We start from the raw sequence: 49,728 nt of genomic DNA, 5'->3' as shown, positions 1-49,728 counted from the left end.
ATGGGAAGGTGAGGCTGGATCGCCTCCCACTCCGCGTCCGACAGCCAATAAACATCCCGCTTCCTTGCCATCCGAACACCTCCGAACGGCAAGGAATCAGACACTTACACCAACAGCAAGCTCAATTGAGTTTCGAGCCTAGTGGCCGCTGTGCCCGTCTTCGGCACCGTGGCTGCCATGATCGCCATGGTGCTCGGGTTCGCCGCCCATGGCATCGACCGCGAATTCCACATCGACCTTGCCTGCCTTTTCGAAGGTGAGGGTTCCAGCGAACCTTTCGCCCTTCTTCGGCTGCGCCTTCAGGCCCATGAACATCAGGTGATAGGAGCCGGGCTTCAGCTCGACCTTTTCGCCGGGCGCGACTTCCAGCCCGTCGGGCAGCTGGCGCATGGTCATGACGCCGTCATTGACGGCCATTTCATGGATTTCGCCCTTTTCCGATATATCGGAGGAAACGGCGATCAGGCGGTCGGCTTCCTTGCCATGATTGGTGACGGTCAGGTACCCGCCGGCCACCTTGGCGCCGGCCGGGGTCTCGCGTGACCATGGGTGGCCGATTTCAAGCTCGCCGAGCTTGTATTCATGCGCGGAGGCCGGGGCCATGGACATTGCCAGCGGCAGCATGACGCCAAAGGCGAGGGCAGCAAGGCCGCGACGGGTGAGGGTGGCGCGTGCGGGTACGTGCGAACGGGACATTGGATCTTCTCCGAAACTGGTGCGCAACTGATGGCGCGAAAAATTGCATGATGGGCGGCGACCTCGCGGGCGCCGGTTAGAGCAGTTCCAGAAAAAGTGCGAAATGGTTTGCGTCAGGAACTGCGTAGAAACAAAGAGGCAGAGCATTGGAGGTGATCTTTTTTCACCGGAAATGCTCTGGATCATGCAGTTTGCGGAGGTGCGCGGGGATTGGCCGGCGAGCGCTGGCGCGCAAAGGACAGATGATCCGGCGCGCCGGTGCCGAAGCTCAGTGTCTGGAAGCCGAATCCGGTTTCGAGGGCCACGGGTGCCGGCGGGCTGGCCAGCAGAGGTGCTGCGAGATTGCAGCCGAGCACGCAGCAATCCGGCATATGGGCAGGCTGCGAGCCGTCAGGAAGCTCGCCAATGCCCTCATGGGTGCAGATGACGTTGCCGAAGGCGTCGAGTTGCAGGCGCTGTGGACCGGCAGCCATGGCATAGGCGCCGAGCAGGGATTGGAGCGCAAGGAACCAGGCTGCGGCGAAAGCCACGGCCATGTTCACTGTTTTGCGTCCTGCTTTCACCTGAGCCCGTCTCCGGCTGATCAATGCCAGACCTACCATAACCTGTCGCACGGGCAAGCAGCCACTTTGTCGCCGCTCAGAGCTTCGTCCACGCCCCGTTTTTCTTCGAGGATTTCACACAGGCTTCGATGAAGGCCATGCCCTCGACTCCGTCATGGACCGTGGGGAAGACAACGTCCTTTGGCGGCTTGCGGCCATTGCGGGCCGCGCGGATCGCGGCTGCCGCCTCGCGATAGAGGTTGGCGAACCCTTCCAGATAACCTTCCGGGTGGCCGGCGGGAATGCGGGTCAGGCGACTGGCAGCGACAAGCGCGCCCGCTCCGCCGCGCGTCAGCAGGCGTTTAGCCTCGCCGAAGGGCGTGTGCCACAGATAGTTCGGGTCGGCCTGCACCCATTCCAGCCCGCCCTTCGAGCCGTAGATCCTGAGCTTCAGCCCGTTCTCATGCCCCGGCGCGACCTGGCTCGCCCACAGCATGCCCTTGGCGGGCGGGGCGTTGCCTTTTGCCCTGAAGCGCAACAGCACGTTGAGATTGTCGTCCAGCAGGCGGCCGGGCACGAAGGCGTCGAGATCGGCGGCAAGGCTGTCCAGCTCCAGCCCGGTGACGAAGCGGGCGAGATTGTAGGCATGGGTGCCGATATCGCCAGTCGCGCCGCCGGCTCCGGCCTGCTTCGGGTCCGAACGCCACGACGCCTGCTTGTTGCCTTCGGCCGAAACGTCCTCGGTCAGCCAGTCCTGCGGGTACTCGACCTGCACGAGGCGAATGTCACCCAGCGCACCATTTGCCACCATCTCGCGTGCCTGCCGCACCATCGGATAGGCGGTGTAGTTGTGGGTGAGCACGAACAGTTTTCCGCTTTTCTCCACGAGTGCGGCAAGCTTTTTCGCTTCGGCCAGCGTGGTGGCCAGCGGCTTGTCGCAGATGACATGGATGCCGGCTTCCAGAAAGGCCTTGGCAGCGGGGAAGTGGTGGTTGTTCGGCGTGACGATGGACACGGCCTCGATGCCGTCCGGGCGCTTCGCCTCGGCTTTCGCCATCTCGGCATAGGACGCATAGCTGCGTTCGGGGGCGAGCCCCAGTTCTTCTGCGGACGCCCTGGCGCGTTCGGGATTGGAGGACAGCGCGCCGGCCACCAGCACGAACTCGCCATCCATGCGCGCGGCGATGCGATGCACGCCGCCGATGAAGGCGCCCTGACCGCCGCCCACCATTCCGTAGCGAATTGGGCCGTAGCGGATCGGACCCTGAATCCTGTCGCTCGCCATACCGTCCTCCTTCTCAGATGCCCATCATGGCGCGCAGCAGCTTGCGGTCGGTGGTGCTGGCGGCGAAATCGTCGAAAGCCTTGTCGGTCACGCGGATGATGTGGTCGCGGATGAAGGGTGCGCCTTCCGCCGCGCCGTCTTCCGGATGCTTCAGGCAGCATTCCCATTCCAGCACGGCCCAGCGATCATAGCCATATTGGGCCAGTTTGGAGAAGATGCCCGCGAAATCGACCTGCCCATCGCCCAGCGAGCGGAAGCGGCCGGCGCGGTCGATCCAGCCCTGATAGCCCGAATAGACGCCCTGCCGCCCGTTCGGGTTGAACTCGGCGTCCTTGACGTGGAAGGCGCGGATGCGCTCATGATAGATGTCGATGAAGGCCAGATAGTCGAGCTGCTGCAGCAGGAAGTGCGAGGGGTCGTAGTTGATGGCGCAGCGTTTGTGCCCGCCGACCGCTTCGAGGAACATCTCGAAGGTGGCGCCGTCGAACACGTCTTCGCCCGGATGGATTTCAAAGCCGATGTCGACGCCCTGTTCCTCATAGGCATCGAGAATGGGTTTCCAGCGCCGCCCGAGCTCGGCAAAGGCTTCCTCCACCAGACCGGCGGGGCGCTGCGGCCACGGATAGAGATAGGGAAAGGCCAGCGCGCCGGTGAAGCTCACCGACACGTCGAGCCCAAGATTGCGCGAGGCTTTTGCACCCAGAAGCATCTGCTCCACGGCCCATTCCTGCCGCGCCTTCGGATTGCCGCGTACCTGCTCGGGCGCGAAGGAATCGAATTGCGCATCATAGGCCGGATGCACGGCCACGAGCTGGCCCTGAATATGGGTGGACAACTCGGTGATCTCGACGCCTGCTTCGGCGCAGATGCCCCTGACCTCGTCGCAATAGTCCTTCGAGGTGGCGGCGCGGCGAAGATCGAACAGGCGCGCATCGCCGCTCGGGATCTGGATGCCTTCGTAGCCGAGCCCCGCCGCCCATGACGCGATGTCGGGAAGCGAGTTGAACGGGGCTTCTTCACCGGCGAACTGTGCCAGGAAGATCGCGGGGCCCTTCATCGTGGTCGGCATGATTGTCTCCTTGCTCGCGAGGTCGCGCGGAACTGTCTTCACAGACCTTGCCGGGTTTTTCAATCGGTTCATATCGCGAAAGCCGGTCATTCCCTACGGGCGGGTGATGGGTTAAGAGAGGATATGGCTTACATTCCCGCTTCCGACCGCTATGAGACGATGATTTACAACCGCTGCGGGCGCTCCGGCCTGAAGCTGCCGGCGATCTCGCTCGGGTTGTGGCAGAATTTCGGCGATACGACGCCCCATGTCACGCATCAGGCGCTGGTGCGCAGGGCGTTCGATCTCGGCATCACCCATTTCGATCTCGCCAACAATTACGGGCCGCCCAAGGGCGCTGCCGAAACGGCTTTCGGCGAGATTTTGCGCAGCGATCTTTCCGGCTATCGCGACGAGCTCATCATCTCGACCAAGGCCGGCTACGACATGTGGCCCGGCCCCTATGGCGAGTGGGGCAGCCGCAAATATGTGCTGGCCAGCCTCGACCAGAGCCTCAGGCGGATGGGGCTCGACTATGTGGACATCTTCTATTCGCACCGCTTCGATCCCGATACGCCACTTGAGGAAACCTGCGGCGCGCTCGACCATGCAGTGCGTTCGGGCAAGGCGCTCTATGTCGGGATCTCATCCTACAATTCGCAGCGCACCCGCGAGGCGGCCGACATTCTCAGGCAGATGGGCACGCCCTGCCTGATCCACCAGCCCAGCTATTCGATGCTGAACCGCTGGGTGGAGGATGACGGGCTGCTCGACACGCTGGATGGGTTGGGCATCGGCTCCATCGTGTTCTCGCCTCTGGCGCAGGGCATGCTCACCACCAAATATCTCGCCGGCATTCCGCAGGACAGTCGGGTGAAGAAGGGCGGATCGCTGCGCGAATCCTTCATCAACGAGGAAACGCTGGCCAATATCCGCGCGCTCAACGCCATTGCCGAACGGCGCGGGCAGACGCTGGCGCAGATGGCGCTGGCATGGGTGCTGCGGGGAGGGCGCGTTACGTCGGCGCTGATCGGGGCGAGCCGCGTCGAGCAGATCGAGGATTGCGTGGGCGCGCTTGTGAATCCCGATTTTTCGGACGCGGAGCTTGCCGAGATCGACACCTATGCGCGCGATGCCGACATCAATCTGTGGGCGGCTTCAGCCGAGCGCGAGGGGCCTGCGCGCAAGTAAGCCGCGCGATTTCTTCCCCTGCCGGCAGGCGGTAGCCATTAAGCCACATAATTACTACATAGGGGGAGGCGCGTTGCGGAACTGTCCCTGCGCGCGGCCGGACAAGGCAGGGTTATGGCGGTAAGAAGCAGTCTCACAAAGAACCAGTCGTGGGTGCTCGAAAAGCTCGAGGCGGCCGGTGCGCCGCTCAGCGCCTATACGCTGCTCGACCAGTTGCGCGAGAAGGGGTTTCGCGCCCCGCTGCAGGTCTACAGAGCCCTCGATGCACTGGTAAAGGAAGGGCTGGTCCACCGGCTGGAAAGCCTCAACGCCTTCGTCGCCTGCGCCGAGCCGCATGACCACAGCCATTCCATGACGACATTCGCCATCTGCGATACCTGCGGGCAGGTGGCGGAATTGTGCGATCATGATGTCAGCCACAGGCTGGAAGACTGGGTGCGCTCGACCGGCTTTGCGCCGAAGCATGCGGTCATCGAGTTTCGCGGCATCTGCGAAAGCTGCCGCAGCAAGGCGGCCTGAGCCTGATGGCGGCTGCCCCGCTCGCCCACGCGCCCTTCGCGGAATAATGGCGGGCGGGACGAAAAAACGGGCGGGGGAAGGCGGCGCGCGGGTTGCCTATCTGGTCTGCGCGCTGTTCGCCTTCATCGCCGCCATCTTCGGCAGCATCGCCGTCTATCTGCTCCTGATGACGGAAGGTCCGCAGGACATTGCCGGCATTTTTATCGGCTTCGTCTGGGTGTTCCTGTCGGTCATCGTGGAGATACTGGTGATCGCCCGCGCCGGCCTGTTCAGGCAGAGCGAAGAACCGGCGGAACCCTTGCCGGAAGATGCTTCGGAGCGGAGCGTGTTTTACGGCGCCAGCTATGAAGCGAGCGCGTCGGCTGAGGCCGAGGTCCGCGACCCGCGGATGCGGCTCGGCCTCACCGTCTTCATGCTCGCGTCCGCCCTTGGCCTGTTCATCGTCGAGATCCTGCTCTACCGCGCAGGGCGCTCGACCATGGCAGGCTTCGCCTTCTCATGCCTGCTGGTGATGTTCATGTGCTATTGGGCGGCGCTCAAATTTCACGAGCCGAGCGCGCCAGAGCGTGGGCCACGAGCCGGTCGATGATCTGCGGATAGCTGACCCCGCTTGCCGCCATCGCCTTGGAATACATGGAAATATCGGTGAAGCCGGGGATGGTGTTGAGCTCGTTGACGAGGATGCGCCTGTCCGCGGTCACGAAGAAGTCGGCGCGCGCCATGCCGTCGCAGCCGAGCGCGCGGAAAGCTCTGGCCGCCAGCGCGCGCAACTCGTCTTCAACGCCCTCTGCAAGCTCCGCCGGAACCCGGATCGCGGCGCCGTCGGCGTCGATATATTTGGCATCATAGGTGTAGAAACCGTGGCTTTCGGCCGGTGCGATCTCCCCTGTGCGGGACACGAAAAGGCTGCCGTCCGGCGCTTCGAGCACGCTGCATTCCACCTCGCGGCCGTCGATGAATTCCTCGGCAAGCAGCTTGGTGTCGTGCCGGAAGCCTTCGGTCAGCGCGGCCTGATAATCCGTTTCATCAGAGACCTTGCTGACGCCGACGGAAGACCCCTGCCGTGCCGGTTTGATGAACAGCGGCAGTCCGAGTTTCGCCCTGAGGTCCGCGAAGGAGGGCGCCGCATCGGGCAGGATGGTGACGGAACGCGCGGCGGGCACGCCCGCTTCATTGAACAGCCGCTTGGCTATGTCCTTGTCCAGCGCATTGGCCGAGCCGATGATACCGCAGCCGACCAGCGGCACGCGCGCCACCTCAGCCAGCCCCTGCACCGCGCCGTCCTCGCCATGCAGGCCATGCAGAACCGGGAACAGAAGGTCGATTTTCTCGACCTCATGCGGCTGGCCGGTTCCCGGGATCGCCAGCATGCGGCCCTTGCCGCCGGGCAGGAGGCTGACTTCCGTGCCGTTGTCCGGCTTTGCCAGTACGCCGTCTGCGTAGTTGCTCAGCAGCCATTGGCCTTCGCGGGTGACGAAAACCGGAACCGCCTCATATCTGGCGGGATCGAGCGCCCGCATGACATTGGTGGCAGAGAGTACCGACACGTCATGTTCGGCCGAGCGCCCGCCGAAGAGAACCGCGATGCGCAATTTGCTGGAGGCCATGTCCTGCCTTTCATGGTGAGGAATCAGCGTATAAAAATGCCGAACTGACTAAGAACAGATGAAAGAGACAGAAAAATGCCGCCACCCATCAAGGTCGATCTGGTCGCTCATGATCCGCAATGGGCAGCACTGGCGCGAGCGGAGGCGGAGCGCATTTCGGCGGCAGCGGGCTCGTGTGTGGTCGCCGTGCATCATATCGGCTCGACTTCCATTCCCGGCATCCACGCCAAGCCTGTCCTCGATCTTTTGCCAGTGGTGCGCGATCTGGAGGAGTTCGATGCCTGCCGCCCCGCAATCGAGGCGCTGGGCTATGAATGGTGGGGCGAATACGGGCTGCCGGGGCGGCGTTACTGCACGAAGTCAGACCCGAAAAGCGGCCAGCGGCTGGTGCAGGCGCATTGCTATCTGGAAGGCTCGCCGGAAGTCATACGGCATCTGGCGTTCCGCGATTACCTGCGCGCGAACGCAGACATCGCTGCCGAATATGATCGCCTGAAGCAGGCCTGCCGCGATGCGCATCCGGACGATTCGCATGCCTACTCGGATTGCAAGGACGGCTGGATCAAGCGCATCGAAGCGCAGGCGCTGCAGGAGTACAGGCCGGCGTGAGGGCCGGCGCTCAAGTCTATCCCCTGCGGTCAATGACTTTTGCGCCACCCGACATGCGGTCCCGATAGAGCGGCAGGAACCACAGCGCCAGCGGCCCGAAGACCATGCGGTAGAGCGCTTGTGTGAACTCCAGCTTTCGCCCGCTCGCCTGCACCACTTTCAGCCGCATCAGGAGCTTGCCCGGCGTGGCCATCAGGCGGCTGCTTTCAAAGCCCGGAAAATACCAGAGCAGCACCACGATCATCCACAAAAGGGTTGCGCCCATGAGGAGTGTCGGCGGCTGTCCGGCAGGCGCGTCCATGTATCCGGGAAGAAAGGCGGCTGCCAGAAGCAGCGGCGACAGCGCCATCGTCAACATGAGAATGACGTCGGTGACGGCGGCGGCGAGCCGCCTCAGCATCATGGCCCTAGCGCCCTTTCCGGCTCGAAGCTTCCACGGTCAATGCGCTTCGTCCCAGTTGTGGGCGGCGCGCGCATCCACCTTGAGCGGAACCGACAGGGCGCGCGCCGGCATCGGCGCGTTTTCCATCACCTCGCAGATCACGGGAATGGTTGCCTCGACCTCGTCGTCGGCCACCTCGAAGATCAGTTCGTCATGGACCTGCAACAGCATGCGGGCCGAAAGCTTCGCGTCTGCCAGCGCCGGCTCGATGCGCACCATGGCGCGGCGGATGATGTCGGCCGCCGTGCCCTGCAGGCGGGCATTGATCGAGGCGCGCTCGTTGAAGGCGCGCACCGAGGGGTTGGGCGAGCGGATTTCCGGATAGTGTATGCGCCGGCCGAACACGGTCTCCACATAGCCGTTCTCGCGCGCATAGGCCTTGGTTTCCTCGATATAATCGCGGATGCCGGGAAAGCGCTCGAAATACTTCTTGATGTAGGCGCTTGCCTCCTCGCGCGGGATGGAAAGCTGGTTGGCGAGGCCGAAGGCCGAAATGCCGTAGATGATGCCGAAGTTGATCGCCTTGGCGCGGCGGCGCACTTCGGAGGGCATGCCTTCGACCGGCACACCGAACATTTCCGAGGCGGTGGTAGCGTGAATGTCGGCGCCTTCCGCGAATGCCTGCTTGAGCTGGGCGATGTCGGCCACATGGGCAAGCACGCGCAGCTCGATCTGGCTGTAATCGGCCGAGACCAGCCTGTAGCCCTTGTCAGCGACGAAGGCTGTCCTGATCTTGCGGCCCTCGGCGGTGCGCACCGGAATGTTCTGCAGGTTCGGATCGGAGGAGGAGAGGCGTCCCGTCGTGGTCGCCGCCATTGCAAAATTGGTATGCACTCGGCCGGTTTGCGGATTGATATAGCCGGGCAGGGCGTCGGTATAGGTCGATTTCAGCTTGGTGAGCTGACGCCAGTCCACGATCTTGCGCGGCAGCTCATGGCCTTCCGCCGCGAGGTCTTCCAGCAGTTGCGCGGAGGTGGACCACTGGCCGGTCTTGGTCTTCGAGCCGCCGGGCAGGCCCATGCGGCCGAACAATATGTCGCCGAGCTGCTTGGGCGAGCCGATGTTGATGCGCTCTCCGATCAGGCCGTAGATTTCCTCCTCGATCGCCGCCGCACCCTGCGCCAGCTCGCCGGAAAGCCGCGACAAGATCTGCCGGTCGACCGAGATTCCGCGCTGCTCCATGCGCGCCAGCACCGGAACCAGCGGGCGTTCCAGCCGCTCATAGACGGACACCAGGCCCTTGGCGGCCAGCCGTGGCTTCAGCACCTGCCACAGGCGCAGCGTTACATCGGCATCCTCGCCTGCGTAGCGGGTGGCCTTGTCGATGGCGACATTCTCGAAGCCGATGAAGCTCTTGCCGGTGCCGGCCACCTCGCCGAACTGGATGGTCTTGTGGCCGAGCCATTTTTCCGCGAGCGAATCCATGCCATGGCCGCGCGCCGCCCCGCCATCAAGCACATAGGAAAGCAGCATGGTGTCGTCATAGGGGGCGATATCGACGCCGTAACGGCTCATCACGACCAGATCATATTTGAGGTTCTGGGCGATCTTGAGCACCGAGGGCGCTTCCATCAGGGGCTTGAGCGCTGCCAGCGCCTCGCGTACCGGCAACTGTCCCTCGACTGGCCCGCCGCCCAGCAGGTCGCCCGCGCCTTGCCTGTGGCCAAGCGGCACATAGGCCGCGCGGCCCGGCCGGGGAGCCAGGGAAAAGCCGACCAGTTCGGCCTGCATCGGGTCGAGCGAGGTGGTTTCGGTATCGAAGGCGACCACGCCACTGTCGAAGGCCTCAGCGATCCAGTCCGTCAGCGTTTGAAGATCGGTGATGGTGTGATAGGCGTCGACGTCGATCTTTTCTGTCGTCGCCGCCTCGGCGCGCCGGTCGGCAAGCCGGGCAGGGGTATCGCCTTCGTCCGTCGCCGGAGCCGTTTCGGCTTCATCCGCCGTTCCGGACGCCGCTTCATCCATGTCCGGGCCGTGGGCGGTGTCGGCACGCTCCACCGGCACATCGGCTGCCTCGACCTCGCTGGCCTCCGTGCCTGTTGCCTCGGCCACACGCCGCGTCAGCGTGGTGAACTCCATCGCCTTCAGGAAGGCGACGAGCTTCGGTCCGTTGGCGGGTTCGAGCGCAAAGTCGTCCGGCACCTCATTCACCGGAACGTCACGCTTCAGCGTCACCAGTTCGCGCGACATGCGGGCTTTCTCGGTATTTTCGATGATGGACTCGCGCCGTTTCGGCTGCTTGATCTCGCCGGCGCGGGCAAGCAAGGTGTCGAGGTCGCCATATTGTTCCAGAAGCTGGGCTGCGGTTTTGGGACCGATGCCGGGAATGCCGGGAATGTTGTCGACCGAGTCGCCCGTCAGCGCCTGCAGGTCGATCATCTTTTCCGGCGGCACGCCCCATTTTTCGATGACTTCGGGGATACCGATCTGATGATCCTTCATCGGATCGTACATCGAGACGCTGGAGCTGACGAGCTGCATCAGGTCCTTGTCCGAGGAGATGATGGTGGCGTCGGCGCCTGCTTCCTCGGCCATGCGGCAGTAGGTGGCGATCAGATCGTCGGCCTCGAAACCCTCCATTTCCACGCAGGGCAGGTTGAAGGCGCGGGTTGCGTGGCGGATCAGCCCGAACTGCGGAACGAGATCCTCCGGCGGCGCCGAGCGGTTGGCCTTGTATTCCGGGTAAAGCTCGTTGCGGAAGGTTTTCGAGGAATAGTCGAAAATCACGGCGAAATGCGTCGGCGTCACCCCGACATCGGTGTCGCGCGCGTCGCGCATCAGCTTCCACACCATGTTGCAGAAGCCGAGCACGGCATTGGTCGGCAATCCGTCCGATTTACGGGTCAGCGGTGGCAATGCGTGATAGGCGCGGAAAATGTAGCCCGAGCCGTCGACAAGAAAGAGATGATCGCCTTTTTTCATGCCGCATGGATAGCGTGGCGGGGCCTTGCGGTCCATCGCAAAGGCGGGTTATGCCCCGCCGAGCACGCCATTGCTGACAGAGGATGGCTGCATCACAGGCATGTTACAAAGTTGTAATCTTTGTGCCCTTGAATCGCCATCTTCCGATCCACAAATAGCATGCATCGGCAGTTTTCGCCGAAGTCCGGAAACAAGGCCCGTCCCCCGCCTTACCGGACGAATGCGGCAGCCTATCCCCCTCTCCGGGCTGCCGCACCGTTTGAAGTAAAGCCGCCGTGGTTCCCCCCTCCGCCACGGCGGCGCTTCTTTTTGTTTTCGGTTCCGGATGTCGTGCCGACACCCCAACAACTGCCTTTCCGTTTCGATCCGACAGCTTTAGGCTGCGCGCAGAATCGAAAGGCCTGAAAACATGTCCAAACTTTCCCCCGTTCTTGCCCCGGTCCTTGAGCGACTCGACCAGTCTCTCGACGAGAGCCTCGATCGCCTGTTTGCGTTGCTGCGCATTCGCTCCATCTCGACCGATCCTGAATTCGCCGCCGACTGCCGCAAGGGTGCCGAATGGCTGGTCGAGGATCTCAAAAGCATCGGCTTTGACGCCTCGGTGCGCGACACGCCCGGCCATCCGATGGTGGTTGCCCATCACGAAGGTCCCGAAGGCAGCCCGCATGTGCTGTTCTATGGCCATTATGACGTGCAGCCGGTCGATCCGCTGGAGCTGTGGCATGACGACCCCTTCGCGCCGGCGCTGAAGGAAGTCGAGCCCGGCCGCAAGGTCATCACCGGACGCGGTTCGGCCGACGACAAGGGCCAGCTCATGACCTTCGTGGAAGCCTGCCGCGCCTGGAAGGCGGTGCATGGCGGCCTTCCCTGCCGCATCACGCTTTTGTTCGAGGGCGAGGAAGAAAGCGGCTCGCCGTCGCTGAAGCCGTTCCTTGAAGCCAATGCGGAAGAGCTGAAGGCCGATTTCGCGCTGGTGTGCGATACCGGCATGTGGGACCGTGACACGCCTGCCATCTCCACCGCGCTGCGCGGACTGGTGGGCGAGGAGGTGGTCGTCCATGCCGCCGATCGTGACCTGCATTCAGGCGAGTTCGGCGGTGCCGCCGCCAATCCGATCCGCATCCTGTCGCGGGTTCTTGCCGACATCCATGACGAGAATGGCCGGGTCACCATTCCCGGCTTCTACGATGGTGTCGAGGAAACGCCCTCGCAGGTGCTGAAGTCGTGGGAGACGCTGGGCGAAACCGCCGAGACCTTCCTCGGGCAGGTGGGGCTTTCGATCCCGTCGGGCGAAAAGGGCCGCTCGGTTCTCGAACTGGTCTGGGCACGTCCAACGGCGGAGTTCAACGGCATCACCGGCGGTTATACCGGCAAGGGTTTCAAGACGGTGATCGCGTCGCAGGCCTCGGCCAAGGTGTCGTTCCGCCTCGTGCACAAGCAGGACCCGGCAAAAATTCGTGCCGCCTTCCGCAAATTCGTCGAGGAGCGCATTCCCGCCGACTGTTCCGTGGAGTTCCTCCAGCATGGCGGCTCGCCGGCAATCCAGCTTTCCTACGACTCGCCGTTCCTCGCCAAGGCCAAGGACGCGCTGTCCGATGAATGGCCGAAGCCCGCGGTGATGATCGCCATGGGTGGGTCGATCCCCATCGTTGGTGATTTCCAGAACTATCTCGGCATGGAATCCCTGCTTGTGGGCTTTGGTCTTTCCGACGATCGCATCCATTCGCCCAATGAGAAATACGAGCTGTCCTCCTTCCACAAGGGTCAGCGCTCCTGGGCGCGCATTCTCGCCGCGCTGACGACGAAGTGAGGATGGCATGAGCACGATCCGTTTCCACAAGGGCGATCTGCCCGATCTCGCCCATTACGATGTCGATGCGGTGGCCATCGACACCGAGACGCTCGGCCTCAATCCGCATCGCGACCGTTTGTGCGTGGTGCAGATTTCGCCGGGCGACGGCACCGCAGACGTGATCCAGATCGCGGCCGGCCAGAAGGAGGCGCCGAACCTCGTCGGCCTGCTCAGCAATCCGAAGGTGACGAAACTGTTTCACTTCGGGCGCTTCGACATTGCGGTGCTGTACAACGCCTTCGGTGTCATGGCCGAGCCGGTGTTCTGCACCAAGATCGCCTCGCGGCTGACCCGTACCTACACCGATCGTCACGGGCTGAAGGATATCTGCAACGAATTGCTGGGGGTGAGCATCTCCAAGCAGCAGCAATCCTCCGACTGGGCGGCGGAAACGCTGTCGCCCGAGCAGCTTGAATATGCGGCTTCGGACGTCCTCTATCTCCACCGTCTGCGCGACGTTCTGGCCGGCCGGCTGAAGCGCGATGGCCGGGTGGAGGAAGCTGAAGCCTGCTTCCGCTTCCTGCCGACACGCTCGAAGCTCGATCTGATGGGCTGGGAAGAAACGGATATCTTCGCGCATAGCTGACAAAGGGGCTGAGAACCGGGTCGTACCGGAACTGTCCGGTGGCGCAGCGCGTTGCAGCTTCGTCACCGGATACTCATTCAGTCAGAGAGGAAAACCATATGGCAGAGCGTGAACCCATCGCCAGCGCCCCGAAGGACGGCTCGCGCGTGACCGTTTACTGGACTGACAGCGACGGCGTCATGAACGAATCCCTTGCCCGCTGGGATGCTGAGGATCAGGCATGGTGGGCCTATACGGATTCAAAGACGCAAAAGAAGGTCGAACCGGCCAGCTGGCGACCGGAAAATTCGGATCATGAAAATTCTGATGAAGCCGGCGACGAAGAATAGCAGCGCGAAGGCTTGACGCCTGTCCGCCCCGCCCAATGTAACGGGGTGGCGGTGGTGTGCTTATTCTCATACCCTGCATTTGTTGAAACCCGGTTCGATTCGGGGCGAAACGCTTCGATCTGGCCATTTCTCATGGAGGGAATGTCATGGGTGCGGAAGGTCTTATTATCTTTCTTATTGTCGGCGCTATCGCGGGCTGGCTCGCCGGACTGATCGTCAAGGGCTACGGTTTCGGCCTGCTCGGCAACATCGTTGTCGGTATCGTCGGCGCGTTCATCGCCGGCTGGCTGCTGCCCCGCGTCGGTCTGTATATCGGCGGTGACATCATTGGCAGCATCATCAATGCTGTGATCGGCGCGGTGATCCTGCTGTTGCTGATCAGACTGGTGAAGTCGGCCTGACCGGAAGCTTGTCGATGAACAGAAATACGCTTTATCTCCTCATTGGAGCGCTGATCGCTGTCGTGATCGGTTTCGGTATCTATGTCTATCGGGAGGAAACGAAACCTGCCGGCGTCGAACTCAGGATCGATGAGGGCGGCGTTTCCATCGAGCAGAACTGATGAACATGCGCCGCCCCGTGATCGTGAAGATCACGGGGCGGCTTTTTTTGTCTGATCCTTCGGGCGCAGGCTCCGCGGTGAGCGGCTCACGTCGTCGGGCGATGCAGCGTCGAACGCGTGGTTGCAACCAGCGCCGCCGGGCCGCTGTCGATCAGCAATCCGGTGATGCGCGCGAAACCGGCGAATGATTTGCGGGCTTCTTCCGCGTTCATCTGGGCAGCCATTGCCGCTGCGCAACAATTCAAGGCGCACCGGTAGACAGGGCCACGCCGGCCGATCGGCCATTCACGCAGGAAAACGAGCGCATCAGTCACATTTTCGATGGTGTGAACGGGCTGGCCGCGCCCCAATGAGATGCGGACAGGCGAAAAGAACTGCAGGCGATCCATCGGCAACCTCCCTCGACATCAAACACTGGTGGAGAATCGATGGTTAACGCCGCAGATCGGCCGTGGTTCCCGCAAACGGATGCCTGTAACCGAAAGTGATCGGAATGGCGCGGCATACGCCTGCGGCGCAGCATCTTGTCTGCCGTTTGGCTCAGGCCCGAAACTTGACCTGCATCAAGGCCATGCGGTTCCGCATGATATGAACTGCCATCATTGTCCGTTCGGTCTGTGCACTTGCGAGCCTTATGCGGCTCTGGTTTTCTGACAGGACACAACAAGAGGTTTAGCTATGTACACCCACATCCTCATCGCCACCGACGGATCGGAACTTGCCCAGAAGGGCATCGATCATGGATTGTCGCTGGCCAAGGCCTTGTCCGCCAAGGTCACCTTCGTGATGGTTACGGAGCCTTTCCCGGTCGCTGCCGGCGCGACAGCCTCGGGCTGGGTTGCCGGTCCGAATGATATTTCCCGTTACGAGGAAGGCCAGAAGGAGTTCGCCGGCGGCATTCTGGAAAAGGCGCGCGCGGCGGCGGAAAAGATGGGTATCAAGGCCGATGTCGAGCATCTGTCGGACCGCTGGCCCGCCGATGCAATCATCGAGATTGCCGAGGAAAAAGACGCCAATCTGATTGTCATGGCTTCGCACGGCCGGCGCGGCCTCGGCCGCCTGCTGCTGGGCAGCCAGACGGTGGAAGTTCTGACCCATTCCAAGGTGCCGGTTTTGGTCGTTCGCTGATTCTCTCGGGGGGCGGGAAGGCGCTTTCAGCCATCCTTCATTTCCTCCGGTATCGTTTCCGCTGGCGGGTAACCGCCGGCGGAAGGCGACGCCTCATCCGCCGACAGTCTTGTCGATCGGCCGCCGTTTTCGCTATAGGCGAAGCATGGAGGCCTGATCATGCACATACTGGTAGCCGTTATCGGCATATTCGCGGCTGCGGCATTCTGGTGGTATCGGCTCAAATATATGAGCGACGCCGCCAATGAGGTGGCGGATGCCGTCGGCAAGGTGCGCGGCAACATGCGGCGCAACAAGCTGCGCAAGAAGGCCGCCATCGCACCGGTCGCAGTCATCGATCACCCTGTTACGGCTGCCGCCACCGTGGTGATGGCGATAGCGGCGGAAGACCGGCCGGTGACCGATATCATCGAGACACGCGTGCGCGAGCAGATCGCCCTGATAGCGGGAAGCGACAAGCAACTCGACGAAGCCATCGCCTATGCGAAATGGGCCAGCGATCAGGTTGCCGACGTGCCGACCGTCATCGACAAGACGGCCGAATTCCTGAAGCCTCTTCTCGACGAGACCGAGAAAGAGCAGTTGCTCTCGATGGTTTTTGCCGCGACGCGTGAAGCCGAGCGCCATGCCATGTTCAGGGAGCGGACCGGGCGTCTGCGCCGCAAGCTGGGGCTCGAAACCGTTCACTGACACGGCTCAATCGCAAAATCTTGTGCCGCCTCGTCAGCAGTCGCCCAATCCTGCGGGCTGGTGCTGCGGCGAAGACGGCGTTTTTTTGAAATCACCGACAGGCAAGGCAAACTCTCAACCCGGAATTCTGCATGCGCCATTGGGGGGCCTGCCCCGCACGGCGAAGGCTGTGACCTGCGATACGATGTTCCGCTGGGTCAGCCATTTGTTTGACATTGATCAACCGGGCCGACGCCCTACCTTCTATGTTTGGGAAGCAAACCACAGGAGGCGACATGTCAAACACCCCGCATACCCTTGGCGAAGAATTCCCCGGCAAGCTGGATGCAATCCATGCTCTCAAGGCACAGGATCCGGAGTTCGCCCGTGTCCTCGAAGAGTATGACGACGTCAACGATCAGATACACAGGTCCGAGACGCGTATCGATACGATCAGCGACGATGCCGAAACGGAACTGCGCCGCCGCCGCCTTGCTCTCAAGGACAAAATTGCCTCCGCGCTGAGCTGATAGTAAATCAGCGCAGGTTATGCCCGGTGGGGCGGTGAATTAAGCATAATCTTTACCTATGGTAAGATTATATCCGGTGCCACTCAGAAACTTTTTCCTCTGAGTGGCTTCACTTCGTTTTGTGTATGTTTAATTTATTGTTAACTATTCAAATATCTGTATTTTATGGACTTTTGATCTTCATAACGAAATGTGTCTTTTATGTTACAGACATTTTACGATGACGATCGTAAGTTAATTTCACGATTTCAACTAAGAGGTTTTGTCATGAGAAAAGTTCTCTCTCTTGCTGCTGTTTCTGTCATTCTTGCTTCGGGTGGCGCTTATGCTGCTGATGCGATTGTTTACAGTGAGCCTGCTCCGGTGGCTCCGGCTTCCTTCTATAGCTGGACCGGCGGTTATGTCGGCTTCAACCTTGGCTATGGCGGCGGCAAGGCAAAGCATCCGTTCAGCGTCACCGACACGACGGGTACACTGGCCAGCGGTTCGCTGAATATGAACTCCAGCGGTTTCCTTGGCGGCGTTCAGGCGGGCTGGAACTTCCAGGCTGATCAGATCGTCTATGGTGTCGAAGCTGATTTCCAGGGTGGAAACGTCAAGGGCGAAACCAATATCTCCGTCAATGTGCCTGGCGCTGGCGCTCTTGATGCTGCCATCGGCACGAAACTGAACTGGTACGGCACGGTTCGCGCCCGCCTCGGTTATACGGCGACCGACCGCTTCCTCGTCTACGCCACGGGTGGTCTCGCCTATGGCGAAACCAAGAGCTATGCCAAGGGCAATCTGGGCGGTACCGCCTTCAATGAAAGCGTGAAGAAGACGAAGACCGGCTGGACTGTCGGTGCGGGTGCGGAATATGCCGTGACCGACAACTGGACCGTGAAGTCGGAATATCTCTACACCGATCTCGGCAAGGCGAATGTGTTCTCGGACACCGTCGGTGGCGCTGATGTCAACATTGACCGGAAGTTCAACTTCCATACGGTCCGGGTTGGCTTCAACTACAAGTTCTGATCTGGTTTCTCTCTGGAGCGTTTCCAGGAAAAGTGGAAACACTTTTCCGGTTCGGAAATGCGACAAACCAAAGACTTAGAGCCGTTCAATGACTCCGTGAAACACTGAACGGCTCTGAAATCGAAGCCCCGGCAATCAGCCGGGGCTTTTTTTGTTCAGATGCCGGCATCGAAGAACCGGATATTGGTATTTGCGACTTAAAGATATAAGCATTCCTTTATGTCCTATTGACTTCGGACTGGAATTGCAGGAAGGTGCGCGTGCCTAGGTTCTCCGGTCGTTGCGCGCAACGCGCCGGGGCTAAGAGGGAAGCCGGTGCCTCGTCTTTTCGGGAAAGCCGGAGCTGCCCCCGCAACTGTAAGCGGCGAGTTGATGTCCAGCATGTCACTGGGGTGAAACCCTGGGAAGACGGACAGCAGCGCTGACCCGTGAGCCAGGAGACCTGCCTTGGCGAAATAACGTCCACGGGCGGGGTGTCCCGGTGTGCCGTAGCGGAGACCGCGTCGCGGCCGATCCTGCTATGTGTCCGCTGACCCATGCCCCCAACTTATTGGGGTAAGTCATGTCTCAAACCGCAATTTCCGATGCCTCCCCGGGGGCGCCGTCGGTCGCTCGCCGACCGGTCGCGAGGAATCACGATTTCACGTTTCGCCTCAAGAGCCTTCGTTTCGATGAGGATTATCGTCCCGCGGACAGCACGCGTATCACGACCAATTTCGCCAATCTGGCCCGGGGCGAGAACCGTCAGGAAAACCTGCGCAATGCCCTGAGGATGATTGACAACAGGTTCAACGCACTGGCGCATTGGGACAACCCCAAAGCCGATCGTTATTCTGTCGAGCTTGAGATCATTTCGGCTGAGATGACCATTGGCGATGAAGGCGACAGCGATGCCTTCCCGCTCATTGAAATATTGAAAACGATTATCGTTGATCACAAGACCAATGAGCGCATCGAGGGCATTGTAGGGAATAATTTTTCCTCTTACGTGCGGGACTATGACTTCAGCGTGCTCCTGCCGGCGCATAACAAGGATCGGGCTGAATTCAGCATCCCCGATGATTTCGGTGACCTTCATGGAAAATTGTTCAGGTGCTTCCTGAACTCAAACGCCTATAAAGAGCATTTCAACAAGCCTCCGGTCATTTGCCTGAGCGCGTCAAGCAGCAAGACATACCGCCGGACAGAAAACCATCATCCTGTATTGGGCGTTGAGTACCAGCAGGGCGAGCTATCTTCGACCGATCTGTATTTCAAAAAGATGGGGTTGAAGGTTCGCTATTTCATGCCTCCGAACAGCGTTGCGCCGTTGGCCTTCTATTTTGTCGGAGACTTGCTGGGTGACTACACCAATCTGGAGCTGATCAGCACCATCAGCACGATGGAGACTTTCCAGAAGATCTATCGGCCCGAGATCTACAATGCCAATTCTGCTGCTGCGGCACACTATCAGCCAAGCCTGAAGCATCAGGACTATTCGCTGACCCGAATTGTCTATGATCGCGAAGAACGCAGCCGGCTGGCCATCGAGCAGGGAAAATTTGCCGAAGAGCACTTCATCAAACCATACAGGGCCATTCTTCAACAGTGGTCCGCCAGCTACGCTCTTTGATTGAACGGAAACAAAAGGTTATCTGTCTTGAAAACGCTCTTGCCTACATCAACAGCCGGCAGCCTGCCAAAACCCTCCTGGCTTGCAGAACCTGAGAAGCTCTGGTCGCCATGGAAGCTGCAGGACGAGGAACTGGCCGAGGGCAAACGGGACGCTCTGCGCCTATCTCTGGACGATCAACGGCAGGCGGGTATCGACATCGTCAGCGACGGCGAGCAAACGCGCCAGCATTTTGTCACGACGTTTATCGAAAACCTCAACGGTGTCGATTTCGAGAAGCGTGAGACGGTCCGAATTCGCAATCGCTATGATGCGAGCGTGCCGACGGTCGTCGGCGCTGTTTCCCGCCAGAAGCCGGTTTTTGTCGAAGATGCCAAATTCCTGCGTCAGCAGACCACGCAGCCCATCAAATGGGCTCTGCCCGGTCCGATGACCATGATCGATACGCTCTATGATGCCCACTATAAAAGTCGTGAGAAACTGGCCTGGGAGTTCGCCAAAGCCCTCAATGAGGAAGCCAGGGAACTGGAGGCTGCCGGCGTCGACATCATCCAGTTCGACGAGCCCGCATTCAACGTCTTCTTTGATGAGGTGAATGACTGGGGGGTGGCGACCCTCGAAAAGGCAATGGAAGGACTCAGGTGCGAAACTGCGGTGCACATCTGTTATGGCTACGGCATCAAGGCCAATACAGACTGGAAAACGACGTTGGGGTCGGAGTGGAGGCAGTACGAAGAGTCCTTCCCCAAACTCCAGAAATCCAGCGTCGATCTGATCTCGCTGGAATGCCACAACTCGCATGTTCCAATCGACCTGATTGAACTCATTCGAGGTAAGAAGGTGATGGTGGGTGCCATTGACGTGGCGACGAATACCATCGAGACGCCGGAAGAGGTCGCCAGAACTCTGCGAAAGGCTCTGCAGTTCGTTGATGCCGACAAACTCTATCCCTGCACGAACTGCGGCATGGCGCCGCTGTCTCGTCAGGTGGCGACAGGCAAGCTGAAGGCTTTGAGCGCAGGCGCGGAAATCGTCCGCAGAGAACTTTCAGCTTAGAGCATATCTGCTTTTCCCTGAACCGCAGAAATGCTCTATCTCTTTGTTTTGGCCGCATTTATGCGACGCCAGATGTTTCCATCTGGCTGCAAAATGCTCTGGAGCCTTTCCCGGATCGGTCTGGCCGTTTTGTTTAAATGGTCATTCCGATCCTGCGCTTGAGGGTCCGGTGGGTGAAGGCTGCTCTTCCCGCACCGGATTTCTTCCTCCGGCCGCAGTGCAATGAATTGCGTGACGCCGATCGAAAGAGCCGTTTCGCTGACTGAACCATTGTGAACAGAGCGGCAACGGATGAAAGCCAGGCATTTGAATATGCTGCACATTGGTTTTCCCGGAATTAACCCGCCCTTAAATTGCCTTAACTAACCTTCACCTCATCGCCATTGGCTGGGGGAAGGTACGGCATCGCGCATGGCGAACCGCAGGAACAGACGCATCGAACCAAGCTTCGGGGAACCGGCGCGCGACGCTTCCGTTGCGGGTTTCTCCCTGCGTGAAGAGGATCGGGTCGTGCCTGCCAGCCGCAAGCCACGTTCGCGCAAGGCGGACAGGGCAGAAAAGCCACGGCGTTCCTCAAAGGCGCGCTCCGCGCGCGGCGGGCGGGGCAGGCGCCGTGGCCTGTTCGGCCTCTTCATGCGCATGGTCTACTGGTGCTTCGTGCTGGCGATCTGGGCCGGCATCGCCGCTGCCGGCATGGTCGTCTACTACGGCGCCAAGATGCCGGCCGCCACCACATGGTCGATCCCCGACAGGGCGCCCAACATCAAGATCGTGTCAGTCGACGGACGGCTGATCGCCAATCGCGGCATGAGCGGCGGCGAGGCGGTGCACCTTTCGGAAATGTCGGCCTATATTCCGAAGGCGGTGATCGCCATCGAGGACCGCCGTTTCTATTCGCATTTCGGCATCGATCCGCTGGGTCTCGGCCGTGCGATGGTCACCAACCTGATGCATGGGCGGCTCTCGCAGGGCGGCTCGACGCTGACCCAGCAGCTGGCCAAGAATCTGTTCCTCAAGCCCGACCGCACGCTGGAGCGCAAGGTGCAGGAGGTGCTGCTGGCGCTGTGGCTGGAACACAAGCACACCAAGGACGAAATTCTGGCCATGTATCTCAACCGGGTCTATTTCGGTTCGGGAGCCTACGGCGTCGAGGCCGCATCGCGGCGCTATTTCGGCAAGAGCGCGCGCGACGTGACCCTGTCGGAAGCCGCTTTGCTGGCAGGGTTGCTCAAGGCGCCGTCACGGCTGTCGCCGGCGCGCGACCCGAAGGCTGCGGAAGCACGCTCGCAACTCGTGCTGGCCGCGATGCAGGATGAAGGGCTGGTCAGTTCTCGCGAAATGACCCATGCCATGAGCGCGCCCGCCGCGCGCGTGCCTTCCTACTGGACGGGTTCGGAGAACTACGTCGCCGACACGATCATGGAGGAGCTGCCCGACCTGATCGGCGAGGTGGAGGGCGACATCATCGTCGACACCACCATCGATCTCGATCTTCAGAAGCAGGCCGAGAAATCGATCCGCCGGCTGATCGACGAGAATGGCAAGAAGCTCGACGTCAGCCAGGGCGCTCTCGTTTCCATCGACAATTCCGGAGCGGTGCGCGCCATGGTCGGTGGCTACGATTATTCGACCAGCCAGTTCGACCGTGCCTCCGGCGCCAAACGCCAGCCTGGTTCGGCCTTCAAGCCCTTCGTCTATGCCGCTGCACTGGAAGCGGGGCGCACGCCGGATAGCGTGCGCAACGATGCGCCGATCCAGATCGGCAAGTGGAAGCCGGTCAATTACGGCGGCAAGTATTATGGCAAGGTCACGCTGTCGACCGCGCTCGCCAAATCGCTGAATTCGGTGGCCGCCCAGCTTGCCATGGAAGTCGGCCCGCAGGCGGTGATCGAGATCGCCAATCGCATGGGCGTGCAGTCTGATCTTCAGAAGAACGTTTCCATCGCGCTCGGCACATCGGAAGTGACGCCGCTGGAACTGACCGCCGCCTATGTGCCTTTCGCCAATGGCGGCTATCGCCCGCAGGTGCATTTCGTGAATCGTGTGGCCAATGCCAAAGGCAAGGTGCTGTATGAATTCACCGGAGGTTCCGCACCGCGTGTGCTGAAGCCTGAGATCGTCGGCATGATGAATTCGATGATGGCGGGCGCGGTGGAGGTCGGCACGGCGCGCAAGGCGGCCTTCGCATGGCCGGCCGCCGGCAAGACCGGCACCAGCCAGAATTCGCGCGACGCATGGTTCGTGGGCTATACCGCCAACCTCACCACCGGCGTGTGGTTCGGCAATGACGATGCGCGGCCTATGAAGAACGTCACCGGCGGCGCGCTTCCGGCGCAGGCATGGCACGAATTCATGGTCGCCGCGCATGAGGGGGTGCCGGTAGCGCGCCTGCCGGGCGGCTGGCAGCGCGCGCCCGTTGCTCCCGCCGTTCCGGAGATTGCCATCGGCGAGCCGGCCGAAACGGTATCGGCACCTGCCCCCGTCAGCGTGCGCCCGGCAGAGCCGGTCCAGCGCGCGGCCCCGGTTCCGCCCGCAGCGGTCGTGCGGCCCTCCGTTCCTGTCGCCGGTGGCGGCAATGGTGGCGGAAACGCGCATCCTGCCATGCCATCTGATCGCGCACCGACGGCCTCGATCCGGCGTCCGGTCCCGCCGGGCGAGGTCGGGGCGCCGATGAAGAAGGGCACGGCGTCGATCCTCGATATTCTGACCGGCGGCTGATATTTCGCCTTTCCGGACAAGAGTTGTCTCTCGTGTGGCTCTCGCCAGAACCTTCGCGTTCGGCTAGATGTCTGTTCATACATCAACGGGTCGGTTCGTCGTGACGCATACAGACAGCAGGAAGACCATCGTTCTGACCGGGGCCAGCCGCGGCATCGGCCATGCGACGGTGAAGCGTTTCTCCATGGAAGGATGGCGCGTCATCACCTGCTCCCGGCAGGCTTTCGCGGAGAATTGCCCATGGCCGGCCGGGCCGGAAGACCATATCAAGGTTGATCTGGCCGATCCCGAGGATGTCGGCATCGCGGTGGCGGAAATCCGTCACAGGCTGGAAGCAAATGGCGGCCAGCTCAATGCGCTGGTCAACAATGCCGGTATTTCGCCCAAGATGCCGAAGAACCAGCGCATGGATTCGCTCGACACGCCCATGCATGTTTGGCGCGACGTGTTTCAGGTGAATTTCTTCGCGCCGATCATGCTGGCAAGGGGGTTGTTCAAGGAACTCGCCGCTGCCAGGGGCTCGGTGGTCAATGTCACCTCCATTGCCGGCACGCGCGTGCATCCTTTCGCCGGCACGGCCTATGCCACGTCGAAGGCGGCGCTGGGCTCGCTGACGCGAGAGATGGCGCATGACTTCGGGCCGCACGGCATTCGCGTCAATGCCATCGCGCCGGGTGAGATCGATACGGCAATCCTGTCGCCGGGCACGGAGAAGATCGTCGAGACCATTCCGCTGAGGCGTCTGGGCACCACGGCAGAAGTGGCGGATATCATCTACTTCCTGTGCTCGGGCCAGTCGTCCTATGTGACGGGTTCCGAAATCCACATCAATGGCGGCCAGCACGTCTGAGCCCTCGTCCCACCGGGGGGCGCGCGGCAAAGCGTGCCGCGGTTGCCGCTGCTGGAATGATTTTCTTTTCAGGCGCGTTTCGAGGCAAAAAACATTGCCTGCCGCAAAGGCAGGCGCGAGCCCGTTCCTTCGCTCCAAACCCCTGTCAGGTTAGAAATACCAGCCTGTACAGGGTTTTACCGCGATGCCGCACGATTTTCCCAAGCTGAACGCTTTTCCCGTCTTCATGCGCGTTGAAGGCGCAGTCGTCGTCATCGTCGGAGATGGCGAGGAAGCGCTTGCCAAGGCAAGGCTGCTCGGCCAGTCATCCGCCGCTTTGCGGATCGTCGCACCCGACGCATCCCAGGATTTGCTGGACTGGATTTCCGCTAATCACGCGGCCCACATTTCGCACGCATACGCGCGCGCGCATCTCGTGGGGGCGACGCTCGTCTTCGCGGCCAGCGGCGATGAGGAGCTCGACCGCCGGGTGGTGGAAGACGCCCGTGCCCTCGGCATCAGCGTCAATGCGGTCGACCGGCCGGAACTGTGCGACTTCTTCACCCCGGCGCTGGTCAACCGTGCGCCGGTCGCCATTGCCATCGGCACTGAAGGGGCAGGGCCGGTTCTCGCCCAGATGATCCGCGCGCGCATCGACCGCATGCTGTCGCCGTCGCTCGGCACGCTTGCCTCGCTGGCGGTCGGCTTTCGCGACGCGGCCGAGCGCCTGCTGCCCAAAGGCTTGCCGCGCCGCCGTTTCTGGCGCGAGTTCTTTGAAGGGGCGCCCGCACGCGCCGTGGCGGGCGGCGATGTTTCCCGCGCCCATGCGGCGGCATCCGCCATGCTTGGCAATCCGGAGCGCAATTTCGGCCATGTCGCGCTGGTGGGCGCCGGTCCCGGCGCGGAAGACCTGCTGACGCTGAGGGCCCAGCGCCTTCTGATGGAGGCAGACGTGATCCTGCATGACGCGCTGGTTCCCGAAGCCGTAGTGGCCATGGGCCGTCGCGACGCCGAGCGTATCGCGGTCGGCAAGCGCAAGGGCTGCCACTCGAAGAGCCAGTCTGAGATCAACGCGCTTTTGGTGGAGCTTGGCCGGGAGGGCAAGCGGGTGGTGCGCCTGAAAAGCGGCGACCCACTGGTGTTCGGCCGGGCCGGCGAGGAAATGGCCGCGCTGCGCGAGGCCGGTATTTCCTATGAGGTCGTGCCGGGCGTGACCGCGGCCTTCGCCGCTGCCGCCGATTTTGAACTGCCGCTGACGCTGCGCGGCGTCACCTCGTCCATGGTGCTCACCACCGGCCACGATCTCAAGGGCGGATCGCTGCCGGACTGGGCGAAGCTCGCCATCTCTGGCGCGACGGTTGCCGTCTATATGGGCCGCTCGGTTGCGGCGGAAGTTGCGGGACGGCTGATTGAGGCCGGCCTTTCGCCGGATACGGCGGTCGCCGTGGTCGAGAATGCCAGCCTGCAGGGTTGCCGCCGGTTCCACGGAACGCTGGCCGATCTTCCCGCGCTGGAAGAGCGCCACGACCTGACCGGCCCGGTGATGACCATCATCGGAGACGCGGTGGCGGGGGCCGACTTCAGCCGTTCGCAGGCGCTTGCTGCCGTTCCGTCCCGCCAGCGCGTTTCGGAGGAGGCCGCACCATGAAGATCCTGACCGCAAACCGGCTGAGCGACGGCGAGGTCGTCTGGTATGCGCATGGCGAATGGGTCGAGACCATTGCCGAGGCCGAAATCGCCGGGGACAAGGAAGCCGAAGCCGCGCTGGAAAGTGCCGGCGCGCAGGGCCTTGCAGGCAATCTCGTGGTCGATGTCAATCTGATCGACGTGGAAATCGTCGACGGCACCGTCTGCCCCCTCAGGCTGCGCGAGCGTATCCGCGCCGCCGGTCCCACAACCCGCAACGATCTGGGCAAGCAGGCCCGTACGCAGCACGCGGCGTAAGCCGGAGGACCACCGATGTACCGTTATGATGAGTTCGACCACGAATTTGTTCAGGGAAGGGTTGCCCAGTTCGCCGATCAGGTCGAGCGACGGCTTTCGGGCGAGCTGACGGAAGATCAGTTCAAGCCGCTCAGGCTCATGAACGGTGTCTATCTCCAGCTTCACGCCTATATGCTGCGCATCGCCATTCCCTACGGCACGCTGCATCCGCGCCAGTTGCGTATGCTGGCCCATATCGCGCGCACCTACGACAAGGGCTATGGCCACTTCACCACGCGCCAGAACATCCAGTTCAACTGGCCGGCACTGTCCGACGTTCCGGCCATCCTTGCCGATCTGGCGCAGGTCGAGATGCACTGCATCCAGACCAGCGGCAACTGCATACGCAACGTCACGGCCGATCATTTCGCAGGTGCCGCGGCCGACGAGGTTGCCGATCCGCGCCCCTATGCGGAGATCCTGCGCCAGTGGTCGTCGGTGCATCCCGAGTTCTCCTACCTGCCGCGCAAGTTCAAGATCGCGGTGACGGGTGCGGAGCGCGACCGTGCGGCGATCAAGACCCACGACATCGGCCTGCACCTGAAGAAGAACGAGGCGGGCGAGCTGGGCTTTGCCGTCTATGTCGGCGGAGGCCTCGGCCGCACGCCCATGGTGGCGAAGAAAATCCGCGATTTCCTGCCGCAGGAACATCTCCTGTCCTATGTGACGGCGATCCTGCGCGTCTACAATCTGAACGGCCGGCGCGACAACAAGTACAAGGCCCGCATCAAGATCCTCGTCCACGAGACCGGAACCGAGGAGCTGGCAAGCTGGGTCGAGGCGGAATGGCAGGCGCTGAAGGATGGCGAGCTGAAGCTGCCGGATGCCGATGTGGCCGCGATCAGGGCTTATTTCGCGCCTCCCGAGCTTCCGCCCCGCCCGGAGGGCGACGAGGCGGTGCGTCTGGCCCGGCTGGATTCGCGCGCCTTCTCCGAATGGCTCGGCCAGAACGTGACCACGCACCGCAATCCCGACTATGCGGCCGTGACCATCTCGCTGAAGGGGATAGGCGAGGTTCCGGGCGATGTGACCGACAAGCAGATGGAAGCGGTGGCCGACCTTGCCGAACGCTTCGCCTTCGACGAGGTGCGGGTGACGCATGAGCAGAATCTGGTGCTGCCGCATGTGGCGCGCGCCGATCTCAGGGCGGTCTATGACGCGCTGGTCGAGACCGGGCTTGCCACGGCCAATGCCGGCCTGATCAGCGACATCATCGCCTGCCCCGGCCTCGACTATTGCGCGCTCGCCAATGCCCGCTCCATTCCCGTCGCGCAGCAGATTTCGACACGGTTTTCGTCGCTGGAGCGCCAGCGCGAGATCGGCGAGCTGAAGCTCAAGATCTCGGGCTGCATCAACGCCTGCGGCCATCACCATGTCGGTCATATCGGCATACTGGGCGTGGAGAAGAAGGGCGCGGAGCTTTACCAGATCACGCTGGGCGGCTCTGCCGACGAAAACACCAGTGTCGGCGAGATCATCGGCCGCGGCTTCGGGCCCGACGAAATCGTCGATGCGATCGAAACGCTGGTCGAGACCTATCTGGCGATACGCAGCGCGCCTTCGGAAAAATTCCTCGACGTCTATCGCCGTGTCGGCGCGGCGCCGTTCAAGGAGGCTCTGTACGGGGCCGAAGCAAAGGCTGCCTGAAGTGGACGCTTTCGATGCCGCTGCCCTCGAAGCGCGCCACGGGCAGCTTTCGGCTCTCCGCACCATCGAGCTGGCGGTGGGCAGCCTGTTTCCCGGAGAGGTCGCCGCCGTTTCGTCCTTCGGGGCGGACTCGGCGGTGCTGCTTCACCTGATCGCTCAGGTGGACCGGCATGTGCCGATCGTGTTCCTCGATACGGGCAAGCATTTTGAGGAAACCCTGCGCTACCGCGATGCGCTGGCCGAGGATTTCGGCCTGACCGATATCAGGGTGATCCATCCTGATGCGGCGGTGCTGCAGCGCGTCGATCCGTCGGGCCGCCTGCACGAAAGCGACGTCGAAGCCTGCTGCCATGTGCGCAAGGTGGAAACGATGGCGCGGGGGGTCGAGCCGTTCCGGGCCTGGTTCACCGGCCGCAAGCGCCATCAGGCTGAGACGCGCGCCGCCCTGCCGGTGTTCGAGGCGGTGGGGCCACGCATACGCATCAACCCTCTGGCAAGCTGGGGGGCGGCCGACCTCGCCGATTATATGCAGGCGCACGAGCTGCGCGAAAACCCGCTGGTCGCTTATGGTTATCTGTCCATCGGCTGCTTTCCCTGCACCCGTCCGGTGGAGCAGGGGCAGGATGCACGCAGTGGGCGCTGGGCAGGGCAGGCAAAGACTGAATGCGGTATCCATCTTGGCGGCCTGGAACAGACCCTCGGCCAAAACAGCCAGTCAGGCCCGGTCCTTCAGTCAGGAAAGACAACATGAGCGAGCAAGCGACGGGGAGCGAACAGAAGGCAACCCCCGAAATTCGTCTGTGGACTCCGCAGGGTTTCCGGGACGACGAGTGGATACACGCCGAGAGTGCCGAGGCCCTTGCCGGCAACAGCCGCGTGATCCTGCCGCTGCAGGCCTTTCTCGATCTCGATCCGCAGGAGCGCGCGCTCAGCCACGAGCGTCTGGGGGTGATCCTGCAGCCGGGAGAACAGCTGGACGCGATTGCCGGCCTTCTCGATGCGCTGTCGCTGGTGGCGCTTGCCTTCCCGGCCTACAGCGACGGGCGCAGCTACTCCAAGGCGGAGCTGCTGCGCAGCCGGCACGGGTTCACGGGCAGGGTGCGCGCGGTCGGCGATGTGCTCGTCGACCAGCTTCCGCATATGCTGCGCGTCGGCTTCGACGAGTTCGAGATTTCGAACCGGGTTCTGCTGGGACGGCTTGAAAAAGGCGAGATTGGCGGCTTGTCGGTCCACTCCCAGCCGGCAGCGACATCGGGCGCTGCCGCTGCGGGCACCTATTCATGGCGCCGAAGGGCAGTGCAGTAACCTGCCACGCAGGCCACGGTGTGAAGCGCGTGGCGGGGTCACCGCTCCGGTGCTTCTTTGTGCTGTGCTTCCATGGCCTCCAGTCGGCAGATGAGCGCCTGCAACTGTTCCGGTATGTCTCTTGCGACCTTGAAGGCGGGCAGGGAGCGCAACAATCCACGCGTAGTGTGGCTGCGGACCTGACGGCGTATCGTTTTCGCCAGGTTCTGCCGCACCGTTTCTTGTGGTCGTTCTTTGCCTGTTCGGGTCATCGCTTCAAAATCCTTTCGGTTTCGAAACTCCCTGTATCCGTCTAAGGTTCCCCCTTTGCCGGGGTGTTGGGACATAGCTCAGCGCAACAAGGTAAAATTTGAATTAAATACGTTTGTTGGCGCGGAAGGCATCCGGTGCGCCGGGGGCCTTGATTTTTGAGTGTCGAACCTCGATATCGGACCCAACTTCGAAACTTCGAAAAGAATGGGAATACGCCATGACTGACCAGGCCAAAGACGAGCGCACGCCCGACGAAACCGAGGCCGCAGAAGCTTTTGCCGAACAGACGGTGGAGGGTGCCGAAGGAGATTACGAGGCACTCGTTCGTCTGATGAAGGAAAACGAGGAGCTGAAGGATCGGGCTCTTCGCGCCGCCGCCGAGGTGGAAAACATGCGCCGCCGTGCTGCCCGTGATGTGCAGGACGCGCGCTCCTACTCTATAGCCAACTTCGCCCGTGACATGCTGACGGTTGCAGACGACCTGCAACGTGCGCTGGAAGCCATCCCGGCAGAAGCCAAGGCATCCGACGATGCGGGTTTCAAGGCGCTGATCGAGGGCGTTGAGATTACCGCACGGGGCCTGATCGGCGCGCTGGAACGGCACGGTGTGAAAAAGCTTTCGCCGGAAGGCGAGCGGTTCGATCCGAATTTCCACGAGGCGCTGTTCGAGATTCCGAACCCGCAGGTTGTCGCAGGCACCGTTCTGCAGGTCGTGCAGCCGGGATATTCGATTGGCGAGCGGGTTCTGCGCCCGGCCAAGGTCGGCGTCTCGAAAGATGGACCGAAGCAGGCCAATGGTTCTGCCGGCGAAGGAAATCAGGGCTGATAGCCTTCGGTCCCGCAGCATTGCGGGACCGTTGCCCTTCAGGGGCTTCCACAGCCGGGAGTGGCTGCTACTGTAGCGCCGTCACCTGCCACCGGGGATGAACGCCCTGCCATGAACCTCGTCACCATCCTCGATTATTCCGGCGTTGCCGTTTTTGCGGCAACGGGCGCGCTTTCGGCTTCACGCAAGCAGATGGACATCATCAGCTTCATGTTTCTGGCCGGGGTAACGGGAGTTGGCGGCGGAACCTTCCGCGATCTTGTTCTCGACGTGCCGGTCTTCTGGATCGCCAACCACGACTATATTCTTGTGTGCGCGGCAGTTGCTATGCTGGTGTTCTTCACGGCGCACCGGGTTGAATCGCGCTATAAGCTCCTGCTGTGGCTGGACGCCATCGGCCTTGCCGCATTTGCGGTGATGGGGGCGGCAAAGGGGCTCGCGGTTACCGGCTCGCCGGTCGTGGCCATCATCATGGGCATGCTCACGGCCACTTTTGGGGGCATTCTGCGCGACGTTCTGGCAGGTGAGCAGTCGGTGCTGCTGCGCCCCGAGGTCTATGTGTCGGCTGCGCTGATCGGCGCCGGCGTCTATACGCTGGGCGATCTCGCGGGCTTTGCGCCTCTCATCTGCCAGCTCGGTGGCTTCATCGCGGCCTTTGCCGTGCGTGGCGGCGCAATCCGTTTCGGCTGGCACATTCCGGCCTACAAGAGCCGGCCCGGCCGGAAGCCCGAGGATATTCCCTGAATGGAACGCTGATCTTCAGGCGGCATAACTCTGGCCGTCGCCGCCGTAATAGCTGATGTAGCGGGCGGCGATTTCCTTGACCGGCATGACGATGAACACATCGACGGTCGAAAAATCGCGGTCGATGACGCAGCCGTCGCCGATACGCGCGCCGATGCGCAGATAGCCTTTCACCAGGGGCGGCATGGCGGTGATTGCCGCCTTGGGGTTCACCGCCTCGACCGGCATCATGGCCATCGGGTGATAGCGACGGCCAACGGCCCGTACATCCCAGTCCGCACTCGTGCGGCAATGATGAGCCATATAGGTCAGCGCCTCGGCATGGGCCGCCGGATCGATGCCGGGGAACGAAGCGCAGCCCACCATGACGTCGATGCCATAGTGGTTGAGATAGGCCCAGATACCCTGCCACAGGGCCTCGATGGTGCGTTTCGACCTGTATTGCGGCAGCACACAGGAACGGCCAAGCTCAAGGAACCGCAGATTGGGGTGGCGGGCGACCAGCCTGCGCAACTCGAATTCGTCTTCCGAATAGAATCCGCCCGCTGCCGTTGCCATCTCCTGCCGCAACAGGCGGTAAGTCCCGACAATGCGCCTGTGCTCGGGGCCGGTCAGGCTGTTGTCCAGAACCAGCAGATGGTCGCAAAGCGGATCGAAGCGGTCCGAATCGCGCCTGTCGATCTGGTCCAGGCTGCTGCGGGCACCCAGTTCATCATAGAAGATGCGGTAGCGGATTTCCTGTGCGGCCTCGATCTCGGCTTCGTTGCGGGCCAGCCGCACTTCCAGAGTGCCTATACGACCCAGAGGGCCGATCGGGCCTGCGAGTGACGGGGCCTGCGGCCCGGTGGCCGGTACGGTAACGAGCGTAGAGCCCAACCTGGTGTGACCTTGCGGCATCGCTGTCTGCACGGGCGATTCTCCTTCGAGCCATCCCTCGTGGCGCGGGGATACGATTGTGGTGCAACAGGATTGTGACAGTAGCGTGATATGGCGTGATCGGCAACAAAGCCGGACCTGTGCCGCACCAATGTTCATGTGGACATCAGGTCCTGAACGGCGGCAAGCAGATCACGTGGATCGAGCGGCTTTGTCAGGAAGGCCGTGGCGCCATGGGCGAGCACGGCATGGCGTGTCTTTTCCTGATTGTCAGCCGACAGCACCAGAATCGGGATTGCCGGAATACCGTGGGCTTTCTCATGCCGTCTGATATGGGCGATGGCATCCATGCCGTCCATCACCGGCATGTGCAGGTCCATGAGAACGACATCGTGGCGTCCCGTTCCGGTGTCGGTCGAGGTAAGCCGGTCCACTGCCTCCTTGCCGGTCGTGACCATCTCAAGGCGATGGCCGGCACTGCCGAGTGCGGCGCGAACCAGCAGGGCGTTGATTTCGTTGTCTTCGGCAATTAGGATGGAAAGTCCGCCGGACTTGTTTTCGTGTGCCGGATGCGCACGCGTTCCGGGCTGCTGCTGGTGTTGTTCGCCTGCGCTGTCGTAATTGCCGCCGGCAAGCACCTTCAGCAGTGTTGCGCCCCGCACGGGACGGGCTAGGAAACCACCATATCCGCCGGCCAGATATTCGCAGAGCCGCCCACGGTCGTTCGGCGCCATCAGGATGATGGCGCGGCTGGAGGCGAAAACATCGTCGCGCAGCGCCTGAACGGCGCGTCCGTCGCAGCCTTCCAGCGCGGCGTCCACCATCAGCGTGTCGCAGCCCTGGGCCAGCTTTCGTGCGGTTTCGGGGTTTTCGGCAATTTCGGCGGACCCGCCGTGGGCGCGGATCGTCCGCGCGATCACATCGGCCTCGATCCTGTTGGCGGAGAGGATCACGACATTGCGGCCTGCCAGCGCATCCTGCCGTGGGTGCGGCGGATCGGTCGCCTCATGCGCCGGCAGTTCGAAAACGAACTCCGTTCCTTCGCGCGGTGTGCTGGACACGGAGATCGTGCCGCCCATCGCCATCACCAGCCGTCTGGAAATCGCAAGGCCGAGCCCAGCGCCGCCATGCCGGCGCGTCGAGGTTCCATCGGCCTGCTCGAATTCGAGGAAGATGCGTTCGAGATCGCCTTGCCGCAGCCCCGGGCCGGTATCGCTCACGCCGAAGCGGATGTGATTGCCGCTGCGGGTGATGATGAGCGCCACGCCGCCGCTTTCGGTGAACTTGATCGCATTGCCGAGAAGGTTGAGCAGCACCTGCCGGACCCGCCCCGGATCGGCGGTGATCATCTGCGGGACATCGGGCGCGACATGGCAGCCGAGACCGATACCCTTGCCATGGGCGCGGTCGGCCAGAAGCTCCACGACATTGTCGGCCAGCTCGCGCAGCGAAACCGGCTGCGGCTCCGGATTGAACCGGCCGGCCTCGATCTTGGAGTAATCCAGAAGATCGTCGATCAGCGCCAGCAGCGCGCTCGCCGAGGTGGACACGGCGTTGACATAGGTATGCTGCTCGGGCGACAGGCTGGTATCCGATAACAGCCGCGCCATGCCCATGATGCCGTTCATCGGCGTGCGGATCTCATGGCTGACGGTGGCCAGGAAGCGGGACTTCGCCTGATTGGCGAATTCCGCCCGTTCGCGCGCCGCGATCAGCGAGGTTTCCGCCTGCTTGCGGGCGGTGATTTCGCGGGCGATGGCGTGATGCGAAACGGCGCCGGTATCCTTCTCGCGCACCGAAAGCTCGACCCATGAGAACCAGCGCTGGCCCTGCGCCGTGGTCATGCAGGCATCCGTCGAGCGCAGGCATTCGTTGTCGGTGAATGCAGCCTCCGGCGTAACAGTGAACTCCATGCCGATATCGGCAAGCGTCATGCCGCGCAGATCGTGCATCTCCCTGCCGACAAGTCCGGTGAAGACCCGATTGGCGTAGACGATCCTGCCGTGCCGGTCGCGGTGCACGACGATGTCGCCGAGCGCATCGATGAGGCCGTGGAAGCGCTCTTCGCTTTCCTGCATCTCCCACATCTGGTCGGAGAGTGTTTCCAGCCGGGTTCGCGCCTGGGCGGTCTCCCTGTCCAGTTGCTGCCGGGTGCGGCGTTCCTTCGACAGGATCAGCTCATGCAGCAGAATGCCAACAAATCCGGTGGCGAGCATGGCAAGGCTGAGGAAGGCGGGCGCGCCGGTCAGATGGGCAAGTCCGGCAAAAAGCAAAACGGACAGCCAGCTTGCGACAGGCAGGTTGCGGGAGATGGGCGTGGCGGAGAGATCGGTTCCGAGCGCTTCGGGCGACAGCGGCGGGGGAACGACACGAAGGCGGTGGCCGCCCGTTTCGTGCGCCTCGTCCCCTCCTGTCCGGTTGTGGTCCATCTCCGCCGTCATGCACAAAACAATGACAGGCAGAGCTTAGGGAAGGCTTCGGCAAACCCGCGCAATTTTACCGATCGCGGGCGTTTTGGTCAGTTGTCGCGCGATCTGACCTCGTAGCGCCAGCCGATGAACTCCTCCACCACCACGAGGAAAGCGCCGACGCTGATGAAGACATCCGCCAGATTGAAGACGGCGAAGGACCAGTGCGGCGTATGGAAGAGGATGTAGTCCACGACATGGCCGTAGATGGCGCGGTCGATGACGTTGCCCATCGCGCCACCGAGGATGAGCGCAAATCCAAGCCGGGCAAAAATCTGGCGCGGCGTGCTGCGCAGCGCCAGATAGACGATGAAGGCCGATACGACGAGCGAGATGACGATCAGCCCCGTATCGCCGAAGGAGGACAGCATCGAGAAGGCGATGCCGGTGTTGTAGGTGCGAAACAGCGCCAGAAACGGCAGCAGGTCGATCTTCTCCTGAAAGGGAAGCCCGCTTTCGACCGCGTATTTGATCCACTGGTCGAACACGATGGCGACGATGGCGAGGATCGCATAGATGCCGAGACCCTTGCCGGCGGCAGATGGGGCAGGGGTGGAACTCATGGGGCGGGCGCCTCCAGCGAGAGTGCCCCGCGGCGGATCTCGAACAGCATCACGCCGGTTGCGACTGCGAGGTTGAGCGAATCGGCGCGGCCGGCCTGCGGAATGCGCAGCAGGCGGTCGCAGCTTTGCGCCAGATCGTCAGGCAGGCCCTGCTGCTCGTTGCCCATCATAAGCAGTACCGGCTTGTCCGAGAAGTCGACCGAGCGATAATCGACCGCGCCTTTCAGATGCGTGCCGGCGACGAGGCCCGGAAAGCCCTTTCGCCAGGCAAGGAAGGCTTCCACGCTGGCTTTCGCGACCGGAACGGCGAAGATCGAGCCCATGGTGGCGCGCACCGTTTCCAGCGAGAACGGGTCGGTGGTGTCGCCGACGAGGATGACGCCTTTAGCGCCGACCGCATCGACGGTGCGGATGACGGTGCCGAGATTGCCTGGATCACGCACCCGGTCGAGCGCCACCCACACATCGCCCCTGGCCGGCCGAATATCTTTCAGGGGAACCAGACGCTGTGTGAACACGCCGACCACCATCTGTGGATTGTCGCGGCGGGTGATGGAGGAAAGCACTTTCTCCGAGACTTCCAGCACGTCGCCGCCAGCGGCCACGGTGCGGGCGGCGACCTTTTCGACCGCCGCATTGCCGCGTCCGGCTTTGGCGAAGATCAGGGTGCGGATTTCCCAGCCGAGATCGAGCGCGTCGATGACCAGCTTCAGCCCCTCGGCCATGAAGGCATTGTTCTGGTCGCGGAATTTCTTCAGCGCCAGAGCCTTGATGTCCTTGACCAGCGGATTGGACAGGCTGGTGACTTCTTTGACCCGTCCGACCGGACGGCGTTTTTCATGTTCGCTCATCTGGCGACCCATCTGGAAAAGAGCGAGGTGGAAAGCGCGCGGCCGGCCGATTTCTCGCGGATGATCAGTTCTCCGGATTCCACGGCGCCGCCCATGCCGGCGAAGGTGTCGCGCATCAGCGTATGGATGGCGAAGAAGGAAGCGCGGATCGAATAGGCGGTGAGCACCACGGCCAGCGGCTTCGGCGTCAGGATGGAGCGGCAGATGTCGGCAAGTGCGGGCAGATGCTCGAACAGTTGCCACACTTCGCCCTTGGGCCCGCGCCCATAGGATGGCGGATCGAACAGGATGATGTCGTAACGGCTGCCGCGACGCTCCTCGCGCTCGGCGAATTTCATCGCGTCCTCGACGATCCAGCGGATCGGCTTGCTGGTCAGCCGCGCCACTTCCTGATTTTCTCGGGCCCAGCCGATCGCCTTCTTCGAGGCGTCGACATGGGTGACCTCGGCCCCGGCGCGGGCGGCGACCAGCGAGGCAAGGCCGGTATAGCCGAACAGGTTGAGCACCTTCACCGGCCGTGTGGCATTCTCGATGAGGGCGGCCATGTGGTCCCAGTGCGAACCCTGCTCGGGAAAGACGCCGACATGGCGAAACGAGGTGAAGCGGCCGAGATAATCGATGCCGTCATGCTTCATCGGCCATGTTTCGCCGAGCGGATTGCGGGGAAACTGCCAGCGGCCCATTCCCTCCTCATCGGTGTTGCCGGTGAAGATGGCGTCGGCGCGGCCCCATTCCCTGTCGGGCAGGGCAGGGCGCCAGATCGCCTGCCCCTCCGGGCGCACGATGCGATAGGGGCCGTATTGCTCCAGCTTGCGCCCGTCGCCGCTGTCGAGCAGGGCGTAGTCGTCGCTGGGCGCGACCTCGAGGATCAGCGGCAGCCTTTCGGCCGGCAGCGCGCCTTCGTGGCGCACAAGCTGGCGCTTCGGCTGGTGCTGCGGCTCGCGTTCCTGCTCGGGACGCGCGTCTCGCTCCGGTCGCGGCCTTGCCTCATGGCTCCTGTTGCGCGTGGCTTTCAAGCGAATGCTCCGGTGGAAATATGCCTGCGCTTCTGCCATAGCGGCAGACGGGTCGCAACATGGCCCGCACCCATTGTGAGGGCAAGATGCAGGCAACCGGCATGAAAAGGGCTGCTCTGGCGGCCGCCACGCTCCTGTGTTCCTGCGTCGTTTCGCCATCGCTGGCCGATACAGTGGCCGCGCCGCTGGCTGAAACGGTTGTCGAGGCTCAGGTGGAGGAAGGCGTCCTGAAGGGGCACATGCTCCTTCCCGGCGACCTGTCAGGACAGCCGGTGGCCGTCATCATTCCGGGTTTCGGCCCAACCGACCATGACGGCAACAATCCGCTCGGCATCAATGCGGGCTATCTGAAGATGCTGGCCGAGGAACTGGCCGAAAAGGGAATCGGCTCCATCCGCATCGACAAGCGTGGCATGTTCGCCAGCACCATCGGTTTCCCCGACCCCAATGACGTGCGCGTGGCGGACTATGCCGGCGACGCCATTGCCTGGCTGAAGGTCGCTCGCGAGAAGGCGGGGACGGACTGCGCCTGGCTCGTGGGCCATAGCGAGGGCGGTCTGGTCGCCCTGAACGCCGCGCAGCTGGCGGGGCCGGACCTGTGCGGGGTGGTGCTCGTCTCCGCGCCCGGCCGTCCGCTGGGCGAGATTCTGCGGGAGCAGTTTACGGGGAACCCTGCCAACCGGCCTGTCCTTCCCCAGCTTCTGGAGGCGACCAGAACGCTGGAACGCGGCGAGAAGGTCGATGTCGCCAGCCTTCCCGGGATCGTGCGGCCGCTGTTTGCGGAAAGCATTCAGGGCTTTCTCATCGATCTGCTGAGCTACAAACCGGCGGAACTGATTGCAAAACTGAAGGTGCCGGTGCTGATCGTGCAGGGCGACAATGATCTTCAGGTGAAGGTTGCTGATGCAAAAAACCTGTCACAGGCCCAGCCGGCGGCGCAGCTGAAGATTTTCCCCGGTATGAATCACGTACTGAAGGAGACGCCGAAGGATAATCTCATCGCCAATTTCGCCGCCTATGGCGATGCCGGGATGCCTCTGGCTGCGGGCTTGTCCGATGAAATAGCCGGGTTCATCGCCGGCAGGCGCTGAACCGTTCCGTGCCGGCTCAGGCGCTCGGGTGCGGCAGCGCCGGATTGTGAGGGGCCGGATTGTTCGGGTTCGCGGCGGCCGGGCGCGCGCCTGCTGCCTGCTTCAGGCTTTCGGCCTCGATCGCGCGCTGGCGGGCCAGCTTGCGGTAGCGTCCCTGCCGGAACCATGTGGCCAGGCTTCCGATCAGCATGCCGAGCGCCAGTGCTGCGAACAGGAACACGAAGAAAGGCAGCGTGTAGGTCAGCGCCGGATTGCCGGGGTTGAACGGATCGACGGTGAACGCAACCGGGGCGCGGTTCGCCACCGCCAGCGCGATCAGGATGATGGCCAGCGGCACGAAGACGAGAACGAGTGCGAAGCGATTGAACATTGGAAATTCCTGACGCCTGGAGCATTTTGCAGTCAGCGAAGTCGTCTGACGTCGCATAAATGCGGCTCAAACAAAGAGATAGAGCAGCGGCCCGGATTTATCCGGGCGTCAGTCGCTCTAAAGCGTGTCGCGATCTCTCAGAGTTGCCGCTTACGCTTTAAGTTCCTGTTTTTACGCATGTCGTTGTCCCGAAGGCGGTTCCCGCTTTCGGGCGACAGGCTTTAGTCCTCCGCGTTCAGCCTTTCACGCAGTTCCTTGCCGGTCTTGAAGAAGGGAACCCACTTTTCCTCGACCTCGACCGCTTCGCCCGTGCGCGGGTTGCGTCCGGTGCGGGCGGGGCGGTTCTTCACCGAGAAGGCGCCGAAGCCGCGCAACTCCACGCGGTTGCCCTCCGCCAGCGCATCGGTGATCTCATCAAACACCGCGCTGACGATGTTTTCGACATCGCGCAGGAAAAGATGCGGGTTGCGAGAGGCAATGATTTGCACGAGTTCAGACTTGATCATGCGGGCAATCCCCTTGCGGACAAACATGCGGTCGAAATTATGCAGATGATTTCATTCGCTTTTTTCATTTGAAAGCGGGACTGTCAAGGGTGCCAGACCGACACCAGCCCGTCAAGGAACAGCCGCTCCATGCCAAGCTCCCTGACCACGTCGCCGCTTTGCTCGGGCAGACCCAGAGCGCGCGCGATGTTGCGTACCAGCGATTGCGACAAAAGAAGGCTTGCCGTTCCCTCCTTCGGCTTCCACTCGATAACCCTGAGATCGGGCGCGACGCCTTTGCTTTCCAGCCACGCCACGGCTTCTTCCTCTCCCCCGAGAGCGTCAACGAGCTTGTTCTGCAAGCCCTGTCGTCCGGTGAAGATCGAACCGTCGGCAAGCGCAAGCGCCTGCTCGCGGGTCATCGACCGGCGGTTGGCGACGATGTCGACGAACCAGTCGTAGCTGTCCATGATCAGGCGGCGCACCATGGCGCGCTCTTCCTCGTTGGTCGGCTTGAAGGGCGAGGGCGAGGCCTTGAGCGGCGAGGATTTCACCTCTTCCAGCTTGATGCCGATCTTGTCCATCAGGCCGGTGACGTCCGGATACTGGATCAGCACGCCGATCGAGCCGACGATCGAGGACTGGCGGGCCACGATATGATCCGTGGCGCTGGCGATCATGTAGCCGGCGGACGCCGCCAGCGTGCCGACTTCCGCGACCACCGGCTTCTCAGCGGCGATCTTGCGCACGGCCTCGTAAATGGATTCCCCGCCGGTCGTGGTGCCGCCGGGCGAGTCGATCTGGACGATGACGCCGGCGACGCGCGGCGATTTGCGGATTTTCTCCAGCCGCTCGAGCAGCTTGTCGTCCTGGGTGATGGTGCCCGTGATCCTGACCTTGGCGATATGGGAGCCTGAGCCGGTGCCATCGCCGCCAAACCAGGCTGCGATGCCGCCTATGGCAAGCAGGATGACGATGATTGTCAGTGCGCGCCAGAATGTCAGCTTGCGCCGAAGTCTGCGCCGGTCGATCAGGTCATCGGCTCTCTGTGCCATGCTCAGCCTCTTGGATGGGATATGGGCAGTGCCTATCTAGATCATCGTGCCGCCGGCGACCACCACTTTTGCCCGTTTTGCGCCGTAAAGGAGGTCTTGCGGGCCATTTGCGCCATCGTGTATCCTTAGACCGGTCATATTTTTACGGTTTTGATCCGTCCGGACTTGTTTGAAACGTTCCGCCTCCCGAATTACTGGGCATAAAGCGTAAGCTTCCTTTTGTAGAAAGTATTTGTTTTGTCGCCAGTGACAGATCCGATGGGCATGGAAGACAGACTGCCGCGGCCCGCGCTTGCCCAGGCGGGCGACGGCCAGCGCGAAGCAGCATTCGACCGTGCCCAGCAGCATTCGCGCCGGGTGCGCAGGCTTAAATTCGTGGTTCCGGCGATCGCCATTGCCATGGCTGTCGCCTTTCCGCTTTATTCTTACATGGTTGCTCCCGACGAGGTGCCGGTCACGACCGAGAGCAGCGCTTTTTCCGATGGCAAGCTGGTGATGTCCAATCCGAAGCTGGAAGGCTTCACCAAGGCGCTTCTGCCTTACGCGATGACGGCGGTTCGGGCCGTGCAGGATACCGCCAAAGAAGGCGTGATCGAGCTGGAGGGCATCAGCGCCCGGCTGCCGCTCAATGCGGAAACCACGGCGAAGGTGGATGCGTTAAACGGTTCTTATGATCGTTCGGGCAATACGCTGCAACTGGACAACGAAATTACGGTCACGACCACCGACGGAATGGTTGCAAAGCTGAAATCGGCCTTTCTCGACATGGACAAAGGCAATATGAAGACGGAGCAACCCGTCGAAATCAGCCGGGCCGGATCGCGCATCACTTCCGACACGATGTCGGTGGAAGATGGCGGCAAGGTCATGATATTCGAGAAGCGGGTTCGCGTGAGCATCGACCCCGCCGCCCGGAAGGCGGATCAGAAAAAGAGCGGAGACACCAATGCTACGCAGTGATTCGATGAGGCTTGCAGCGCTTGCATCTGCCTTGTCCCTTGTCGTGGCGGGCTCCGCCTTCGCCCAGTCGGGCGGCACCGGCACCATGTCGGGCCTGAAGCTGGCGGGTGATCAGCCGATCGAGATCGAAAGCGACAAGCTGGAAGTGCGTGAGAATGAAAGTCTCGCCATTTTTACCGGCAATGTGCAGGTCATTCAGGGGCCGACCCTGCTCAAGGCCGGTTCCATGGATGTTTATTACGTCAACGACAAGGGCGGTAATGCCGACGCGGCTGCGGGCTCCGCCACCACCGGCACGGCCAACATCGACCGGCTTGAGGTCAGGGACAAGGTTTACATCAAGTCCGACACGCAGGTCGCCACGGGCGATCGCGGCACCTTCGACATGAAGACCGAGGTTCTGGTTCTGTCGGGCGACAAGGTGGTCCTGTCTGATGGCGACAATGTTCTCACCGGCTGCAAGCTGACCGTGCAGATGAAAACCGGCCTCGCTCAGGTGGAGGCCTGCGGCAAGAGGGTCATGATGTCGATCTCTCCGGGTTCGCAGAAGAAACCGTAGGATCGCGGATGCTTTCACTTCAGAAGTTCGGCCTGTCCGGACGCAAGGCCAGTGAGACTGCTTCCCCGCCGAAGGATGAGGCAGTTTCGTCCGGGCTCAAGGGCACGCTGATCGCCCGCGGCCTGACCAAGAGCTATAAGGGCCGAAGGGTTGTCAACGGCGTTTCGCTTGGCGTGCGCGCCGGCGAGGCCGTTGGTCTGCTTGGGCCCAATGGCGCCGGCAAGACGACCTGCTTCTACATGGTTACCGGGCTGGTTCCGGTGGACGAAGGCTCCATCGAGATCGATGGTTACGATGTCACCTCGATGCCCATGTATCGCCGGGCGCGGCTGGGCATCGGCTATCTGCCGCAGGAAACCTCCATCTTCCGGGGGTTGAGCGTCGAGCAGAACATACGCGCGGTGCTGGAAGTCGTCGAAAAGAGCCGCAAGCAGCGCGAGAAGAACCTCGATGAGCTGCTGGAAGAGTTCCATATCAGCCATCTCCGCCATGCGCCGTCGATGGCGTTGTCCGGCGGTGAACGCCGGCGACTGGAGATCGCGCGCGCGCTGGCCAGCCGGCCGGCCTATATGCTGCTTGACGAGCCTTTCGCGGGTATCGATCCCATCGCTGTGGCTGATATCCAGCAACTGGTGCGCCATCTCACCAAGCGCGGCATCGGCGTGCTGATCACCGATCACAATGTGCGCGAGACGCTGGGGCTCATCGACCGCGCCTACATCATCCACGCCGGCGAAGTCCTCACTCATGGCCGGGCCGAGGAAGTGGTCGCCAATGCCGATGTGCGGCGTCTCTATCTCGGCGAAGGCTTCACGCTCTGAAGCCTTCCGCTGCGAAAGCGCCTTTTCTTCCGAATATAGTCTTTTCCCTCCCGAACGCTGCTCCGCCTGACGCTTTCTGAGGCAGATGCGGGCGCGAGCAGGGTTTTCGCGCGCCATCGCGCTTGACAAGCAAAAGCCGGGCCAGTTTGAATTGCCGGCACGGATAATCTCCTTTCCCGTTGCTTCGTGGGAAGAAACGCTACCGAATGGCACTCTCGGCAAAATTGCAGGTCAGGCAGACGCAGTCGCTGGTGATGACACCGCAACTGCTGCAGTCGATACGCCTGCTGCAATTCACCCATGCCGAACTGGAGCATTTCGTCGACGAAGAGGTTGAGCGCAATCCCCTGCTGGAGCGAGCGGAGAGCGGTCCGGATGATCTGGCCGGACCGGAGCCGGAATCCGACGCGAACAGCGCCGGCGAAACCGGCGACGACTGGTTCGGCAAAGAAGCGGGGCTCTCTTCCGAGGCGATATCGGAGCGGTTGGATTCGTCTCTTGAAAATCTGTTTCCGGATGATCCGGGGCGTTCCGAACAGCTTGACCCTTCCTTGTCGATGCAGTGGAAATCCGCCGCTGGCGGATCCGCCGGTGGAACTTCCGAGGGGTTCGATCTTGAGGATCTGGCGGCCGCACCCGTCACCCTGCGCGATCACGTCGCGGAACAGATTGCCTTTGCGTTCACCGATCCGCGGGAACGGATGATCGCGGCCGAGCTTGCCGATTGCCTTGACGAGGCCGGCTATTTACGGGCCGATCCGGGCGAATGTGCCGAACGGCTCGGCACGGATGCCGACAGCGTCGAGGCCGTGCTTTCCCGTTGCCGGAATTTCGATCCGCCGGGGCTGTTCGCACGTGACCTTGCCGAATGCCTGTCCATCCAGCTTCGTGCCCGCAACCGGCTCGATCCGGCCATGCGGGCGCTGCTGGAGAGGCTCGATCTTCTCGCCCGCAGGGATTTCCAGTCGCTCAGGCGTATCTGCGGCGTCGATGAGGAGGACCTTCTGGATATGCTGGCCGAGATCCGGGGTCTGGATCCGCGTCCGGGTCTCGCCTTTTCCGGAGGGGCCAGCGAGACGCTCGTGCCCGATGTCGAGGTGCGGCCCGCCAGCGATGGTGGGTGGACTGTGGAACTGAATGCCGATGCCCTGCCGCGCGTGCTGATCGACCAGACTTATTTTGCACGGGTGTCCGCCCAGACGCGGGATCAGGGCGAAAAGGATTTTCTCGGGCAATGCCTGCAGAGCGCCAACTGGCTGGCGCGCAGCCTCGACCAGCGCGCGAGGACCATCCTGAAGGTGGCTTCCGAGATCGTGCGCCAGCAGGATGCCTTTCTGGCCCATGGCGTGCGGCATTTGCGGCCGCTCAACCTGAAGACCGTGGCCGACGCCATCGGCATGCACGAATCGACTGTCAGTCGGGCCACCGCCAACAAGTACATGAACACGCCGCGCGGCGTATTCGAGATGCGCTATTTCTTCACCGTGGCGATCGCAGCGTCCGGCGAGGGCGAATCCCATTCCTCCGAAGCCGTGCGCGACAGGATTCGCGAACTGATCGAAGCCGAGGAAATGAGCTGTGTACTTTCGGATGACACGATTGTTGATCGCCTGAAGGAGGAAGGCATCGATATCGCCCGGCGCACGGTCGCCAAGTATCGGGAAGCTATGAATATTCCCTCTTCGGTCCAGCGCAGGCGCGAGAAGCGGGCGCGCGCCGGCCTGAAAGGCTGACGCCGGGGCACCGCGCTGCCGGTCGCCGTTTCGTTGACAAGCACCCATGAAGTGTCTAGAAGCCCGCCCGCATGAGGCGGGTCTGACCCGCGCAGGGAATGGCCATCGATGCTTGGACGGCAGGCTTTGAGAGTCGGCTGCGACGTTCTCGGGCAAATTCGGCACAAGGGGTGCCGTGTGGCTTGTACGAACGGACTACGCGTATAAACTCCGGTAAGTTTGAAGTCTGTACAGGGAAGGTCGGTAATCAGATGGCATTGCGGATTGCAGGAAAACATATGGATGTCGGTGATGCGTTCCGGACGCGCATCGATGAACGTGTTACTGACATCATTGCGAAATATTTCGACCGCGGCTTTTCGGGCCAGGTCACTGTCATCAAGTCCGGCTCGCGTTTCACCTGCGATTGCGTTGTGAGGCTTGATTCGGGCGCCTCCCTGCAGGCTGCCGGCGAATCCCACGATCCCATTCAGGCTTTCGATGCTGCGGCTGAACGGCTGGAAAAGCGTCTGCGCCGTTACAAGCGCCGTCTGAAGTCGCATTATCCGGTGAATGCCTCTTCCGAGGGGCAAAATATCGCCTACACGGTGGTGGAAGCGCTGGCCGAGGATGACGAGGAGGATATCCCGGAGGATTTCGCTCCCACCATCGTCGCCGAATCGAGCCTTGCGCTGAAGACGATGTCCGTCGCTTCGGCGGTCATCGAACTCGACACGACGGGCAGCCCCGTCCTTGTGTTCCGTAACGGCGGGACAGAACAGCTCAACATCGTCTATCGCCGGCCGGACGGGAACATCGGCTGGATTGATCCCGCGACGGTAAAAACCGCGTAAGGGTAGAAAAGACGGCGGGTACCTGCGTTCTTGGGGCCGGCCGCGGCAGGCGAAGCAGAGGAATTTCAAAAATGGCTCTGAACGATCTTGTCGACGTTCCGGCAATCCTGCCGGCGTTGAAGGCCAGCTCCAAGAAGCAGGTGCTCCAGCTTCTGGCCGAGCGCGCATCCGCTATCTCGGGTATTCCCGAGCGCGACATTTTCGAGACGATCCTGCAGCGCGAAAAGCTGGGGTCCACCGGTGTCGGCAACGGCATCGCCATTCCGCACGGCAAGCTGGCCGGCGTGAAGGGCATCACCGGCGTCTTCGCGCGACTGGAAACACCTGTCGATTTCGAGGCGCTGGACGATCAGCCGGTCGATCTCGTATTTCTGCTGCTGGCGCCCGAGGGTGCCGGCGCGGACCATCTCAAGGCCTTGTCGCGCATCGCGCGTGTGCTGCGCGACACCGACACCGTGAACAAGATCCGCGGCACCCGCGATGCGCAGGCAATTCACGCGCTGCTTTCCGAAACGCCGGCATCGCACGCAGCCTGAGAACAGGCAGCGCCAGTCGCCGTTTTTCCTGATTGAACCTTTACCGCAGGGGCCGCACACAGCGGCCCTTCTGCTTCATGTGGCTTCAGGAGCGTTCCGCCTCCGGCTCCGGCATCATTGCCGAACTGTCATGGAGCTCAGTGCGTGGCAACCGTGGTCAGGTCGTTTTCCATCGCTCCGGCAAGTGCGCGGTCGCGTTCGTCCGCCAGCAGGATCGGCTGGCCGTTCGCGGCGAACAGTGCCCACAGCTCAAGTCCGGGCGTGATCTGCGCCAGGCCGGGGAAGCGGCCGCGCAGGTCGTCGCTCGACATCTTTCGCAGATAGGCAACTGTACCTTCGCCGAGATGGGCCAGTTCGCCTTCGCTCATCACCTGGCTGTCGGCAATCGTGTCAACGGTTCTGGTCATATCCAGGCCTCCTGTCTATGAGCCGCCTTCCAAGGCCGGCTCTTCAGCATCGGCAAAGATCAGTCTTTCACCGATATGTTTATTTTTCGTACCAGCCTTTCGGCTTCGGGCCGGTCGAGATCTATGGACAGAAGCCCGTTCCTGAGCTCTGCCCCGATCACGCGCATTCCATCAGCCAGCACGAAACAGCGCTGGAACTGGCGGGCAGCGATGCCACGGTGGAGGAATTCGCGCTCGGAGTCGTCTGTCTGACGGCCTCTGACGATCAGCTGGCTTTCCTCGGTGGTCACGTCGAGGTCGCTTTCCGCGAACCCTGCGACGGCCAGCGTGATCCGCAGCTTTTCTGTGGTGCCGTCTGCGCCGCGAAGGCGCTCGATATTATAGGGAGGGTAGCCGTCGCCCGACTTTGCCAGACGTTCCAGCGTTTTCTCCATGGCATCGAAGCCGAGGAGAAGCGGGCTGGAAAAAGGCGTCATTCTGGTCATGCAATCCTGTCCTCTTGAGAGCGACAAATTCCGGAAGAACCCACACGGCATTCTTCCATGCACCAGATATGGTCTGCCACAGCCCCGAGTTCAAGATTTGGCCGTCTGAGCTGCACAGGAAAGGCAGGCTTGCCTTCGGCTTTCGCCGGTTTGCGCCGATGGTGACCTTCACCGGGCCCTGCGGGAGAGGGCAGCATCCACCTCGCTCGCGAGTGGGATGGAAGGCTGGGCGCTGGCTTTGAGGCAGGCGAGGGAACCTGCCGCAGCCGCGCGCGTAAGCACCTTTTCAAGAGACAGCTCCATGCTGAGGCCCGCTGCCAGATAACCGCAGAAGGTGTCGCCCGCACCAACCGTATCGACCGGCTGTATGTCCATGGCTGGCACCTCCAGAAAATTGTCGGGCGTCGCGGCCATAACGCCGTCGGGGCCCAATGTAACGATGATCGTTCTGCCGGTCCGGGATACGAAGCTCCGCATGCGTTGTCTGGCGTCGCTGCCTTCAATCCCGATGGTGCGGCAGCACTGGGCGAACTCCGTTTCGTTTGCGACTATGAAGTCTGCTTTGGTGAGGCACCGGCCTGACTCAGCGCGGTACGGTGCGATGTTGAGCACGCTGAGCGCACCCGAATCCCGCGCCATATCGAGTGCAGCCTCGACGGTTTCGGGCGGTATCTCCTGCTGAAGCAGCAGGACATCACCCTTCCTCAGCTCTGCCTTTTCAAGATGAGCTGGACGAACTTCGCTGTTGGCGCCCGCCACCAGCGCGATCATGTTTTCACCGTCGGCGCCGACGAAGATAAGCGCGGTACCGGTCGGGGCCGTGCTGACGGCCACGCCGGAAAGATCGAGCCGGCCGGCGCGCAAAAGGGACAAAGCTTCACCGGCGAAGGCATCGTTACCGACTGCGCCGATCATGCGCACCCCTGCGCCGGCGCGCGCTGCCGCCAGGGCCTGATTGGCACCCTTGCCGCCGGGAGCTTTGTCAAAGCCGCTGCCCTGCAATGTCTCGCCGGGAGAGGGCAGGCGCTCCAGCCTGACGATCAGATCCAGATTGATAGACCCGACAACGACGATCATGCCCGCAAAACTCCCTGACCTTGCGAGCTTATCGTGCGCCGCACAAAGCGCAATGCGCGCTTCCCGGTGTCAGGCTACCTGTCCCGCTTCCCAGCCGAGAATGGCCCGCTTGCGGGTCAGGCCCCAGTGATAGCCAGTGAGCGCACCGGATTTCGCCAGGGCGCGGTGGCAGGGCACCACGAAGGAGATGGGATTGGCCCCGCAGGCAGCGCCCACGGCGCGCGAGGCCTTCGGCTCCCCGATCTGTCCGGCGAGATCGGAATAGGTTCTGGCCGCGCCCATGGGGATAGACAACAAAGCCTCCCACACCCGCACCTGAAAGTCGGTGCCGATCATGACCACGCGCAGGGGCTGGTCGGCGCGCCAGCGGGACGGATCGAAGATGCGCTGCGCATAGGGCAGGGTGGCGGCCATGTCTTCGATGTAGGTGGCGTTGGGCCAGCGGCCGGCCATATCGTCGAACGCGGCTTTTTCATCGCCGGGATCGTTGAAGGAAAGGCCGGCAAGCCCCCGGTCGGTGACCATGATCAGCGCGATGCCGAAGGGCGAGACGTGGTAGCCATAATTTATGGTCAGGCCTTCGCCGCGGTTCTTGTAGGCCCCCGGCGACATCGCCTCATGGGTGACGAACAAATCGTGCAGGCGGGCAGGGCCGGACATGCCCACTTCCATGGAGGCTTCCAGCAGCGGCGCGCCCGATTCGAGCAGCCGCCGCGCATGGTCGAGCGTCACCGCCTGCAAAAAGCCCTTGGGCGAAAGCCCGGCCCAGCGGGTGAACAGTTTCTGCAGGCCGGTCGGGGTCTCGCCCACATCGGCAGCCAGTTCCTCCAGCGATGGCTGGTCGCGATAGTCGAGGCTGATCTTTTCGATGACTTGGCGCACGATCTCATAATCGCTGCCTTGCGGGGTGATGTCGCGTTCGAGAACGGGTACGGGCTTCATCTGGGTGCGGGCGTTCATGGCCTGTCTCGCTGATATCTGTCTGGTCTCAAATATCGTCCCAAAAGAGCGCCATTCCCACCCGTTTCCTGCCGAATGCGTGCTTTCTTAACGGGCCTTTGCGGTGGCAAGGGCGCGGGAAAACGCGGTGGCGAAGCTTTCGCGGTCGTCCGGGTTGAGGAAACTGCCGATCGCCACGCTTTGCTCGCGCGTTTCCACCGCCATGCGGGTAATGCCGATTTCGGTGTGGCGGGCCACGGAAAAGCGTGTCCAGAACGGATTGAAGCGATGCTGCTCGGATTTGCCGGAGGGCGAAATCTTGCGGATATGCAGTTCGGTTCGGGAAACCGACACTTCCTCGCGGGCGCGGGCAGCCCGATAGTTGAACCGGAATGCGACATAGAGGGCCACCACGTCGAGACCGAAGAAGCCGAAGATCGGCCATGCGCCGTGGCTGAGGAAAATGATGCCGATGATGGCCCAAGCAGACAGCATGGCGCCGAACAGGATCAGAAAGCCGGTGCGCCCAAGCGATCTGTACGGCGTCAGCAGCGCTGTGAAGAAGGGCTGATCCGCGGCAAAGTCGGCATTTGTCTCGCTCATGCGGCGATACTATAGGATGAGCATGAGCAAGCCCAAGTCAAAAGATCGGCCTGTGCCCGGAAATGAGGTTGCGCGGACGGTGCCGAAGGCAAAGGCGGTGAAGGCGCGGCCTGCGCCGCGCCGTCCGCGTTCGCTGTACACGCCGGCCGAGGTTCATGAGATTTTCCGCCGGTTCTCGGTGCAGCGGCCGGAACCGAAGGGCGAACTGGAGCATGTCAACGCCTTCACCCTGCTGGTGGCGGTGGTGCTGTCGGCGCAGGCGACCGATGCCGGCGTCAACAAGGCGACACGCGCACTGTTCCAGATCGCCGACACGCCGCAGAAGATGCTGGCGCTGGGTGAGGAGAAGGTGGGCGACTATATCCGCACCATCGGCCTGTGGCGCAACAAGGCAAAGAACGTGATCGCCCTTTCGCAGGCGCTCATTCGCGATCATCACGGTAAAGTTCCTGATGATCGCGACGAACTGGTGAAGCTGCCGGGTGTTGGCCGAAAGACCGCCAATGTGGTGCTCAACATGGCTTTCGGCCAGCATACGATGGCGGTGGACACCCACATCCTGCGCATCGGCAACCGTATCGGACTGGCTCCGGGCAAGACACCGGAGCAGGTGGAGGCGGAGCTTGTCCGCATCATTCCAGACGAATTCATGCGCCATGCCCATCACTGGCTCATCCTGCACGGGCGCTATGTGTGCAAGGCGCGAAAGCCGGATTGCCCGGCATGTGTGATTGCCGATATCTGCAAATCTGCGGAAAAAACCACCTCCATACCCGCTCCGCTGGTGGAGCTGGCGCCGCAGGAAATCCCGCAGTCACTTTGAGTGCGTCGCTGCTGCTTTGCCGGTGCGCCGGATCACGCTTTGGCTTTTTCAGGCTTTGCCGGCGCGGTTTCCTGCGGAATTTTCAGCTGGCGGACGAGGCTTGCCAGTTCCGGCTCATCGATCAGCACGGCTGCCTGCGCGGGTGAAAGCCATGCGCGCTGGCGGCGGCCGGATTCCGGCCACTGCTTCATCTGTTCGGAGACTTCCAGAAGATAGACGGTGACATCGATGCGCACGAAGGCGGCCGGCAGGCGCTTCCAGTAAGTGTAGGTTCCTGCGGGCTCCTTGAGCGTCTTTCCAGAGACGCCGGCCTCTTCCTCAGCCTCGATGGTGGCGGCCTTGCGGCCGCTCTTGCCTTTCATCGGCCAGCCTTTGGGCAGAATGAAGCGCTGGGTTTCGCGCGAGGTGACCAGCATGACCTGCAAATCGCCATCGGCTCCGATCCTGAAAGGGATCGCCGCCACCTGGCGAATCTTCTCGCCTTTCTTCGCTTTACGAAGGACCTGCTTCTTCTGTTTCGCCATATTCCGTCGATTCGATCTGCACCGAACAGAATAGTCGGCTAATCAATTGAGGCAAGCCACGTCAGCGGCAATTCCTTACATAACCGCTGCCTGTCACCTGAGTTTGACAGTTTTGCTGAAAAGTGGGCACCTGCGGGCGCTGCCCGGGAG

The 49,728-nt window shown here is 62.1% G+C and carries 56 protein-coding genes and 1 riboswitch (1 of these 57 running past the window's edge); of the genes, 32 read left to right on the top strand and 24 right to left on the bottom strand.

The features are described from left to right. Positions 1-138: 138 nt before the first annotated feature. The 4 genes from AC5XE7_RS10995 to AC5XE7_RS10980 form a co-directional block, all read right to left on the bottom strand. Positions 139-696 (bottom strand): copper chaperone PCu(A)C, encoded by a 558-nt coding sequence (locus AC5XE7_RS10995; RefSeq protein ID WP_495366045.1) that lies wholly within the window; start codon positions 694-696, stop codon positions 139-141. Between the two features lie 182 nt (positions 697-878). Next, positions 879-1,232 carry a DUF2946 family protein gene (locus AC5XE7_RS10990; protein WP_495366055.1) on the bottom strand — a complete coding sequence of 118 codons (354 nt, stop codon included), beginning with the start codon at positions 1,230-1,232 and terminating at the stop codon, positions 879-881. Positions 1,233-1,335: 103 nt separating this feature from the next. Beyond that, positions 1,336-2,523 carry a Gfo/Idh/MocA family protein gene (locus tag AC5XE7_RS10985; RefSeq protein WP_495366044.1) on the bottom strand — a complete coding sequence of 396 codons (1,188 nt, stop codon included), beginning with the start codon at positions 2,521-2,523 and terminating at the stop codon, positions 1,336-1,338. 13 nt (positions 2,524-2,536) lie between these two features. Then, positions 2,537-3,592, bottom strand: a complete 1,056-nt coding sequence (locus AC5XE7_RS10980; protein WP_495366043.1) for a sugar phosphate isomerase/epimerase family protein — start codon at positions 3,590-3,592, stop codon at positions 2,537-2,539. Between the two features lie 123 nt (positions 3,593-3,715). On the opposite strand from AC5XE7_RS10980, the gene mgrA reads away from it, so the two are divergent. The 3 genes from mgrA to AC5XE7_RS10965 all read left to right on the top strand — a co-directional run bounded on the left by mgrA (position 3,716) and on the right by AC5XE7_RS10965 (position 5,870). Next, positions 3,716-4,762, top strand: coding sequence for an L-glyceraldehyde 3-phosphate reductase (gene mgrA / locus AC5XE7_RS10975; protein ID WP_495366042.1), 1,047 nt, complete (start codon positions 3,716-3,718; stop codon positions 4,760-4,762). Between the two features lie 114 nt (positions 4,763-4,876). Further along, positions 4,877-5,281 (top strand): Fur family transcriptional regulator, encoded by a 405-nt coding sequence (locus AC5XE7_RS10970; protein WP_495366041.1) that lies wholly within the window; start codon positions 4,877-4,879, stop codon positions 5,279-5,281. Positions 5,282-5,327: 46 nt separating this feature from the next. Further along, positions 5,328-5,870, top strand: coding sequence for a hypothetical protein (locus AC5XE7_RS10965; RefSeq protein WP_495366040.1), 543 nt, complete (start codon positions 5,328-5,330; stop codon positions 5,868-5,870). On the opposite strand, the gene AC5XE7_RS10960 is transcribed toward AC5XE7_RS10965, so the two are convergent. Next, positions 5,818-6,888: a D-alanine--D-alanine ligase family protein gene (locus AC5XE7_RS10960; protein ID WP_495366039.1), complete on the bottom strand. Its 1,071-nt coding sequence runs from the start codon at positions 6,886-6,888 to the stop codon at positions 5,818-5,820. The genes AC5XE7_RS10965 and AC5XE7_RS10960 overlap by 53 nt on opposite strands. A gap of 75 nt (positions 6,889-6,963) precedes the next feature. Here AC5XE7_RS10960 and AC5XE7_RS10955 point away from each other — a divergent pair, with 75 nt between their 5' ends. After that, positions 6,964-7,497, top strand: coding sequence for a GrpB family protein (locus AC5XE7_RS10955; protein WP_495366038.1), 534 nt, complete (start codon positions 6,964-6,966; stop codon positions 7,495-7,497). Positions 7,498-7,513: 16 nt separating this feature from the next. Here AC5XE7_RS10955 and AC5XE7_RS10950 read toward each other — a convergent pair whose 3' ends face one another. Together AC5XE7_RS10950 and polA are read right to left on the bottom strand one after the other, a co-directional pair. After that, positions 7,514-7,900, bottom strand: a complete 387-nt coding sequence (locus tag AC5XE7_RS10950; protein WP_495366037.1) for an RDD family protein — start codon at positions 7,898-7,900, stop codon at positions 7,514-7,516. Between the two features lie 36 nt (positions 7,901-7,936). Continuing rightward, the gene (gene polA, locus AC5XE7_RS10945) at positions 7,937-10,861 is read right to left on the bottom strand and encodes a DNA polymerase I (RefSeq protein WP_495366036.1); all 2,925 of its coding nucleotides are present in this window, start codon (positions 10,859-10,861) and stop codon (positions 7,937-7,939) included. Positions 10,862-11,270: 409 nt separating this feature from the next. Here polA and AC5XE7_RS10940 point away from each other — a divergent pair, with 409 nt between their 5' ends. The 5 genes from AC5XE7_RS10940 to AC5XE7_RS10920 all read left to right on the top strand — a co-directional run bounded on the left by AC5XE7_RS10940 (position 11,271) and on the right by AC5XE7_RS10920 (position 14,190). Continuing rightward, positions 11,271-12,671: a M20/M25/M40 family metallo-hydrolase gene (locus tag AC5XE7_RS10940; protein ID WP_495366035.1), complete on the top strand. Its 1,401-nt coding sequence runs from the start codon at positions 11,271-11,273 to the stop codon at positions 12,669-12,671. Positions 12,672-12,678: 7 nt separating this feature from the next. Continuing rightward, entirely contained in the window at positions 12,679-13,299 is a 621-nt protein-coding gene (locus tag AC5XE7_RS10935; RefSeq protein WP_495366034.1) for a ribonuclease D, read from the top strand. Between the two features lie 38 nt (positions 13,300-13,337). After that, the gene (locus AC5XE7_RS10930) at positions 13,338-13,628 is read left to right on the top strand and encodes a hypothetical protein (protein WP_495366033.1); all 291 of its coding nucleotides are present in this window, start codon (positions 13,338-13,340) and stop codon (positions 13,626-13,628) included. Between the two features lie 146 nt (positions 13,629-13,774). Then, positions 13,775-14,029: a GlsB/YeaQ/YmgE family stress response membrane protein gene (locus AC5XE7_RS10925; RefSeq protein WP_495366032.1), complete on the top strand. Its 255-nt coding sequence runs from the start codon at positions 13,775-13,777 to the stop codon at positions 14,027-14,029. A gap of 14 nt (positions 14,030-14,043) precedes the next feature. Beyond that, positions 14,044-14,190 (top strand): hypothetical protein, encoded by a 147-nt coding sequence (locus tag AC5XE7_RS10920; RefSeq protein ID WP_495366031.1) that lies wholly within the window; start codon positions 14,044-14,046, stop codon positions 14,188-14,190. Between the two features lie 86 nt (positions 14,191-14,276). On the opposite strand, the gene AC5XE7_RS10915 is transcribed toward AC5XE7_RS10920, so the two are convergent. Next, positions 14,277-14,579, bottom strand: a complete 303-nt coding sequence (locus AC5XE7_RS10915) for a DUF982 domain-containing protein (protein ID WP_495366030.1) — start codon at positions 14,577-14,579, stop codon at positions 14,277-14,279. A 289-nt stretch (positions 14,580-14,868) separates the two neighbouring features. Between AC5XE7_RS10915 and AC5XE7_RS10910 the strand changes: the two genes are divergently transcribed. From AC5XE7_RS10910 to AC5XE7_RS10850, 13 genes are all read left to right on the top strand, one after another. Continuing rightward, the gene (locus AC5XE7_RS10910) at positions 14,869-15,318 is read left to right on the top strand and encodes a universal stress protein (protein ID WP_495366029.1); all 450 of its coding nucleotides are present in this window, start codon (positions 14,869-14,871) and stop codon (positions 15,316-15,318) included. A 159-nt stretch (positions 15,319-15,477) separates the two neighbouring features. After that, positions 15,478-16,008 (top strand): hypothetical protein, encoded by a 531-nt coding sequence (locus AC5XE7_RS10905; RefSeq protein ID WP_183831922.1) that lies wholly within the window; start codon positions 15,478-15,480, stop codon positions 16,006-16,008. A gap of 275 nt (positions 16,009-16,283) precedes the next feature. Beyond that, complete coding sequence (locus AC5XE7_RS10900; protein WP_183831921.1) at positions 16,284-16,517, top strand: HP1242/YdcH family protein; 234 nt, start codon at positions 16,284-16,286, stop codon at positions 16,515-16,517. Positions 16,518-16,784: 267 nt separating this feature from the next. Continuing rightward, positions 16,785-17,531 carry an outer membrane protein gene (locus tag AC5XE7_RS10895; protein ID WP_495366028.1) on the top strand — a complete coding sequence of 249 codons (747 nt, stop codon included), beginning with the start codon at positions 16,785-16,787 and terminating at the stop codon, positions 17,529-17,531. 249 nt (positions 17,532-17,780) lie between these two features. Then, a riboswitch (cobalamin riboswitch) is annotated at positions 17,781-17,995 on the top strand. A gap of 98 nt (positions 17,996-18,093) precedes the next feature. Further along, entirely contained in the window at positions 18,094-19,143 is a 1,050-nt protein-coding gene (locus AC5XE7_RS10890) for a DUF1852 domain-containing protein (protein WP_495366027.1), read from the top strand. A gap of 27 nt (positions 19,144-19,170) precedes the next feature. Further along, the gene (locus tag AC5XE7_RS10885) at positions 19,171-20,199 is read left to right on the top strand and encodes a methionine synthase (protein ID WP_495366026.1); all 1,029 of its coding nucleotides are present in this window, start codon (positions 19,171-19,173) and stop codon (positions 20,197-20,199) included. Between the two features lie 411 nt (positions 20,200-20,610). Next, positions 20,611-22,917: a transglycosylase domain-containing protein gene (locus AC5XE7_RS10880; RefSeq protein ID WP_495366025.1), complete on the top strand. Its 2,307-nt coding sequence runs from the start codon at positions 20,611-20,613 to the stop codon at positions 22,915-22,917. A gap of 100 nt (positions 22,918-23,017) precedes the next feature. Beyond that, a complete protein-coding gene (locus tag AC5XE7_RS10875; RefSeq protein WP_183831916.1) occupies positions 23,018-23,767 on the top strand; it encodes an SDR family NAD(P)-dependent oxidoreductase in 750 nt (249 codons plus the stop codon). Between the two features lie 184 nt (positions 23,768-23,951). Further along, positions 23,952-25,394, top strand: a complete 1,443-nt coding sequence (cysG, locus tag AC5XE7_RS10870; protein ID WP_495366024.1) for a siroheme synthase CysG — start codon at positions 23,952-23,954, stop codon at positions 25,392-25,394. Then, positions 25,391-25,690 (top strand): DUF2849 domain-containing protein, encoded by a 300-nt coding sequence (locus tag AC5XE7_RS10865; protein WP_495366023.1) that lies wholly within the window; start codon positions 25,391-25,393, stop codon positions 25,688-25,690. Before cysG ends, AC5XE7_RS10865 begins: the two co-directional genes overlap by 4 nt. A 15-nt stretch (positions 25,691-25,705) precedes the next feature. Beyond that, positions 25,706-27,376 (top strand): nitrite/sulfite reductase, encoded by a 1,671-nt coding sequence (locus tag AC5XE7_RS10860; RefSeq protein WP_495366022.1) that lies wholly within the window; start codon positions 25,706-25,708, stop codon positions 27,374-27,376. Beyond that, positions 27,369-28,127: a phosphoadenylyl-sulfate reductase gene (locus AC5XE7_RS10855; protein ID WP_495366054.1), complete on the top strand. Its 759-nt coding sequence runs from the start codon at positions 27,369-27,371 to the stop codon at positions 28,125-28,127. Before AC5XE7_RS10860 ends, AC5XE7_RS10855 begins: the two co-directional genes overlap by 8 nt. Then, complete coding sequence (locus tag AC5XE7_RS10850; protein WP_495366021.1) at positions 28,124-28,681, top strand: DUF934 domain-containing protein; 558 nt, start codon at positions 28,124-28,126, stop codon at positions 28,679-28,681. The genes AC5XE7_RS10855 and AC5XE7_RS10850 overlap by 4 nt, the downstream gene beginning before the upstream one ends. A 38-nt stretch (positions 28,682-28,719) precedes the next feature. Here the strand turns inward: AC5XE7_RS10850 and AC5XE7_RS10845 are convergent, their stop codons facing one another. Continuing rightward, positions 28,720-28,932, bottom strand: a complete 213-nt coding sequence (locus AC5XE7_RS10845; RefSeq protein WP_495366020.1) for a hypothetical protein — start codon at positions 28,930-28,932, stop codon at positions 28,720-28,722. A gap of 218 nt (positions 28,933-29,150) precedes the next feature. Between AC5XE7_RS10845 and grpE the strand changes: the two genes are divergently transcribed. Then, positions 29,151-29,759, top strand: coding sequence for a nucleotide exchange factor GrpE (grpE, locus tag AC5XE7_RS10840; RefSeq protein WP_183831910.1), 609 nt, complete (start codon positions 29,151-29,153; stop codon positions 29,757-29,759). Between the two features lie 111 nt (positions 29,760-29,870). Next, positions 29,871-30,503, top strand: a complete 633-nt coding sequence (locus tag AC5XE7_RS10835; RefSeq protein ID WP_495366019.1) for a trimeric intracellular cation channel family protein — start codon at positions 29,871-29,873, stop codon at positions 30,501-30,503. A gap of 15 nt (positions 30,504-30,518) precedes the next feature. Here AC5XE7_RS10835 and olsB read toward each other — a convergent pair whose 3' ends face one another. The 5 genes from olsB to AC5XE7_RS10810 form a co-directional block, all read right to left on the bottom strand. Then, positions 30,519-31,400, bottom strand: coding sequence for a l-ornithine N(alpha)-acyltransferase (gene olsB / locus AC5XE7_RS10830; protein WP_495366053.1), 882 nt, complete (start codon positions 31,398-31,400; stop codon positions 30,519-30,521). 134 nt (positions 31,401-31,534) lie between these two features. Then, positions 31,535-33,808 carry an ATP-binding protein gene (locus tag AC5XE7_RS10825; RefSeq protein ID WP_495366018.1) on the bottom strand — a complete coding sequence of 758 codons (2,274 nt, stop codon included), beginning with the start codon at positions 33,806-33,808 and terminating at the stop codon, positions 31,535-31,537. Between the two features lie 89 nt (positions 33,809-33,897). Continuing rightward, a complete protein-coding gene (gene lspA, locus AC5XE7_RS10820; protein WP_495366017.1) occupies positions 33,898-34,410 on the bottom strand; it encodes a signal peptidase II in 513 nt (170 codons plus the stop codon). Beyond that, the gene (locus tag AC5XE7_RS10815; RefSeq protein ID WP_495366016.1) at positions 34,407-35,261 is read right to left on the bottom strand and encodes a TrmH family RNA methyltransferase; all 855 of its coding nucleotides are present in this window, start codon (positions 35,259-35,261) and stop codon (positions 34,407-34,409) included. Before AC5XE7_RS10815 ends, lspA begins: the two co-directional genes overlap by 4 nt. After that, positions 35,258-36,277, bottom strand: coding sequence for an RsmD family RNA methyltransferase (locus tag AC5XE7_RS10810; protein ID WP_495366015.1), 1,020 nt, complete (start codon positions 36,275-36,277; stop codon positions 35,258-35,260). Before AC5XE7_RS10810 ends, AC5XE7_RS10815 begins: the two co-directional genes overlap by 4 nt. Before the next feature lie 101 nt (positions 36,278-36,378). On the opposite strand from AC5XE7_RS10810, the gene AC5XE7_RS10805 reads away from it, so the two are divergent. Next, positions 36,379-37,368, top strand: a complete 990-nt coding sequence (locus AC5XE7_RS10805; protein WP_495366014.1) for an alpha/beta hydrolase — start codon at positions 36,379-36,381, stop codon at positions 37,366-37,368. A gap of 16 nt (positions 37,369-37,384) precedes the next feature. On the opposite strand, the gene AC5XE7_RS10800 is transcribed toward AC5XE7_RS10805, so the two are convergent. The 3 genes from AC5XE7_RS10800 to sppA form a co-directional block, all read right to left on the bottom strand. Further along, positions 37,385-37,738: a DUF1049 domain-containing protein gene (locus AC5XE7_RS10800; RefSeq protein WP_239799506.1), complete on the bottom strand. Its 354-nt coding sequence runs from the start codon at positions 37,736-37,738 to the stop codon at positions 37,385-37,387. A 221-nt stretch (positions 37,739-37,959) separates the two neighbouring features. After that, on the bottom strand, positions 37,960-38,244 hold the full coding sequence (locus AC5XE7_RS10795; protein WP_183831902.1) for an integration host factor subunit beta: 285 nt from the start codon (positions 38,242-38,244) through the stop codon (positions 37,960-37,962). An 83-nt stretch (positions 38,245-38,327) separates the two neighbouring features. Beyond that, the gene (gene sppA, locus AC5XE7_RS10790; RefSeq protein ID WP_183831901.1) at positions 38,328-39,278 is read right to left on the bottom strand and encodes a signal peptide peptidase SppA; all 951 of its coding nucleotides are present in this window, start codon (positions 39,276-39,278) and stop codon (positions 38,328-38,330) included. A 264-nt stretch (positions 39,279-39,542) separates the two neighbouring features. On the opposite strand from sppA, the gene lptC reads away from it, so the two are divergent. The 6 genes from lptC (at position 39,543) to ptsN (ending at position 44,720) form a co-directional block, all read left to right on the top strand. Continuing rightward, positions 39,543-40,238, top strand: coding sequence for an LPS export ABC transporter periplasmic protein LptC (gene lptC, locus AC5XE7_RS10785; protein WP_275592326.1), 696 nt, complete (start codon positions 39,543-39,545; stop codon positions 40,236-40,238). Continuing rightward, on the top strand, positions 40,225-40,797 hold the full coding sequence (locus AC5XE7_RS10780; protein ID WP_183831899.1) for an LptA/OstA family protein: 573 nt from the start codon (positions 40,225-40,227) through the stop codon (positions 40,795-40,797). Before lptC ends, AC5XE7_RS10780 begins: the two co-directional genes overlap by 14 nt. An 8-nt stretch (positions 40,798-40,805) precedes the next feature. Continuing rightward, positions 40,806-41,618, top strand: coding sequence for an LPS export ABC transporter ATP-binding protein (gene lptB, locus AC5XE7_RS10775; protein WP_495366013.1), 813 nt, complete (start codon positions 40,806-40,808; stop codon positions 41,616-41,618). A gap of 206 nt (positions 41,619-41,824) precedes the next feature. Further along, positions 41,825-43,351, top strand: a complete 1,527-nt coding sequence (gene rpoN, locus AC5XE7_RS10770) for an RNA polymerase factor sigma-54 (RefSeq protein ID WP_495366012.1) — start codon at positions 41,825-41,827, stop codon at positions 43,349-43,351. 251 nt (positions 43,352-43,602) lie between these two features. Continuing rightward, entirely contained in the window at positions 43,603-44,184 is a 582-nt protein-coding gene (hpf, locus tag AC5XE7_RS10765; protein WP_275592411.1) for a ribosome hibernation-promoting factor, HPF/YfiA family, read from the top strand. A gap of 71 nt (positions 44,185-44,255) precedes the next feature. Continuing rightward, entirely contained in the window at positions 44,256-44,720 is a 465-nt protein-coding gene (ptsN, locus tag AC5XE7_RS10760) for a PTS IIA-like nitrogen regulatory protein PtsN (RefSeq protein WP_183831896.1), read from the top strand. Positions 44,721-44,857: 137 nt separating this feature from the next. Here the strand turns inward: ptsN and AC5XE7_RS10755 are convergent, their stop codons facing one another. The 5 genes from AC5XE7_RS10755 to AC5XE7_RS10735 form a co-directional block, all read right to left on the bottom strand. Beyond that, positions 44,858-45,127, bottom strand: coding sequence for a BQ00720 family protein (locus tag AC5XE7_RS10755; protein ID WP_183831895.1), 270 nt, complete (start codon positions 45,125-45,127; stop codon positions 44,858-44,860). 59 nt (positions 45,128-45,186) lie between these two features. Continuing rightward, positions 45,187-45,612, bottom strand: a complete 426-nt coding sequence (locus tag AC5XE7_RS10750; protein ID WP_183831894.1) for an Hsp20 family protein — start codon at positions 45,610-45,612, stop codon at positions 45,187-45,189. Positions 45,613-45,780: 168 nt separating this feature from the next. Further along, positions 45,781-46,689 carry a ribokinase gene (locus AC5XE7_RS10745; protein WP_495366011.1) on the bottom strand — a complete coding sequence of 303 codons (909 nt, stop codon included), beginning with the start codon at positions 46,687-46,689 and terminating at the stop codon, positions 45,781-45,783. Positions 46,690-46,758: 69 nt separating this feature from the next. Further along, positions 46,759-47,649, bottom strand: a complete 891-nt coding sequence (locus AC5XE7_RS10740) for a methylated-DNA--[protein]-cysteine S-methyltransferase (protein WP_495366010.1) — start codon at positions 47,647-47,649, stop codon at positions 46,759-46,761. Between the two features lie 87 nt (positions 47,650-47,736). Then, complete coding sequence (locus tag AC5XE7_RS10735) at positions 47,737-48,231, bottom strand: DUF2244 domain-containing protein (protein WP_183831891.1); 495 nt, start codon at positions 48,229-48,231, stop codon at positions 47,737-47,739. A 22-nt stretch (positions 48,232-48,253) separates the two neighbouring features. On the opposite strand from AC5XE7_RS10735, the gene nth reads away from it, so the two are divergent. Beyond that, positions 48,254-49,054: an endonuclease III gene (gene nth, locus AC5XE7_RS10730; RefSeq protein ID WP_495366009.1), complete on the top strand. Its 801-nt coding sequence runs from the start codon at positions 48,254-48,256 to the stop codon at positions 49,052-49,054. Between the two features lie 32 nt (positions 49,055-49,086). On the opposite strand, the gene AC5XE7_RS10725 is transcribed toward nth, so the two are convergent. Together AC5XE7_RS10725 and AC5XE7_RS10720 are read right to left on the bottom strand one after the other, a co-directional pair. Then, positions 49,087-49,578 carry an NUDIX hydrolase gene (locus AC5XE7_RS10725; protein WP_495366008.1) on the bottom strand — a complete coding sequence of 164 codons (492 nt, stop codon included), beginning with the start codon at positions 49,576-49,578 and terminating at the stop codon, positions 49,087-49,089. A 61-nt stretch (positions 49,579-49,639) separates the two neighbouring features. Further along, positions 49,640-49,728 carry the 3' portion of a hypothetical protein gene (locus AC5XE7_RS10720; protein WP_495366007.1) on the bottom strand. Its footprint extends 301 nt past the window's final position, so only the last 89 of its 390 coding nucleotides appear in the window; the start codon falls outside the window, past its right edge; the stop codon is at positions 49,640-49,642.

Source organism: Aquamicrobium sp. YD-1-mutant5 (assembly GCF_059509755.1).
This window is presented reverse-complemented; position numbering and strand designations above follow the sequence as displayed.

Excerpts from the sequence above, each read along its gene's own strand:
- AC5XE7_RS10995 (WP_495366045.1), bottom strand. The coding sequence starts at position 696 with ATGTCCCGTTCGCACGTACCCGCACGCGCCACCCTCACCCGTCGCGGC.
- AC5XE7_RS10990 (WP_495366055.1), bottom strand. The coding sequence starts at position 1,232 with ATGGCCGTGGCTTTCGCCGCAGCCTGGTTCCTTGCGCTCCAATCCCTG.
- AC5XE7_RS10985 (WP_495366044.1), bottom strand. The coding sequence starts at position 2,523 with ATGGCGAGCGACAGGATTCAGGGTCCGATCCGCTACGGCCCAATTCGC.
- AC5XE7_RS10980 (WP_495366043.1), bottom strand. The coding sequence starts at position 3,592 with ATGCCGACCACGATGAAGGGCCCCGCGATCTTCCTGGCACAGTTCGCC.
- mgrA (WP_495366042.1), top strand. The coding sequence starts at position 3,716 with ATGGCTTACATTCCCGCTTCCGACCGCTATGAGACGATGATTTACAAC.
- AC5XE7_RS10970 (WP_495366041.1), top strand. The coding sequence starts at position 4,877 with ATGGCGGTAAGAAGCAGTCTCACAAAGAACCAGTCGTGGGTGCTCGAA.
- AC5XE7_RS10965 (WP_495366040.1), top strand. The coding sequence starts at position 5,328 with ATGGCGGGCGGGACGAAAAAACGGGCGGGGGAAGGCGGCGCGCGGGTT.
- AC5XE7_RS10960 (WP_495366039.1), bottom strand. The coding sequence starts at position 6,888 with ATGGCCTCCAGCAAATTGCGCATCGCGGTTCTCTTCGGCGGGCGCTCG.
- AC5XE7_RS10955 (WP_495366038.1), top strand. The coding sequence starts at position 6,964 with ATGCCGCCACCCATCAAGGTCGATCTGGTCGCTCATGATCCGCAATGG.
- AC5XE7_RS10950 (WP_495366037.1), bottom strand. The coding sequence starts at position 7,900 with ATGATGCTGAGGCGGCTCGCCGCCGCCGTCACCGACGTCATTCTCATG.
- polA (WP_495366036.1), bottom strand. The coding sequence starts at position 10,861 with ATGAAAAAAGGCGATCATCTCTTTCTTGTCGACGGCTCGGGCTACATT.
- AC5XE7_RS10940 (WP_495366035.1), top strand. The coding sequence starts at position 11,271 with ATGTCCAAACTTTCCCCCGTTCTTGCCCCGGTCCTTGAGCGACTCGAC.
- AC5XE7_RS10935 (WP_495366034.1), top strand. The coding sequence starts at position 12,679 with ATGAGCACGATCCGTTTCCACAAGGGCGATCTGCCCGATCTCGCCCAT.
- AC5XE7_RS10925 (WP_495366032.1), top strand. The coding sequence starts at position 13,775 with ATGGGTGCGGAAGGTCTTATTATCTTTCTTATTGTCGGCGCTATCGCG.
- AC5XE7_RS10920 (WP_495366031.1), top strand. The coding sequence starts at position 14,044 with ATGAACAGAAATACGCTTTATCTCCTCATTGGAGCGCTGATCGCTGTC.
- AC5XE7_RS10915 (WP_495366030.1), bottom strand. The coding sequence starts at position 14,579 with ATGGATCGCCTGCAGTTCTTTTCGCCTGTCCGCATCTCATTGGGGCGC.
- AC5XE7_RS10910 (WP_495366029.1), top strand. The coding sequence starts at position 14,869 with ATGTACACCCACATCCTCATCGCCACCGACGGATCGGAACTTGCCCAG.
- AC5XE7_RS10905 (WP_183831922.1), top strand. The coding sequence starts at position 15,478 with ATGCACATACTGGTAGCCGTTATCGGCATATTCGCGGCTGCGGCATTC.
- AC5XE7_RS10900 (WP_183831921.1), top strand. The coding sequence starts at position 16,284 with ATGTCAAACACCCCGCATACCCTTGGCGAAGAATTCCCCGGCAAGCTG.
- AC5XE7_RS10895 (WP_495366028.1), top strand. The coding sequence starts at position 16,785 with ATGAGAAAAGTTCTCTCTCTTGCTGCTGTTTCTGTCATTCTTGCTTCG.
- AC5XE7_RS10890 (WP_495366027.1), top strand. The coding sequence starts at position 18,094 with ATGTCTCAAACCGCAATTTCCGATGCCTCCCCGGGGGCGCCGTCGGTC.
- AC5XE7_RS10880 (WP_495366025.1), top strand. The coding sequence starts at position 20,611 with ATGGCGAACCGCAGGAACAGACGCATCGAACCAAGCTTCGGGGAACCG.
- cysG (WP_495366024.1), top strand. The coding sequence starts at position 23,952 with ATGCCGCACGATTTTCCCAAGCTGAACGCTTTTCCCGTCTTCATGCGC.
- AC5XE7_RS10865 (WP_495366023.1), top strand. The coding sequence starts at position 25,391 with ATGAAGATCCTGACCGCAAACCGGCTGAGCGACGGCGAGGTCGTCTGG.
- AC5XE7_RS10860 (WP_495366022.1), top strand. The coding sequence starts at position 25,706 with ATGTACCGTTATGATGAGTTCGACCACGAATTTGTTCAGGGAAGGGTT.
- AC5XE7_RS10850 (WP_495366021.1), top strand. The coding sequence starts at position 28,124 with ATGAGCGAGCAAGCGACGGGGAGCGAACAGAAGGCAACCCCCGAAATT.
- AC5XE7_RS10845 (WP_495366020.1), bottom strand. The coding sequence starts at position 28,932 with ATGACCCGAACAGGCAAAGAACGACCACAAGAAACGGTGCGGCAGAAC.
- grpE (WP_183831910.1), top strand. The coding sequence starts at position 29,151 with ATGACTGACCAGGCCAAAGACGAGCGCACGCCCGACGAAACCGAGGCC.
- AC5XE7_RS10835 (WP_495366019.1), top strand. The coding sequence starts at position 29,871 with ATGAACCTCGTCACCATCCTCGATTATTCCGGCGTTGCCGTTTTTGCG.
- olsB (WP_495366053.1), bottom strand. The coding sequence starts at position 31,400 with ATGCCGCAAGGTCACACCAGGTTGGGCTCTACGCTCGTTACCGTACCG.
- AC5XE7_RS10825 (WP_495366018.1), bottom strand. The coding sequence starts at position 33,808 with ATGGACCACAACCGGACAGGAGGGGACGAGGCGCACGAAACGGGCGGC.
- lspA (WP_495366017.1), bottom strand. The coding sequence starts at position 34,410 with ATGAGTTCCACCCCTGCCCCATCTGCCGCCGGCAAGGGTCTCGGCATC.
- AC5XE7_RS10815 (WP_495366016.1), bottom strand. The coding sequence starts at position 35,261 with ATGAGCGAACATGAAAAACGCCGTCCGGTCGGACGGGTCAAAGAAGTC.
- AC5XE7_RS10805 (WP_495366014.1), top strand. The coding sequence starts at position 36,379 with ATGAAAAGGGCTGCTCTGGCGGCCGCCACGCTCCTGTGTTCCTGCGTC.
- AC5XE7_RS10800 (WP_239799506.1), bottom strand. The coding sequence starts at position 37,738 with ATGTTCAATCGCTTCGCACTCGTTCTCGTCTTCGTGCCGCTGGCCATC.
- AC5XE7_RS10795 (WP_183831902.1), bottom strand. The coding sequence starts at position 38,244 with ATGATCAAGTCTGAACTCGTGCAAATCATTGCCTCTCGCAACCCGCAT.
- sppA (WP_183831901.1), bottom strand. The coding sequence starts at position 39,278 with ATGGCACAGAGAGCCGATGACCTGATCGACCGGCGCAGACTTCGGCGC.
- lptC (WP_275592326.1), top strand. The coding sequence starts at position 39,543 with ATGGAAGACAGACTGCCGCGGCCCGCGCTTGCCCAGGCGGGCGACGGC.
- AC5XE7_RS10780 (WP_183831899.1), top strand. The coding sequence starts at position 40,225 with ATGCTACGCAGTGATTCGATGAGGCTTGCAGCGCTTGCATCTGCCTTG.
- lptB (WP_495366013.1), top strand. The coding sequence starts at position 40,806 with ATGCTTTCACTTCAGAAGTTCGGCCTGTCCGGACGCAAGGCCAGTGAG.
- rpoN (WP_495366012.1), top strand. The coding sequence starts at position 41,825 with ATGGCACTCTCGGCAAAATTGCAGGTCAGGCAGACGCAGTCGCTGGTG.
- hpf (WP_275592411.1), top strand. The coding sequence starts at position 43,603 with ATGGCATTGCGGATTGCAGGAAAACATATGGATGTCGGTGATGCGTTC.
- ptsN (WP_183831896.1), top strand. The coding sequence starts at position 44,256 with ATGGCTCTGAACGATCTTGTCGACGTTCCGGCAATCCTGCCGGCGTTG.
- AC5XE7_RS10755 (WP_183831895.1), bottom strand. The coding sequence starts at position 45,127 with ATGACCAGAACCGTTGACACGATTGCCGACAGCCAGGTGATGAGCGAA.
- AC5XE7_RS10750 (WP_183831894.1), bottom strand. The coding sequence starts at position 45,612 with ATGACCAGAATGACGCCTTTTTCCAGCCCGCTTCTCCTCGGCTTCGAT.
- AC5XE7_RS10745 (WP_495366011.1), bottom strand. The coding sequence starts at position 46,689 with ATGATCGTCGTTGTCGGGTCTATCAATCTGGATCTGATCGTCAGGCTG.
- AC5XE7_RS10740 (WP_495366010.1), bottom strand. The coding sequence starts at position 47,649 with ATGAACGCCCGCACCCAGATGAAGCCCGTACCCGTTCTCGAACGCGAC.
- AC5XE7_RS10735 (WP_183831891.1), bottom strand. The coding sequence starts at position 48,231 with ATGAGCGAGACAAATGCCGACTTTGCCGCGGATCAGCCCTTCTTCACA.
- nth (WP_495366009.1), top strand. The coding sequence starts at position 48,254 with ATGAGCAAGCCCAAGTCAAAAGATCGGCCTGTGCCCGGAAATGAGGTT.
- AC5XE7_RS10725 (WP_495366008.1), bottom strand. The coding sequence starts at position 49,578 with ATGGCGAAACAGAAGAAGCAGGTCCTTCGTAAAGCGAAGAAAGGCGAG.